52 protein-coding genes (1 of these 52 cut by a window edge) are annotated in these 57288 nt (G+C 60.9%); 33 read left to right on the top strand and 19 right to left on the bottom strand.

The window, feature by feature from the left end; all coding sequences use genetic code 11:
* Positions 1–892, top strand: partial view of an aspartate--tRNA ligase gene (gene aspS / locus EET67_RS03030; RefSeq protein ID WP_128624742.1) — the 3' end only. Its footprint begins 899 nt before the window's first position; the window shows 892 of its 1791 coding nt (coding positions 900–1791); its start codon lies off the left edge, out of view; its stop codon occupies positions 890–892.
* A 64-nt stretch (positions 893–956) separates the two neighbouring features.
* Here the strand turns inward: aspS and EET67_RS03025 are convergent, their stop codons facing one another.
* The gene (locus tag EET67_RS03025) at positions 957–2150 is read right to left on the bottom strand and encodes a hypothetical protein (protein ID WP_128624741.1); all 1194 of its coding nucleotides are present in this window, start codon (positions 2148–2150) and stop codon (positions 957–959) included.
* 224 nt (positions 2151–2374) lie between these two features.
* Between EET67_RS03025 and parC the strand changes: the two genes are divergently transcribed.
* The 4 genes from parC to EET67_RS03005 all read left to right on the top strand — a co-directional run bounded on the left by parC (position 2375) and on the right by EET67_RS03005 (position 10098).
* Positions 2375–4651, top strand: coding sequence for a DNA topoisomerase IV subunit A (gene parC / locus EET67_RS03020; protein ID WP_128624740.1), 2277 nt, complete (start codon positions 2375–2377; stop codon positions 4649–4651).
* Positions 4652–5044: 393 nt separating this feature from the next.
* Complete coding sequence (locus tag EET67_RS03015) at positions 5045–5719, top strand: TetR/AcrR family transcriptional regulator (protein WP_165899779.1); 675 nt, start codon at positions 5045–5047, stop codon at positions 5717–5719.
* A gap of 36 nt (positions 5720–5755) precedes the next feature.
* The gene (locus EET67_RS03010; RefSeq protein ID WP_128624738.1) at positions 5756–6964 is read left to right on the top strand and encodes an efflux RND transporter periplasmic adaptor subunit; all 1209 of its coding nucleotides are present in this window, start codon (positions 5756–5758) and stop codon (positions 6962–6964) included.
* On the top strand, positions 6961–10098 hold the full coding sequence (locus EET67_RS03005; RefSeq protein WP_128624737.1) for an efflux RND transporter permease subunit: 3138 nt from the start codon (positions 6961–6963) through the stop codon (positions 10096–10098). The genes EET67_RS03010 and EET67_RS03005 overlap by 4 nt, the downstream gene beginning before the upstream one ends.
* A gap of 47 nt (positions 10099–10145) precedes the next feature.
* Here EET67_RS03005 and EET67_RS03000 read toward each other — a convergent pair whose 3' ends face one another.
* The 5 genes from EET67_RS03000 to hemB form a co-directional block, all read right to left on the bottom strand.
* A complete protein-coding gene (locus EET67_RS03000; RefSeq protein WP_128624736.1) occupies positions 10146–10424 on the bottom strand; it encodes a hypothetical protein in 279 nt (92 codons plus the stop codon).
* Positions 10425–10547: 123 nt separating this feature from the next.
* On the bottom strand, positions 10548–11435 hold the full coding sequence (locus EET67_RS02995; RefSeq protein ID WP_128624857.1) for a DMT family transporter: 888 nt from the start codon (positions 11433–11435) through the stop codon (positions 10548–10550).
* A 60-nt stretch (positions 11436–11495) separates the two neighbouring features.
* On the bottom strand, positions 11496–12254 hold the full coding sequence (locus EET67_RS02990; protein ID WP_128624735.1) for an arginyltransferase: 759 nt from the start codon (positions 12252–12254) through the stop codon (positions 11496–11498).
* A 138-nt stretch (positions 12255–12392) separates the two neighbouring features.
* Positions 12393–12863 (bottom strand): RDD family protein, encoded by a 471-nt coding sequence (locus tag EET67_RS02985; protein WP_128624734.1) that lies wholly within the window; start codon positions 12861–12863, stop codon positions 12393–12395.
* Between the two features lie 108 nt (positions 12864–12971).
* The gene (hemB, locus tag EET67_RS02980) at positions 12972–13985 is read right to left on the bottom strand and encodes a porphobilinogen synthase (RefSeq protein WP_128624733.1); all 1014 of its coding nucleotides are present in this window, start codon (positions 13983–13985) and stop codon (positions 12972–12974) included.
* Between the two features lie 146 nt (positions 13986–14131).
* Between hemB and EET67_RS02975 the strand changes: the two genes are divergently transcribed.
* From EET67_RS02975 to EET67_RS02950, 6 genes are all read left to right on the top strand, one after another.
* Complete coding sequence (locus tag EET67_RS02975) at positions 14132–15175, top strand: enoyl-CoA hydratase/isomerase family protein (protein ID WP_128624732.1); 1044 nt, start codon at positions 14132–14134, stop codon at positions 15173–15175.
* The gene (locus EET67_RS02970; protein WP_128624731.1) at positions 15172–15600 is read left to right on the top strand and encodes a DUF6163 family protein; all 429 of its coding nucleotides are present in this window, start codon (positions 15172–15174) and stop codon (positions 15598–15600) included. The genes EET67_RS02975 and EET67_RS02970 overlap by 4 nt, the downstream gene beginning before the upstream one ends.
* A 164-nt stretch (positions 15601–15764) precedes the next feature.
* Positions 15765–16280, top strand: a complete 516-nt coding sequence (ldtR, locus tag EET67_RS02965) for a transcriptional regulator LdtR (RefSeq protein ID WP_128624730.1) — start codon at positions 15765–15767, stop codon at positions 16278–16280.
* A 387-nt stretch (positions 16281–16667) separates the two neighbouring features.
* Complete coding sequence (locus EET67_RS02960) at positions 16668–17921, top strand: L,D-transpeptidase family protein (RefSeq protein ID WP_128624729.1); 1254 nt, start codon at positions 16668–16670, stop codon at positions 17919–17921.
* Between the two features lie 288 nt (positions 17922–18209).
* The gene (ilvD, locus tag EET67_RS02955) at positions 18210–19934 is read left to right on the top strand and encodes a dihydroxy-acid dehydratase (protein WP_128624728.1); all 1725 of its coding nucleotides are present in this window, start codon (positions 18210–18212) and stop codon (positions 19932–19934) included.
* Complete coding sequence (locus EET67_RS02950) at positions 19921–20736, top strand: tetratricopeptide repeat protein (protein WP_128624727.1); 816 nt, start codon at positions 19921–19923, stop codon at positions 20734–20736. The genes ilvD and EET67_RS02950 overlap by 14 nt, the downstream gene beginning before the upstream one ends.
* Positions 20737–20738: 2 nt before the next feature.
* Here EET67_RS02950 and EET67_RS02945 read toward each other — a convergent pair whose 3' ends face one another.
* Complete coding sequence (locus EET67_RS02945; protein ID WP_128624726.1) at positions 20739–21470, bottom strand: hypothetical protein; 732 nt, start codon at positions 21468–21470, stop codon at positions 20739–20741.
* Positions 21471–21632: 162 nt separating this feature from the next.
* On the opposite strand from EET67_RS02945, the gene EET67_RS02940 reads away from it, so the two are divergent.
* On the top strand, positions 21633–22160 hold the full coding sequence (locus EET67_RS02940; protein WP_128624725.1) for a gamma carbonic anhydrase family protein: 528 nt from the start codon (positions 21633–21635) through the stop codon (positions 22158–22160).
* 114 nt (positions 22161–22274) lie between these two features.
* Here the strand turns inward: EET67_RS02940 and EET67_RS02935 are convergent, their stop codons facing one another.
* The 3 genes from EET67_RS02935 to EET67_RS02925 all read right to left on the bottom strand — a co-directional run bounded on the left by EET67_RS02935 (position 22275) and on the right by EET67_RS02925 (position 24617).
* Positions 22275–22790, bottom strand: a complete 516-nt coding sequence (locus EET67_RS02935; protein WP_425359498.1) for a transglutaminase-like cysteine peptidase — start codon at positions 22788–22790, stop codon at positions 22275–22277.
* A gap of 458 nt (positions 22791–23248) precedes the next feature.
* Positions 23249–23866 carry a PilZ domain-containing protein gene (locus EET67_RS02930; protein ID WP_128624856.1) on the bottom strand — a complete coding sequence of 206 codons (618 nt, stop codon included), beginning with the start codon at positions 23864–23866 and terminating at the stop codon, positions 23249–23251.
* A 112-nt stretch (positions 23867–23978) separates the two neighbouring features.
* Complete coding sequence (locus tag EET67_RS02925) at positions 23979–24617, bottom strand: PAS domain-containing protein (protein ID WP_128624723.1); 639 nt, start codon at positions 24615–24617, stop codon at positions 23979–23981.
* Between the two features lie 357 nt (positions 24618–24974).
* Here EET67_RS02925 and EET67_RS02920 point away from each other — a divergent pair, with 357 nt between their 5' ends.
* The 7 genes from EET67_RS02920 (at position 24975) to EET67_RS02890 (ending at position 29943) form a co-directional block, all read left to right on the top strand.
* Positions 24975–25682, top strand: coding sequence for a rhomboid family intramembrane serine protease (locus tag EET67_RS02920; protein ID WP_128624722.1), 708 nt, complete (start codon positions 24975–24977; stop codon positions 25680–25682).
* 111 nt (positions 25683–25793) lie between these two features.
* Positions 25794–26225: a CBS domain-containing protein gene (locus tag EET67_RS02915; RefSeq protein WP_128624721.1), complete on the top strand. Its 432-nt coding sequence runs from the start codon at positions 25794–25796 to the stop codon at positions 26223–26225.
* A gap of 136 nt (positions 26226–26361) precedes the next feature.
* Positions 26362–27864, top strand: a complete 1503-nt coding sequence (gatB, locus tag EET67_RS02910; protein WP_128624720.1) for an Asp-tRNA(Asn)/Glu-tRNA(Gln) amidotransferase subunit GatB — start codon at positions 26362–26364, stop codon at positions 27862–27864.
* A 2-nt stretch (positions 27865–27866) separates the two neighbouring features.
* Entirely contained in the window at positions 27867–28358 is a 492-nt protein-coding gene (locus tag EET67_RS02905) for a GNAT family N-acetyltransferase (protein ID WP_128624719.1), read from the top strand.
* A gap of 14 nt (positions 28359–28372) precedes the next feature.
* The gene (locus EET67_RS02900; RefSeq protein ID WP_128624718.1) at positions 28373–28861 is read left to right on the top strand and encodes a GNAT family N-acetyltransferase; all 489 of its coding nucleotides are present in this window, start codon (positions 28373–28375) and stop codon (positions 28859–28861) included.
* A 61-nt stretch (positions 28862–28922) separates the two neighbouring features.
* On the top strand, positions 28923–29321 hold the full coding sequence (locus EET67_RS02895) for an NADH:ubiquinone oxidoreductase subunit NDUFA12 (protein WP_128624717.1): 399 nt from the start codon (positions 28923–28925) through the stop codon (positions 29319–29321).
* Positions 29322–29439: 118 nt separating this feature from the next.
* Positions 29440–29943, top strand: a complete 504-nt coding sequence (locus EET67_RS02890; protein ID WP_128624716.1) for a DUF2155 domain-containing protein — start codon at positions 29440–29442, stop codon at positions 29941–29943.
* A 12-nt stretch (positions 29944–29955) separates the two neighbouring features.
* Here the strand turns inward: EET67_RS02890 and aat are convergent, their stop codons facing one another.
* From aat to EET67_RS02860, 6 genes are all read right to left on the bottom strand, one after another.
* A complete protein-coding gene (gene aat / locus EET67_RS02885) occupies positions 29956–30576 on the bottom strand; it encodes a leucyl/phenylalanyl-tRNA--protein transferase (protein ID WP_128624715.1) in 621 nt (206 codons plus the stop codon).
* Positions 30577–30688: 112 nt separating this feature from the next.
* On the bottom strand, positions 30689–32032 hold the full coding sequence (gene accC / locus EET67_RS02880; protein WP_128624714.1) for an acetyl-CoA carboxylase biotin carboxylase subunit: 1344 nt from the start codon (positions 32030–32032) through the stop codon (positions 30689–30691).
* A 7-nt stretch (positions 32033–32039) separates the two neighbouring features.
* Positions 32040–32519 (bottom strand): acetyl-CoA carboxylase biotin carboxyl carrier protein, encoded by a 480-nt coding sequence (gene accB / locus EET67_RS02875; RefSeq protein ID WP_128624713.1) that lies wholly within the window; start codon positions 32517–32519, stop codon positions 32040–32042.
* A gap of 29 nt (positions 32520–32548) precedes the next feature.
* Positions 32549–32983, bottom strand: coding sequence for a type II 3-dehydroquinate dehydratase (gene aroQ, locus EET67_RS02870; protein WP_128624855.1), 435 nt, complete (start codon positions 32981–32983; stop codon positions 32549–32551).
* Between the two features lie 135 nt (positions 32984–33118).
* Positions 33119–33937: a DsbA family protein gene (locus EET67_RS02865; RefSeq protein ID WP_128624712.1), complete on the bottom strand. Its 819-nt coding sequence runs from the start codon at positions 33935–33937 to the stop codon at positions 33119–33121.
* A 109-nt stretch (positions 33938–34046) separates the two neighbouring features.
* Complete coding sequence (locus EET67_RS02860) at positions 34047–35441, bottom strand: M48 family metalloprotease (RefSeq protein WP_128624711.1); 1395 nt, start codon at positions 35439–35441, stop codon at positions 34047–34049.
* 135 nt (positions 35442–35576) lie between these two features.
* On the opposite strand from EET67_RS02860, the gene EET67_RS25845 reads away from it, so the two are divergent.
* Positions 35577–36725, top strand: coding sequence for a pyridoxal phosphate-dependent aminotransferase (locus EET67_RS25845; protein ID WP_170313205.1), 1149 nt, complete (start codon positions 35577–35579; stop codon positions 36723–36725).
* Positions 36726–36734: 9 nt separating this feature from the next.
* Entirely contained in the window at positions 36735–37664 is a 930-nt protein-coding gene (locus tag EET67_RS25840; protein ID WP_170313204.1) for a glutaminase, read from the top strand.
* A gap of 860 nt (positions 37665–38524) precedes the next feature.
* On the opposite strand, the gene EET67_RS02850 is transcribed toward EET67_RS25840, so the two are convergent.
* Entirely contained in the window at positions 38525–41461 is a 2937-nt protein-coding gene (locus EET67_RS02850; RefSeq protein WP_128624710.1) for an Rne/Rng family ribonuclease, read from the bottom strand.
* A gap of 653 nt (positions 41462–42114) precedes the next feature.
* Between EET67_RS02850 and EET67_RS02845 the strand changes: the two genes are divergently transcribed.
* From EET67_RS02845 to EET67_RS02820, 6 genes are all read left to right on the top strand, one after another.
* Positions 42115–43356 (top strand): N-acetylmuramoyl-L-alanine amidase, encoded by a 1242-nt coding sequence (locus EET67_RS02845; protein WP_128624709.1) that lies wholly within the window; start codon positions 42115–42117, stop codon positions 43354–43356.
* Positions 43357–43577: 221 nt separating this feature from the next.
* Positions 43578–46037, top strand: a complete 2460-nt coding sequence (locus EET67_RS02840; protein WP_128624708.1) for a penicillin-binding protein 1A — start codon at positions 43578–43580, stop codon at positions 46035–46037.
* Positions 46038–46227: 190 nt separating this feature from the next.
* A protein-coding gene (gene prfB, locus EET67_RS02835) for a peptide chain release factor 2 (RefSeq protein WP_128624707.1) occupies positions 46228–47359 on the top strand; the annotation gives its coding sequence in 2 pieces (ribosomal slippage) (positions 46228–46293 and positions 46295–47359; 1131 coding nt in all).
* A gap of 84 nt (positions 47360–47443) precedes the next feature.
* Positions 47444–47851, top strand: coding sequence for a cupin domain-containing protein (locus EET67_RS02830; RefSeq protein ID WP_128624706.1), 408 nt, complete (start codon positions 47444–47446; stop codon positions 47849–47851).
* A gap of 60 nt (positions 47852–47911) precedes the next feature.
* Positions 47912–48253: a hypothetical protein gene (locus EET67_RS02825; protein WP_245450693.1), complete on the top strand. Its 342-nt coding sequence runs from the start codon at positions 47912–47914 to the stop codon at positions 48251–48253.
* A 396-nt stretch (positions 48254–48649) separates the two neighbouring features.
* A complete protein-coding gene (locus EET67_RS02820; RefSeq protein ID WP_128624705.1) occupies positions 48650–50788 on the top strand; it encodes a sodium-translocating pyrophosphatase in 2139 nt (712 codons plus the stop codon).
* Positions 50789–50856: 68 nt separating this feature from the next.
* Here EET67_RS02820 and EET67_RS02815 read toward each other — a convergent pair whose 3' ends face one another.
* A complete protein-coding gene (locus tag EET67_RS02815; protein ID WP_128624704.1) occupies positions 50857–51369 on the bottom strand; it encodes an outer membrane protein assembly factor BamE in 513 nt (170 codons plus the stop codon).
* Between the two features lie 251 nt (positions 51370–51620).
* On the opposite strand from EET67_RS02815, the gene EET67_RS02810 reads away from it, so the two are divergent.
* The 6 genes from EET67_RS02810 (at position 51621) to EET67_RS02785 (ending at position 56207) form a co-directional block, all read left to right on the top strand.
* On the top strand, positions 51621–52160 hold the full coding sequence (locus EET67_RS02810) for a ubiquinol-cytochrome C chaperone family protein (RefSeq protein ID WP_128624703.1): 540 nt from the start codon (positions 51621–51623) through the stop codon (positions 52158–52160).
* Positions 52161–52177: 17 nt separating this feature from the next.
* Positions 52178–52738: a YceD family protein gene (locus tag EET67_RS02805; protein WP_128624702.1), complete on the top strand. Its 561-nt coding sequence runs from the start codon at positions 52178–52180 to the stop codon at positions 52736–52738.
* A 122-nt stretch (positions 52739–52860) separates the two neighbouring features.
* On the top strand, positions 52861–53925 hold the full coding sequence (gene plsX, locus EET67_RS02800) for a phosphate acyltransferase PlsX (RefSeq protein WP_128624701.1): 1065 nt from the start codon (positions 52861–52863) through the stop codon (positions 53923–53925).
* Between the two features lie 9 nt (positions 53926–53934).
* Entirely contained in the window at positions 53935–54906 is a 972-nt protein-coding gene (locus EET67_RS02795; protein ID WP_128624700.1) for a beta-ketoacyl-ACP synthase III, read from the top strand.
* A gap of 181 nt (positions 54907–55087) precedes the next feature.
* Positions 55088–55411, top strand: a complete 324-nt coding sequence (locus EET67_RS02790) for an integration host factor subunit alpha (protein ID WP_128624853.1) — start codon at positions 55088–55090, stop codon at positions 55409–55411.
* Positions 55412–55667: 256 nt separating this feature from the next.
* On the top strand, positions 55668–56207 hold the full coding sequence (locus EET67_RS02785) for a MerR family transcriptional regulator (protein WP_128624699.1): 540 nt from the start codon (positions 55668–55670) through the stop codon (positions 56205–56207).
* 30 nt (positions 56208–56237) lie between these two features.
* Here the strand turns inward: EET67_RS02785 and EET67_RS02780 are convergent, their stop codons facing one another.
* Positions 56238–56525: a DUF2188 domain-containing protein gene (locus tag EET67_RS02780; protein ID WP_128624698.1), complete on the bottom strand. Its 288-nt coding sequence runs from the start codon at positions 56523–56525 to the stop codon at positions 56238–56240.
* Between the last annotated feature and the right edge of the window lie 763 nt (positions 56526–57288).

The raw sequence follows: 57288 nt of genomic DNA, 5'->3' as shown, positions 1-57288 counted from the left end.
GCAGGTCACCGAACATTTCGCCGGATCGGGCTTCAAGGTGTTTGCAGGCATGATCGCCTCCAACCCGAAGGTCGAGGTTTGGGCAATTCCCGCCAAGACCGGTGGCAGCAGAGCGTTCTGCGACCGCATGAATTCCTGGGCGCAAGGTGAGGGTCAGCCGGGCCTCGGCTATATCTTCTGGCGCAAGGAAGGCGAAAAGCTCGAGGGTGCCGGCCCCATCGCCAAGAATATCGGCGAGGAGCGCACCGAAGCTATCCGCCAGCAGCTGGGGCTTGCCGATGGCGACGCCGCCTTCTTCGTCGCCGGCGACCCGGCGAAATTCTACAAATTCGCCGGCGATGCCCGCACGCGCGCCGGAGAGGAACTGAACCTGGTCGATCGCGAACGCTTCGATCTGTGCTGGATCGTCGACTTCCCGTTCTATGAATGGCTCGAAGACGAAAAGAAGATCGATTTTGCCCACAACCCGTTCTCGATGCCGCAGGGCGGCCTGGAGGCGCTGAACAGACAGGACCCGCTGACGATCAAGGCCTATCAGTACGACCTCGTCTGCAATGGCTTCGAAATCGCGTCCGGCTCGATCCGCAACCAGTTGCCCGAACTCATGGTCAAGGCGTTTGAACTGACGGGCAAGACCCGCGAAGAGGTCGAAGAACAGTTCGGCGGCCTTTATCGTGCGTTCCAATATGGCGCGCCGCCGCATGGCGGCATGGCTGCCGGCATCGACCGTGTGGTGATGCTGCTCGTCGGTGCCAAGAACCTGCGCGAGGTGACGCTGTTCCCGATGAACCAGCAGGCGCAGGACCTGCTCATGGGTTCGCCGGCCGAGGCTACGCCAACCCAGTTGCGCGAACTGTCGTTGCGGGTGGTCGCGCCCAGGAAAGAAGAATAGGAAGCCGGGGCAACCCATTCATTCGATTCATGAAAAAGCCCGGCATCGCTGCCGGGCTTTTTTGTCAGTCGGCATTCGCCGTGACGCTCACACCGAGGGTTTTGGGCAGTTCCAGCGGGGCAGCCATTCCGCCGGCCGCAATCAGCGCGAAGGGAACGGGCGAGGCGGGTGCCGCCGTGATCTCGAGGCTTTCCGGATCGTCGAGGAATGTGTTGAGCGCGGCGGTGATCTGGCCCGACAGTTCGGGGTTGTTGAGTTGCGCCGTCAGGAACGGCACGATTGCCTTGGCCTGGTTGGCAATGTCCTCGGGCTTCATGCCCTGCTGCTCGGCAAAATATTCCAGCACCCGGCCGGTGAGGGAATCGTCGTCGAAGCGGATATTGGCGCCGTGGAAGGTCAATTGCTGCATCAGCCCCAGCATGGCCAGGCCTTGCGCCGAATCGTCGGCCCCGGCCGGTTGGTCGGCCATTTTCTTCTGCAGGTCTTGCAGCGATTGCATGAAGGACGGCGTATAGCCGCCAATATCGAAGCTGAATCCCAACGTGCCGGCGTCATCGATGGTGATATCGTTCTGGGTCAGCGCCATGCGGCCGTCGGTCGGCTGCCACGAACCTGCCATTTCGATATTGCCGCTGATGGTCTGGTAGCCGAGGCCTTCGATCACGGCCTTTGATGCGGGATCTTCGACCACAGTAAGGTCAGCGGTAAATTTCTCCACCGCCCCGGTGAATTCCATCGGCTTGCCGTCGCTCGGCGGCGTGATTTCGCCACTCAGATTGGTAAGTGAAAACAGCGGCTTGTCATCAAGCTTTACCTCGACGCTCGCAAGTTCCGTGGTTTCATACATCAGAAGCGATTTCACCGGATCGGTATCCTCCGCAGCCGGAAGCAGCACGCCGTTGAAGGTCATTGCGCTGACGTCGATCGCCAGCTTGTCTTGATTGAAATGATAGGGTTCGGTGCTGATCGTGCCGATGCGATATCCGCCGTCTTTCTCGCTGACGTCCTCGAAGGTCAGCTTGCCGACCTGGAAGCGGTCTTCCTCGCCCGGCACGCCGAACGCCGCGCCCTCGATGACCATTTCGTCGGCATCGCCACTCACACCGGTCCAACTGACTTCGACGCCTTGCTTGGTCATCAACGTCCGGAACCGCTCGGCAACCGCATTTGCGTCCTGTGCCAGGGCGGTCTGAAGGGGGAGCGTCAACAAGGCGGTTGAGAATGCGAGCTTGACGAGGGTGGAGCGGCAGATGGTCATTTGTCTTTCCTGCGTGGCGATTTTTTCTTGGGAACCAAATGGTTGGCCTGCTTGCTTCACCATCGCAGGACCGTTTAGGCATTCAGGCGACACATTGATAGAAAATGCCGGCAAAAGGCAAATGGAAGATTTTCCTGGTCGGACAAGTGACTAATCCAGCCCATTGGCCATCGCATGATTCGTTTTTCCTTGCCGCGAATCACCCGCTCGGATAGTCGGAGGCCATGGGAAAAGGGCTTTTGCCGCCGGGTGCCGGCGATGGCGATCACATTGAACCGGTCGATCTGAAGAAGGCGCTGGAAGAGCGCTATCTTGCCTATGCGTTGTCGACGATCATGCATCGGGCGCTGCCGGACGTACGCGACGGGCTGAAACCGGTGCATCGGCGCATCATGCATGCCATGCGGCTGCTGCGGCTCAATCCGGATCAGGGTTTCGCCAAATGCGCGCGCATCGTCGGCGAGGTGATGGGCAAGTTCCACCCGCATGGCGACCAGTCGATCTATGATGCCCTGGTGCGTTTGGCGCAGGATTTCGCCGTGCGTTATCCGCTGGTCGACGGGCAGGGCAATTTCGGCAATATCGACGGCGATAATGCTGCCGCCATGCGCTACACCGAAGCGCGCATGACCGAAGTGTCGACTGCGCTACTGGAGGGCATCACCGAAGACGCGGTCGACTATCGCCTGACCTATAATGAGGAGGACGAGGAACCCGTCGTCCTGCCGGGCGCATTCCCGAACCTGCTGGCCAATGGGTCTTCCGGTATTGCCGTGGGCATGGCGACCTCCATCCCGCCGCATAATGCCGCCGAACTGTGCACGGCCGCACTGCATCTGATCGAGCATCCCGACGCATCGGTCGAGGAATTGATGAGCAAGCAGCCCGGCGACGGGCTGGTGCAGGGGCCGGATTTCCCGACCGGCGGCGTCATCATCGACAGCCGGGCGTCCATCCTCGATGCCTATGAAACCGGGCGCGGCAGCTTCCGGGTTCGCGCGCGCTATTCGGTCGAGGACCAGGGACGCGGTACCTGGCATGTCGTGGTCACCGAAATTCCCTATCAGGTGCAGAAGGCGCGGCTGATCGAAAAGATCGCCGAACTGCTCGTCGCCCGTAAACTGCCGCTGCTGGAGGATGTACGCGACGAGAGCGCCGAAGACATCCGCCTGGTGCTGGTGCCCAAGAGCCGCTCGGTCGACCCCGGCCTTTTGATGGAATCGCTGTTCAAGCTGACCGAGCTTGAAAGTCGCTTCCCGCTCAACATGAATGTGCTGTCGCGCGGGAAGGTCCCGAACGTCCTGTCGCTGAAGGATGTGCTGTGGGAATGGCTGGAGCACCGCAAGGAGGTGCTGGTGCGCCGGTCGCGCCATCGCCTGGGCGAGATTGAAAGGCGCCTCGAAATCCTTGGCGGCTATCTGATCGCCTATCTCAATCTTGACGAGGTCATCAGGATCATCCGCGAGGAGGACGAGCCCAAGCAGGTGATGATGGCCCGCTGGTCGCTCACCGACAATCAGGCCGAAGCGATCCTCAACATGCGGCTGCGCGCTTTGCGCAAGCTGGAGGAAATCGAAATCCGCAAGGAGTTCGACGCCCTCAGCGCCGAGAAGGGCGAGATCGAGCAATTGCTTGCCTCCGACGCCAGGCAGTGGAAGGCGATCGCCTGGCAGGTGCACAAGGTCCGCCGCGATTTCGGGCCGGAGGAGAATGCGCATCTCGGTGCTCGTCGCACCACTTTCGCCGACGCGCCCGACCACGATTTGAGCGATATTCACCAGGCGATGATCGAAAAGGAGCCGGTCACCGTGATCGTCTCCGAAAAGGGCTGGTTGCGGGCCATGAAGGGCCACCTCAACGACTATTCGCTGTTCACCTTCAAGGAGGGCGACAGCCTCAAGCTCGCCTTCCATGCCCAGACGACCGACAAAATCCTGATCTTCACCACGGGTGGCAAATTCTACACCATCGGCGCCGATCGCCTGCCGGGCGGCCGCGGCCATGGCGAGCCGATCCGCATCATTGTGGATATGGACAATGACCAGGACATCGTGACCGCCTTCGTGCACGAGCCGAAGCGCAAGCTGCTGCTCGCGTCGCAACAAGGCAACGGTTTCGTGGTGCCGGAAGACGATGTCATCGCCAACACCCGAAAGGGCAGGCAGGTGATGAATGTGCGTGCGCCCGACGAGGCCAAGCATTGCGTGCCGGTGCAGGGCGACCATGTCGCCATAGTCGGTGAAAACCGCAAGATGCTGGTGTTCCCGCTTGCCGAAGTCCCGGAAATGGGACGCGGCAAGGGCGTGCGCCTGCAAAAATACAAGGATGGCGGTGTGCTCGACGTCAAGCTGTTCTCGATGGAGGCTGGCTTGACCTGGCAGGATTCGGCCGACCGCACCTTCACCAGGACTGAAGCGGAACTGACCGAGTGGATGGGCGCGCGCGCCGCCGCCGGCCGCATGGTGCCCAAGGGTTTTCCGCGTACCGGCCGCTTCGGCTAATGCATTTTGCAGCCAAGTGGAGACACTTGGCGTCGCACAAAGGCAGCAAAACAAACAAATAGGGTGGCAGCCCGGGTTTATCCGGGCATTCGCCGCTCCAGAGTCCGTCAATTTCGACCGTCCGGTATGGTGGCTCGCATGCGGGCCGGAATGCCGTGTTTGTCGCCCTTCGGGGCGTTTGCCTTGCGTTCGGTGCCTTCGGTACATTGCCGGTACGGTGCAACAGCGCTGGTGCCGAATGCCGACTGGTCTTGACCCGATCCAGTCTCGCCCATCAACCGACCGCCTTGATCACATCTTTGCGATTTTATCCGTTGTGATGGCTACCCACATTGACCGCGAATGATCATTCGCATAAAGAGCGAACGTTCATTCTCAAATGGAAATACGTCGATGGACGATTTTCAGGGTCAGGGCCGGGAGACAGTGGTGACGATGGCGGATGCCTATACTCTGTCGCGTGCTGAGCGCCGTGACCAACAGACCCAACGCATCCTGGATGCGGCCAAGGCCTGTTTTGTCCGGTCCGGCTTTCAGGGTGCCTCCATGCAGGAGGTCTGCGCCGAGGTAGGGATGAGCCCGGGTGCGCTCTACCGCTATTTTCCGTCCAAGGAAGCCATCATCGAGGCGATCTGCGAGGTGGACCGCCAGCAGGACATCGAGAGCTTCATTACCTTCCTCGAAAACCCGTCCATCGTGGATGGGCTGGTCGAGGCGGCGGTCGCCCATATCACCCATGTGCATGAGCGCGGCAATGCAGCGCTTTTTGCCGAAATTCGTGCCGAGTCGACCCGCAACGAGACGATCCAGACCACCTGCCTGAAGTGCCAGCAGCAGGTCTACGAGATCATCCGCGAGCGCGTTCGCCTCGCCACCGAGCGCGGAGAGATCGATCCGCCCGTCGATCTCGATACACTGATGGCCGCGTTCATGGCGATCGGCGAGGGGATTGCGCTCAACGACCTGCCGTCGCTTGGCGTGCCGGTCGCCAATCTTGAAATTCTCCTGAGGGCAATGGTCGAAGGCATGCTTCGGCCAACCGGACGCACCACCGCAGACAGTCGATAGCATTTACGCATCACTCGAACTCAAGTCGGTATCACCATGTCCCGCAACACGATTCTTGCCGTGTCTGTCGCCGCACTTCTGGCCGGCGGCGCTGTTGTCGCCACCATCGCGCCGACCTCCTTCGCCGCGCCTGAAACCGAACCCATCGTCAAGCAGAAGCCGCCCGCAATTCGTGTGGTTACTGCCGAGCGGCGCGAACTTGTCGAAAAGCTGTCCGTCACCGGAACGGTGGTTGCGCGTGAGGAGGCGGCCGCCGGCACCGATCTCAACGGATTGACCGTCACCGCTCTCAACGCCGACCTCGGCGACAGGGTCAGTAAGGGGGATGTCCTTGCCGTTCTGGACCGGTCATCGCTCGACACACAGCTTGCGCAGGTTGAGGCCAGTCGGGCCCAAGCCGAAGCCAGTATCGCGCAGATGGACGCCCAGATAGTGGATGCCCAAGTTGGCTTGAAGCAGGCGAATGAAACCCTCGAACGCGCTCGCGCCCTGCAACAGAAGGGCGTGGCGGCCAAGGCGCAGCTGGATGATGCGGTCAACGCCGCCGACAGCGCTCGTGCCAAGCTTCTCTCGGCCAAGAGGGCCCGGGCCGCCGCGCAGGCGCAGCTTGGCGTCATCGACGCGCAGAAACGGAATATCCAGCTCCAGATTGACAAGACGGAAGTGCGCGCCCCCGCAGACGGGCTGATCCTGGAGCGCAACGCCACGCTGGGTGGTATCGTTTCAGCCGGCAGCGGGCCGCTGTTCCGCATCGCCATCGATGGCAAGCTGGAGCTTGCCGCCACGGTCGCCGAAACCGCATTGCCGACACTCGCCAAGGGCATGAAGGCCGAGATCGCCATCGCCGGGGCGCCGCAGAAGCTCACCGGCCGCATCCGCCGTATTTCGCCGGAAATCAACCAGAACTCGCGGCTCGGCTCGATCCGTATCGCGCTCGATACCCATGATATCGCGCGCGCCGGCAATTTTGCCCATGGCGAAATCGAGATCCTCCGCAATCAGGGCGTCGCGGTGCCAGACTCGGCGGTGTTATTCGACGGCGGCAGAGCGCTGCTGCAGATAGTCGAGAGTGATCGGATCAAGTCCATGCCGGTTACGCTGGGCGTCAGGGCGGGTGGCTTTGTCGAGGTCAAGTCAGGGCTGGCCGAGGGCCAGGAAGTGGTTTCGCGCGCCGGCACATTCGTTGCCGATGGCGATCTGGTGACGCCGGTTCGCGAGCAGATAGCCGGAGTGCCCAAGCCATGAACTGGAACTTTTCAGCCTGGGCCATCCGCAACCCGGTCGTCCCGATCCTGCTTTTCATCGTGCTGGCCGTGCTTGGCCTGATGAGCTTTGGCAAGCTGCCGATCACCCGGTTCCCCAATATCGACCTTCCGCTGGTTTCAGTGACGGTTCTGGACCCGGGCGTCGCTCCGAGCGAGCTTGAGACGCAGGTGACCAAGCGGGTCGAGGATGCCGTTGCCAATATTTCAGGCGTCAAGAATGTCGTCTCCACGATCACCGAGGGCAATTCGCAAACGGTGGTCGAGTTCCGGCTTGAGGTCGACACGCAAACTGCGGTCAACGACGTCAAGGACGCCGTGGAGCGCATCCGTTCCGACCTGCCGGCGACGGCAGATGACCCCGTCGTCAACCGCATCGATGTCGAAGGCCAGGCGATCCTGACCTATGCCGTTTCAGCCCCTGCGATGACGCTGGAGGAACTGTCCTGGTTCGTCGACGATACGGTGATCCGCAAGCTGCAAGGCCTCAAAGGCGTGGCGCGCGTCGATCGATATGGCGGCGTCACCCGCGAGATCAAGGTCGAACTCGATCCGAACCGGCTGAATGCGCTCGGTGTGACGGCAGGCGACGTCAACCGTGCCCTGCGTGTCGCCAATATCGACCTGACCGGCGGCAGCGCCGATTTCAGCAATCGCGACCAGTCGATCCGCACGCTTGGCGGCGCAAAGGACATCGCGGACCTCGAGGCGCTCGAGATACCGCTTTCGGGCGGCCGCAAGGTCCGCCTGTCCAACATCGCCACCGTCAGCGATTCCTGGGCCAAGCCGAAATCCTTCTCGCGTGTAAACAGCCAGACCGTCGTTTCCTTCGGCATCTTCCGCGGCAAGGGGGAAAGCGACGTCGAGGTCAACGAGCGGGCCGAAAAGGCGATTGCCGATTTGCAAGCCGCGCATCCGGGCGTCTCGATCACCAAGGTCGATGATTCGGTGGCCTATACCGAAGGCAATTACGATTCGGCCATGGAAATGCTGCTGGAGGGGGCGGCACTCTCGGTCATCGTGGTGCTTTTGTTCCTGCGCAATTTCCGCGCGACGATCATCGCGGCAACAGCCCTGCCGCTATCCATCATCCCCACCTTCTGGGCGCTCGACATGATGGGCTTTTCGCTCAATCTGGTCAGCCTGCTCGGCATCACGCTGGTTGTCGGCATTCTCGTCGACGATGCCATCGTCGAGATCGAAAACATCGTGCGCCACGTCAAGATGGGCAAGTCGCCTTACCGTGCCGCACTCGAGGCCGCCGACGAAATCGGCCTTGCCGTTATCGCGATCTCGGCCACGATCATCGCCGTGTTTGCGCCGGTGTCCTTCATGGGCGGCATTGCCGGCCAGTATTTCAAGCAGTTCGGGCTGACGGTGGCGGTGGCCGTGTTCTTCTCGCTGCTGGTCGCGCGGCTGATCACGCCGATGATGGCGGCCTATTTCCTGCGCGGCGGCAACCATGAAGAGCCGAAACCGGGCTGGGTCATGAATGCCTATGTCTCGTTCCTGGCAACCACGCTGCGCTACCGCTGGCTGACGCTGATTGCAGGTATCGCCTTCTTTGCCGGTTCCATCTATGCGATGGGCTTCCTGCCATCCGGCTTCATTCCGCGCGAGGATGCCAGCCGCATCGTCTTTTCGCTCGAACTGCCGCCCGGCAGCCGTTTGGAAGACACGCGCGAGGCGACCGACGAAGTCACCCGCCTGATGCGCGAATTGCCCGAAGTCGAGAATGTCTATGTGGTTGGCGGGGCAAGCCCGACGGGTACGCTGGAGCCGCGCCGCGCGACCGTGGTAGCCGACCTTCTGCACAAGAGCCTGCGCGACCGGCCCCAGCACGAGATCGAGGAAATTCTGCTCAGGAAGCTGGAAACGGTGCCTGATGTCCGCGCCTATTTCGTCAATGACCGTGGCGAGCGTGCACTGGCCTTCGGCGTGATGGGCACGGACGGTGCGCTGCTCGACCGCGAGGCGCGCAAAATCCAGAGCGCGATGACCGAAACCGGCAAATTCCGCGCCGTCACCTCGAATGCCGCTCTCGATCGGCCGGAAGTGACCATCGTTCCTGATTTCGACCGGCTGGCCGAGCTTGGCATCTCCACGGCGACGCTGTCGGAGACGCTGCGCATCGCCACCATGGGCGATATTGACGAAAACCTCGCCAAATTCACCGTTGGCGACCGCCAGATTCCCATCCGGGTTCAACTGGAAGAGAGCGCAAAGGACGACCTGTCGGTGGTCCGCGAACTTCCTGTGCCCACGCCAAGTGGCGTGACCGTTCCGCTGTCGTCGGTGGCCGAAATCCACTTCGGGCAGGGGCCGTCCTCCATTGCCCGCTACAATCGTGAGCGGCGTGTCGTCATCAGCGCGGATATGGCGCCGGGCGCGGAATTGAGCGAAGGGCTTGGCATCGTATGGGCGCTGCCTGAGGTGAAGAACATGGCGGCCGGCACCCGTATCCAGGAAACCGGCGATGCCGAGATCATGGGCGAGGTGTTTGCCGGCTTTGCCACCGCCATGACCACCGGTCTGATGCTGGTGCTGGTGGTGCTGATCCTGCTTTTCGGCTCGGTGTTCCACTCCTTCACCATTCTGGGGTCGCTGCCGCTCGCAATCGGCGGCGTGGTCGCCGCCCTGTGGCTCACCAATTCGGCGGTCTCCATGCCTGTGGTGATCGGCATTTTGATGCTGATGGGCATCGTCACCAAGAACGCCATCATGCTGGTGGATTTCGCCATCGAGGAAACGAGGCAGGGCCTGTCGCGGGCCGAGGCGATCATCGATGCCGGCCGCAAGCGGGCGCGACCGATCGTGATGACCACTATCGCCATGTCGGCCGGCATGATCCCGGCTTCGCTGGCGCTAGGCGACGGCGGCGAATTCCGCGCGCCGATGGCGATTGCGGTGATCGGCGGGCTCCTCGTGTCAACCTGCCTGTCGCTGGTCTTCGTACCGTCCTTCTATACGATCATGGATGATGCGGCGATTGCCGTGGCCAGGCTGTTCCGCTGGTTGCTCAAGCCCAACGCCGCCGACGAGGCGGACAGTCGGGCCAAGTCCAACCTGCATGTGCTGGACCACGACAGGCATGACATGAAGGTGGCGGCGGAATAATAGCCGTGGGGCCGTGGATGGCGGGCGAAATTGCCCGCCTGGTCCCGTCAGCGTGATTTGGCCTGCTTGTCGAAGGTGGTGTCGAGATAGCGCGCCCAGCGGCCGAATTCATCGGCCAGGATCAAGAGGTCACGCCGGAATTCGAGGCTGAGAAGTTCCCAGTCCACGCCTCTTGCCGCCTCAAGCTTCTCCTGCAGCCTTGACTGGATGCGGCGTCGCTGCTCGTCGGCTTGTGCATAGGTGATTTCGTCGGGGCTTGGCTGGTGTTGTGCGGCGGGAGCGTCTTTCGCTCTTGCCTTTTCGTCCAGAACGCTAGGAGCTTCCATGGTTGCTATCTCCTGAGCCGACGTATCTGCAAGCCGTCGATGTCACGACGACCTCCCTAAACATATATCGCGCTACGATGTATATCAAGGCGCGTCGGCTTTCGGCGCCGGCGCAGATCAGGTTTAAGCCGTATGCCTGACAGCCAGTGCCGCGCGCCGTTTGCGGCCGGCATGCAGCAGCCATAGCGAATGGACAATGAGGGTGATGATGAGGATTGTCCCGCCGATCATGCTGTTGCGCGTAGGCACCTCGGAAAAGATCATCCAGATCCAGACCGGGGCGAATACGGTTTCCAGCAGGTAGAACATGGCCACCTCGGGGCCGGAAATATATTTCGGGCCGTTGGCGAGGCAGAAGAAGGCGACCGGCATCACCACCGCGCCGTTGAGAAGGATCCACCACGGCACGTCGACCTGGAAACCGGTGCGCGAAACCATGAAGGCGGCCACGCTGAACGGCACGATGACGGCCACGAGCGCGGTGAAGCCCATATCCTTGCCGCTGGCGCGGCTGATGGTGATGGCCGAGGCAAGCAGGAAAGCATTGGCCAGTGCCAGCAGATCGCCCAGGAGGTTGCCTGTGCCGATACTGTCGCTGACGATAATCAGCACGCCGGCCAGCATCAGGAACATCGCCAGGATTGTGATGGGGCGAGGGCGTTCCTTCAGGAATATCCATGACAGCAATGCTGCAAACATGGAGTTGAAGGCGAGGATGAAGACAAGATTTGCCGTGGATGTATTGAAAACGGCAAGCATGAAGGCAATCGTGCCCATCGAATAAAGGGCGGCGACTACCAGCCCGACGCGGCCAGGTATCAGTTGGGGAACATTCTTGCCTGCCATGCGCAGGATGCTCCAGATCAGGATTGCCGAGAGGAAAGTCGCGCCGCTGCGCATCAGCATGATGCTCCAGGCATTGCCGTCGGCAAGTCGGATCAACGGTATATCGACCGTCAGCATCATTCCGCCGAAGGCGGTCAACGCGAGCCCCTTCGCGTGGTTGGACATATCGGCAGACACTTGAAATTCCTGAAATGAAGGGTGGGTGAGCGGGTGCGCCTGACGCGGTCAGTCGGCCTTGGGGATATAACGCTCCCAGCCCTTCGACCCGAGATGCTCCTGCGGCGTGAAGCGGACCTTATAGTTCATCTTGCGCGAACCATTGACCCAATAGCCGAGATAGACATGGGGCAGGCCTGCCGCGCGAGCCCGGGCAATATGATCGAGAATCATGAATGTGCCAAGCGAGCGCGCGTCGAGATCGGGATCGAAATAGGAATAGACCATTGAATAGCCGTCGGCCATCAGGTCGGACAATGCCACCGCAATCAGTTCGCCATGACCCTTGCCGGTAATGAAGCTGTCAGGGCCGCGGCGGCGATATTCGATGATCTTGGTGTTGACGTGGGTATCTTCCACCATCATCGCATAGTCGAGGACCGTCATGTCCGACATGCCGCCCTTGCGGTGGCGCGCATCGAGATATTTGCGGAACAGCGAATATTGCTCGGTCGAGGGTTCGGCATCATGCACGGCTCCGATCAGGTCGGAATTGTGCTGGATGACCCGCCTCATGCTCCTGGCCGGTTGAAACTCGTTGGCAAGGATTCGCACCGACACGCAGGCCCGGCATGTTTCGCAGGCCGGCCGGTAGGCAATGTTCTGCGAACGCCTGAAGCCGCCCTGCGTCAGCAGGTCGTTCATTTCCGACGCCTTCTCGCCGACGAGGTGCGTGAACACCTTCCGCTCGAACTGGCCATCGATGTAGGGGCATGGCGAAGGCGCGGTTAGAAAGAACTGAGGCGACTGGGTCGTGTGGTGCGTCATGGTGGCGTCGGTTCAACTCCCACGAGTCATACTACCTTGGCCCCAGCAAAAAAAAATTCAACTGTATATTGATGTGACAGGCCCTGCGTGCCTGCAAATCTGCTTGGACCAGACTGTTCGGTCGACCCTGAATCCGGCTCAACGGTCGCTGCGCGTGACGACGGTGCCGAGCAGCAGATCATGCACTGTGCGCCGACGATCAGTGAAAAGCGTGGCAAGTAGGATCAATGGTGTCAGCACGACATTGCCCGCCCAGAACAGCACCGTATGGACCACCGACAGCAGCCCGTCGACCGGCCTCCCGTCGAGACGGTCGAGGCGAATACCCATCATGCGCATGCCCGTCGTTGCCTGGTTGGGGCCGCCAAGCGTGTTCCAGACATAGATAAGCGCCACCATCGGTCCAAGAATGCCGAACAATGCCCATCCCAGACCCAGCGTGATGATGCCGAGCAGGAAGACCAGAATGGCCACCGGAATGAGCAGAAGCCCGATGATGAGGTAATCGATGCAGAAGGCGATGACCCTGCGTGTCAGAACGCCGTCATAGGCGCGCACGTCATCAAGCCGCGTGGTGATGATCTCGCCTTCGTGAATTCGTGCACTCATCCGGTTTCCTTCCTGCGGGTGCCAGATAGCCGCCCATCCGGACTGAAATGGGGAAAATGCGATAGGGATTCAAGGTTTGGCACCTGCCGCTTGCGGGTAGGTTCAGGCCTAACCCTTGAGGATCTGCGCCACTTCCGGCGCAAAATAGGTCAGGATGCCGTCACATCCGGCCCGCTTGAAGGCGAGCAGGCTTTCCAGCATGGCCTTTTCGCCGTCGATCCAGCCATTGTCGCCAGCCGCCTTGATCATCGAATATTCGCCCGAGACCTGATAGGCGAAGGTCGGCATCCTGAGTTCGTCCTTCAGCCGGCGGATGATGTCGAGATAGGGCAGGCCGGGCTTGACCATCAGCATGTCGGCGCCTTCCAGAATGTCCTGCTCGGCCTCGCGCACCGCCTCGTCGCTGTTGGCATGGTCGAGATAATAGGTCTTCTTGTCGCCTTGCAGGCGTCCGCCTGTGCCGATTGCATCGCGGTAGGGGCCATAGAAGGCCGAATGGAACTTCGTTGCATAGGACATGATGGCGACGTCCTGGAACCCGTTGGCGTCGAGTGCATCGCGGATTGCGCCGATGCGGCCATCCATCATGTCGGACGGCGCTATGATGTCGGCGCCGTTGGCCGCCTGGATCACGGCGGCGGCGGTGACCTGTTCCACGGTCTCGTCATTGACGATGACGCCGTCGCGCAGGATGCCGTCATGGCCATGGCTGGTGAAAGGATCGAGCGCCGCATCGGTGATGATGCCGATCTCGGGCACGGCTTCCTTGATGGCGCGCGTGGTGCGATTGATGAGGTTCTGCGGGTCGAGGATATGCGAGCCGGTCTGGTCGCGCAGCTCGTTCTCGACGTTGGGAAAAGTCGCGATGGCTGGAATGCCGAGCTTGGCCGCCCGCTCTGCTTCCTTGACGGCCACGTCCGGCGAAAGCCTGAACACGCCGGGCATGGCCGCGATCGGCTCGCGCCGGTCCTTGCCTTCGATGATGAAGATCGGCCAGATCAGATCATCGACGGTAAGCCTGTTTTCCTGCACCAGCCGTCGCGACCAGGCGCTCTTTCGCATGCGGCGCAATCTTCTGCTGCCGGTAATTTCATCGACGGAGCGGGAGAGAGGGGATTTCATTCTGGTCACCAGGCTATTTTGTCATTTTGTGCATGTCCTAACATGTCATCTTGTCCACCACCAACAACTTGGCGTGGGCCAGAAAGATTGACGCACCTTTGGCAGGTCATTAGCACTGGCTTCGGATCGTTGAGGAAGGATGTGGCATGGATTTCGGTGGCGGCGACGAGATCATTTTCGAGCAGAAGGGCAAGGCCGGCATCGTCACGCTGAACCGGCCCAAGGCACTCAATGCCATCAATCACTCGATGATCAAGGCATTGGCACGGGCGCTGAAGGCCTGGGAGGCGGACCCGCAGATTGCCGTCGTCATCGTCAAGGCCGAGGGCAGGGCGTTTTGTGCCGGCGGCGATATTCTCCAGGTCTATGAGGGTGGGCGCGCGGGCAACCCTCCGGTGGATTTCTTCGCTGACGAATACCGCCTCAACGCACATATCGCCCGTTTCCCAAAGCCCTATGTCTCGCTGATCGACGGTATAGTCATGGGCGGCGGCGTCGGCATTTCGTGCCATGGCTCTCATCGTGTCATGACCGAAAATGCCCAATTCGCGATGCCCGAGGTCGGCATCGGCTTCTTCCCCGATGTGGGCGGCAGCCATCTCCTGCCTGACCTCGGCGGCAGCTTCGGCATGTATCTGGGCCTTACGGGAAACCGCATCCGTTATGGCGATGCGCTGTGGTCCGGCCTGGCGACGCATACGGTGCAGGCTGAATATCTGGGCGGGCTGATCGAGCGGCTGGCGGAAACAGGCGATGCCGGAACGGCTCTGCGCGAGGTGTTCAAGCCTGCTGAACGGGAAACCGACCGGGCCGTGCTGCAGTCGATCGCCTTGCATTTTTCACAGCCCTCGCTTGCAGAGCTGCTGCAGAGCCTGGAGCGCGCTGCCGCGTCCGACGAATTTGCCGCCAAGACCCTTGCGACCATGCGCACCCGTTCTCCGACCAGCCTTGGCGTTGCGTTCCGGCAAATTGCGACCGGCTCGACCCTGTCGATGGACGAATGCATGCGCATGGAGTTCCGAATCGTCAACCGGATGCTTTCAGGTCATGATTTCTATGAGGGCATCCGCGCCGTGCTCATCGACAAGGGGTCTACGCCGATCTGGAACCCGGCTACCTTCGATAAACTCGACCCGGCGGCGGTCGATGCCTATTTCGCGCCCTTGCCAGGCGGGGACCTCGACCTGTGAGCGACAATGCCGTCACGGGTGCGTCCATCGGGCCTTCGCTTGCCGAGACGGCATTTGCCTGGTTTCTGCGGCTCGTTGCCGCTTATTGCCTGCTGTTTGGCGTCCTTTACTGGATCAGGCTGATCGGCTTTTATGACGGGCCGCTCTGGCGCATCGACACCATGCCGGTCTACTGGCAGGTGGCTGCCATGACGCTCGCGGTGTTCTATCCATTCGCAGCCATCGGCCTGTGGATGCTGGCCTCCTGGGGGCCGGTGATATGGGCCATCTGTGCGGCAGCCGAAATCACCATGTATGCGGGCTTTCCCGAACTCTTCGGCAGCCGTTCGGCAGTCGTCATCTCCCACATCTGCGTTGCGGCTCTCTATGTGGGGTTCCGGCTGGTCATTTTCTTCCAGAAGCGGCGCACGCAGCGCCATGGTTAACAAGCGCCCTCCGGCGCGCCATTTATTAACCCTCTTGGGAAGGTAGCTTCCAGTAAGGCATTGTTAAGCTTGGCCTTTAAGTCGAATTTTATGTGTATTCGATAGTGTCGCGATCAAGGTGAGAAAAACAAACAATCACCGGGCGACAAACGAGAGGCAAGACAATGATCAATTCGCGTCCGGCGGCGAAGACCGCTAATGTATCCGACGATCGCCGTGAAGCGATCCGTTCCCTTTACATGGAATCGCTGCAGCTTGTTGAAAGATTGCACCGTCGTTTGCTTGACGTCGTCAAGGATGAGTTCGACCGCAATGGTCGCAGCGACATCAACGCCATCCAGGCTCTGCTGCTGTTCAACATCGGCAATGCCGAGTTGACCGCCGGCGAATTGCGTTCACGCGGTTATTATCTGGGCTCGAACGTATCCTATAACCTGAAGAAGCTGGTGGAACTCGGCTTTATCAACCACCAGCGCTCGCGCATCGACCGCCGTTCGGTGCGGGTCAGTCTGACGGAGAAGGGCGCCGAAGTGGCCGAAGTGGTCGGTGGGCTCTATGAGCGCCATATCGGCTCGATCGAGCAGGTCGGCGGCATCAATGCCGAGGAATTCCAGCAGATGAACCGCGCTTTGCAGCGGCTGGATCGCTTCTGGAACGATACGATTGCGTATCGCATGTAATCTTCCAGGATCGCTGCCAGGCCAACGAGCCGCGATCGATAAATCTCCAGTCATGGCCGGTGTCGGGCAAGACACCGGCCTCTTTTTCATGGGCCAATCCTGTGGCTTTCTAGCCACTCCGACAGCCTGCCGGCGAGCAGCCATGCCGTCTATCGGCTCCTCATCTGCCACGGTGCCATGCAAACGCCATATTCCGGTGAAAACCGGGATGCTGGAATGGACCGTCAAGCTGGGCTTGATCGTTTGCCGGATGCCTCCCGCCGAAATTTGCGCTTAGGCACCGGATGGGTGCGGGGATATGGTTGGCGAATTGTTAACGCTGATCGCCCTAAAATCCCGACAAAGTTGTCCGATCGTTGCAACGCAGGATAGATGTCTGGAATGTCCATGAACACAACTCGCCGGTCCTTTCTTTCTGCTGCAGGCGCGCTCGCTGCCACAAGCCTTTCAGGTGCAGCTTTCGCGCAGAATGTGATCGGCGATATCCTGAATTCGTCGCGCCGCGGCAATTGGGACGACACATTCGATGCCCGCGCCAGCGAAGGCGGCAAGGTTGCCTCCAACCTGCCCATTTTCAGCCCCCAGACGGTTTCCTATATCGAGCAGGCGATCGGCGTTTACCAGAACATCGTCGCCCAGGGCGGCTGGCCGATTGTGCCGGACACCAAAAAGCTGCAACTCGGTGTCGAGGACCCCGATGTCGTGGTCTTGCGCAAGCGGCTGATGGTTTCAGGCGATCTGTCGACACAGGCTGGTATTTCTCCGGTGTTCGATACCTATGTCGATGCGGCGGTCAAGCGCTTCCAGGCTCGGCATGGCCTGCCGTCGGACGGCGTTCTTGGCAAATATTCCTACGCTGCCATGAATGTCTCAGCCCCGGTGCGGCTCGGACAACTTGAGACCAATCTGGCACGTCTGCGTGCCATGCCCGGTCCCCTGGACTACCGCTATGTGATGGTCAATATTCCGGCGGCGCAGATCGAGGCTGTCGAGAACGGGCGTGTCGTGCTGCGCCATACCGCCATTGTCGGCAAGATCGACCGCCAGACGCCGATCCTCAATTCCAAGATCAACGAGATCATCATCAATCCTTACTGGAACGCGCCGGAATCGATCGTCCGCAAGGACATCATCCCGCTGATGCGCAAGGATCCGACCTATCTGACCAAGAACAGCATCCGCATTCTCGGGCCGGATGGCAATGAGATCGATCCGTCCACCATCGACTGGTCGACGGAGGACGCAGCCAAGTTCCGCTTCCGCCAGGACCCGGGCGCCATCAATGCCATGGCCTCGGTCAAGATCAATTTCCCCAATACGCATGCGGTCTATATGCACGACACGCCGCAGCAGAGCCTGTTTTCCAAGCTGATGCGCTTCGATTCCTCCGGCTGCGTTCGCGTGCAGAACGTGCGCGACCTGGTGACCTGGCTATTGAAGGGCACCGATGGCTGGACCCGCCAGCGCTTCGAGCAGACAATCAAGACCGGCGAAAGCACGCCGGTCCAGCTTACCGATCCGGTTCCGGTCTATTTCACCTATGTCTCGGCCTGGTCGACCGGCGACCGCGTGGTGCATTTCCGCGACGACATCTATGCGCGTGATGGCGTCGACGAACTGAGAATATCGTCGGTGCTGTAACCGCACCGGCCTCTACCCGCAGTATGAGAGCAGAGAATCACGGGCGACCCATGGTCGCCCGTGGCTTTTGTGCCTCCCGAATGCCGAGTCCCTTACCCCGATATCTGCAGATCGCACACGCTTTGTGACGATTCAGCAACACTCTGTTGGCAAGCTGTGCGCTACAACGGGGTGAGGGCAATCTGCCAAGTTCCCGCCATAAACCCGGAGCACGTCGAAAGGGCTTCGGACGGCGTTGAGGTTTTGCGCCCGACCGGAGGGGCCGCGACCAGTGCGGCAGGGGTAGAAATGGACGCGAAGGTTATTTCGAAGGCAAAACTGCCGAGCCGCTACGTGACCGAAGGACCGGCGCGCGCGCCGCATCGCTCTTATCTTTATGCGATGGGCCTGTCGGCAGCCGAAATCGCGCAGCCGCTGGTCGGTGTCGCCAGTTGCTGGAACGAGGCGGCTCCCTGCAATATCTCGCTGATGCGCCAGGCGCAGGTGGTCAAGAAGGGCGTTGCGGCGGCAAACGGCACGCCGCGCGAATTCTGCACCATCACCGTGACCGATGGTATCGCCATGGGCCATCAGGGCATGAAATCCTCGCTGGTCTCACGCGATGTGATTGCCGATTCCGTCGAGCTGACGATGCGTGGCCATTGCTACGACGCGCTCGTGGGGCTTGCCGGTTGCGACAAGTCCCTGCCGGGCATGATGATGGCGATGGTGCGGCTCAACGTGCCATCGGTCTTCATCTATGGCGGTTCCATTCTTCCAGGCAGCTATCGCGGCCGCCAGATCACCGTCCAGGATGTGTTCGAGGCGGTCGGCCAGCATTCGGTAGGTTCGATCTCGGATGAAGACCTGCTCGAAATCGAGCAGGCAGCTTGCCCGTCGGCCGGCTCCTGCGGGGCGCAGTTCACCGCCAACACCATGGCGACGGTAGCCGAGGCGATCGGCCTGGCGCTGCCCTATTCCTGCGGCGCGCCGGCGCCTTACGAGATGCGCGACCGCTTCAATTTCGCCTCCGGTGAAAAAGTCATGGAACTCGTCGCCAAGAATATTAGGCCGCGCGATATCATTACCTTGAAGGCGCTGGAGAACGCCGCCGCTGTCGTGTCGGCCACCGGCGGTTCGACCAATGCGGCGCTGCACCTGCCGGCAATTGCCCATGAGGCCGGCATCAAGTTCGACCTGTTCGACGTTGCCGAGATTTTCAAGCGCACGCCCTACATCGCCGATCTCAAGCCCGGCGGCAAATATGTCGCCAAGGATATGTTCGAGGCCGGTGGCATCCCGCTTTTGATGAAGACCATGCTCGATCATGGCTATTTGCATGGCGATTGCCTGACCGTGACTGGCCGCACTTTGGCCGAAAACATGGAGCATGTTGCCTGGAATGACAGCCAGGACGTGGTGCGTCCGGCCAATCGGCCGATTACCGTGACTGGCGGTGTTGTGGGCCTCAAGGGCAACCTTGCTCCTGAAGGCGCGATTGTGAAGGTTGCGGGCATGTCGGAGCTGAAATTTTCTGGCCCGGCGCGTTGCTTCGATAGCGAAGAAGAGTGCTTCGAAGCCGTGAGCAAGCGCAACTACAAGGAAGGTGAGGTTCTCGTCATCCGCTATGAAGGCCCCAAGGGCGGCCCGGGCATGCGCGAGATGCTGTCGACGACGGCGGCCCTTTATGGCCAGGGCATGGGCAGCAAGGTCGCGCTGATCACCGACGGGCGCTTTTCAGGCGCCACGCGCGGCTTTTGCATCGGCCATGTCGGGCCCGAAGCGGCTGTCGGCGGACCGATCGGCCTTTTGCGGGACGGCGACATCATCACCATCGATGCCGTGAAGGGCGATCTTTCGGTCGCGCTTGCGGACAAGGAACTGGCGGACAGGGCAAAAAGGTGGAAGGCGCGCGCGACCGACTACCAATCGGGCGCGATCTGGAAATATGCGCAGACGGTTGGGCCAGCTCGTGATGGGGCAGTCACCCATCCAGGCGGCGCGAAAGAAACACACTGCTATGCGGATATTTGACGTCGTGAAGAGAACTGTCCTATCGGCTTTCGTTGCCGCCTCGACCCTCGGCTCCGTGAGTTCGGCGCTGGCCTTCGACGAAAAGATCTTCGACGACAAGGGCGAGGTCAAGGCGGAGTCCAGCCCCTGGGCAGTGTTCCAGTTCGGCTATACCGCCTATAAGAGCGGCCACAAGGACCAGGCCGTCGAGGCCTATCGCTACGCCGCGGAGAACGGCCAGCTTGGCGCGACCTGGAAGCTCGCCCGCATGTATGCCGAGGGCGATGGCGTCGACCGCAACGACTATGAAGCCTTCAAGTTCTTTTCAGAGATTGCAGAGCAGGAGGTCGAGCCCGGCAGTCCTGAGGAAAGCTACCTGTCGGACGCGCTGGTGGCGCTTGGCAATTATTGGCAGAAGGGCATTCCTGGCAGCCCGGTCAAGGCCAACACCGCCGCTGCGCAGGAATATTACATGCGCGCCGCCGCCAATTACCGCAACCCCAACGCCCAGTTCGAAATGGGCAAGATGTTCCTCAAGGGCGAGGGGGTGAAGGCCAGTGTGCGGCAGGCGGGCCGCTGGCTCCAGCTGGCGGCTGAAAAGGGCCATGCCGGTGCGCAGGCAACGCTTGGCGATCTCCTGTTCCAAAGCGGCAAGGTCGTGCGCGGGCTTGCGATGATGACGGTAGCGCTCGAGCGTGCCAAGCCACACGATCAACCCTGGATTCGCGGCATGCAGGAAGAGGCGTTCGCCCTTGCAGCCGAATCCGACCGCCGCACCGCGATTGCCCTTGCCGAAGATATCCTGACCAAGGGCGAGCAGTAGGCTTACCGCTCCTTCCCCGTCTTCAGTAACGCTGCCGCCTTCTTGGCCATGCTCGCTTCCAGCGCCTGCCATTCGCCGAGCAGTTCTTTCGGGAATCGATAGATCAGGCTGAGATGATCGCCGATATGGATGTCGCGTTCACACGGCGCCAGTGAATCCGCGGCGTTGGCGCCGGTCAGGCAGCGAGCGACAAAAGGGTCCTTGCCTGCGCGGGTCGCGACCACCAGGACTTCGTTCAAATAGCCCGACTTTTCAGAAAATTCATGGAATATGGTTCCCGCCGGGCCGGGTTTGCCGGACTGCGCAATCAGCGAACTGTAGATGGGTGCAAAGCGCCCGCTCATGTCGCGTGACATCGTCTGTTCCTCTATCGACACGAATAGGATGCGCTTGGCACCGCCGACATTGTTGAAATCATCCCGTGCTTCCGCCGAATAGCCTTCCATGTCGGGCCAGCGCATATAGAGGTCGACTCGGGCCGCGATGCCGTCGCGGCGCGCGCGCTCAAAGCGGATCATATTGGCGCGGACAGCCAGCACATTGTTGCCGATGACGATCTCATGCACCCTGGTCGAGTCCGAATGACCGGCCATGACGATCGACGCGCCGAACCATTTCCCGCCGATGCTGATGACAGCCGACAGCAGGACAAGAACGGTGAAGGCGTAAAGCACCTTCAGCATCAAGCCCGAGTCGATCGTGCGGATCGTGTCTTGCGGCGTTGCCTGCCCCATCGTGGAATTTCCCCGAACGTTCCAGGCGCATCTTGCGGCTCTCGAACGCATGCCCAGTGGAGCCGACTTTGCAGTTTCATGGTAAATGACGGGTAAATGCCGGCCGACTCGCGGTCAGGTCAAACACAGGTTTCTCCTGCAATGGAAGAAGAGAGGCTAAATATGCCGCTTTATGCGCTTGATGGCATTGCCCCCGAATTTGAGGCGCGCGACAGCAACTGGATCGCGCCGGACGCCACTGTGATCGGCAATGTGCGCATCGGACGCAATGTCGGCATCTGGTTCGGGGCCGTCATCCGCGGCGACAATGACCCGATTGTCATCGGTGCCGATACGAATGTGCAGGAATACAGCGTGATGCACACTGATCCCGGCTTCCCGCTTACCATCGGCACGGGTTGCACGATTGGACACCGCGCGATGCTGCATGGCTGCACCATCGGTGACAACAGCCTGATCGGCATGGGGGCCATCGTGCTGAATGGAGCGGTCATCGGCAGGAATTGCCTGGTCGGCGCCGGTGCTCTGGTCACGGAAGGAAAGACATTTCCCGACAATTCATTGATCGTCGGTTCGCCCGCAAAGGTGGTCAGGGTGCTGGACGAAAACGCCGTCGAGGGACTGCGCAAGTCGGCCGCCCACTATGTGAAGAACGCCTGGCGGTTCAAGGCTGGGCTAAGCCGGATCTGAACCGGTAAAAGGCGGAGCCGACCCAGGGGATGGGCCGGCTCCTGGACCCGGTCGTTTGGGACGGGGAGGGTGGGGACTCGACCGGGTTTTCCTGGATCTATGTCTGCCTGTGTCTCAGCGGACGCTGGCAACGGCGTCGGCGCGGCCGTCATTGATCTGGACCCATACACCCGAATTCCGTTCGGACTGGCGTTTCAGATAGGTATATTCGGTCTCGGCCCAGGCCAGGACGCGGGGTTCCAGATTGTCGAGCACGAATTCGCCGTGGCTGGTGCGCACCGTGAGCACGGCATGGCCATCGCCATTGGGCTGGCGCGCAACGGTTATCAGCAAGTCGCCGGCCGGCACGCCGAGCGCCATCAGCCGGCGGCGCTTTTCCAGCACATAGTCTTCACAGTCGCCCTGTCCATCAGGATAGGACCAGTATTCTTCCTGGCCCCAGATCTCCATGTCGGTCAGCGGCGTCACTTCCATGTTGACGGCGTTGTTGACCTCGACGATTGCGGCCCAAAGCGCGCGCGTCAACTGGACCGGAGCCCGCTTGGCGGTTTTCTGGCCGCATTCTTCCGGCAGCTTCTGGCAAAAAACATAATGCCCCACCGGTTGCGTGGTGCGGCCGGCCGTCGCCATGAAGGATTCTGCCGCATTAGCAGTGCCGACAAGCCCGCCCAGACCGAAAATCGCCGCGATGAGCAGCGACATGGATTTTGTTGTTATCATTGTGATGCGTCCCCGTTTGACGCCACAATGACAGAGGGGGATTTATTCCACGCAAAAAGTAGAAGTAGATGTTGAGTAAAATTGAAAGGAAATTCGAAAGAACTTTATAGATGGGAAGTATATAATAAGAATAAAATTTACGTCAAATTGAACGCATTGCAGCCAAGGCTCAGTAACTCACATGCATGTGAAAGCCCCCGATGACGGTATCCGCGAAGGGAGAGGATCACAGTATCTGCGCGAGGAGCGTGTTACGGAGTGTAAGGCGTCAGCCAAAATCCGCCTTTGCTCAGCCGCATAGGTGGCAGCCGGCCTGCACCTGTGGGTGCAGTTACCGCTCTGTACAAAGAAGGATGAAGCTAGGGCGCTCAGGAAGCGGCGCGGTTGAATTCCGTATCGAGCGTTTCGGGTCGCTGCACGACGGCGAACTCGATCGCCACGCCATCTTCGAAATGGCGCACGACCTGGGCACGCATGGCGCCAAGCATGACCTGGACGCCCAAAGCGGGTTTCACATCGATTTCGAGTGCCGCGCCGGAGAGTGACAGGTCGATGATGCGGCATTGGTAGTGGCGGCCGTCCATGAGATGCAGCACACTCATCGGGTTGCGCGGCGCGACGCGCTCGTGACGCCGATCCTCAGGCAGATCGAGCTCATGCTTGTTGGCGAGCCACGTAAGCTGCGCCGCAAGCTTGTCGCGCTTGCGATCGGAGGCAATGATGGTCATGGCAAAACCATCCTGCATCGTTCGCGTGACGACGCCTTCTATGCGGCCGATATGGTCGATATAGGCGATGATCTTTTCACCAGGATTTCCGATCCGGTCGGTGCGCAGTGCCACATTGCCTGGCGACATATCGACCACTTGGCATGAGTGCTCGCTGCGGTCTTCCAGCATGAAGCGGCCATAGATTTTGACGCGGACACGCTGAAAATTGCGCTTTTCCGCTACCGACGGCGCGTAATTGATCGCCGCTGCCCTCATAGCTGCCTCTGTTCCCATCGACCTGTCATGCTCATGCGCACGATTTCATGATCAAATTAGCGCCGCAGAGGTTAACAAGCTGTAATCTGTGCTTTTCCGCTATCCGGGCGGGCTATTTTTCGCGGCCGCCGGGCAGTACCACAAGGTGGCGGATGCGCCTCGCACCATCAAGGTTACCCACCGGTTGTGCAAGTGCTCGCTCGCTTGGCACGAGAGGCGGCACGGTCACGCTGGGCCGGTTCTTCAGGAACATCGGCTCGCGATCCGGATCAATCACCCTGACCGAATCGATCAGGGCATCATTGATGGGATCGGTGCCAAGCCAGAAGGGCTTTTCGGCCGGCGATATCACGCCCATGGCGCGCGGATTTTCGATGCCGCCGTCAAGCGGAAGCATAAGCAGTTCGAACTCAAGCGAGCGGCCATTCTGGGACCGGCCGTCGAAGCCTATGACGATCACGGATTTGGACTGGAACACGCCAAAGACGAGTCGGGCGACCAGGCGGCGGTCCTTTTCGCGCCATAGTGACGGAAAGGAGAAACCCTTCAGTTCGCGCCCGAAGGTCGCGCAAAGCCTTGTGCCGGCAAGGCGAAAGACGGCTTCTCCACGTGTGTCGCGCTCGAGGATGAATGTATCGGCAAGCAGCGCCTTGATGTCGACCGGCTCGATCTCGGTTCGCTTCGGCGCGCGGCGCCCGCTGCGCAATCGGTTCCAATAATGGAACAGTTCGATTGAACCATTGTGTTTCATGCTGCTCCGCTCCGCGCCATCGGTCGTCGTCTTCATGTTCCATCGGCGAACAGATGGGCGTTGTCCGAGGAACTACATGCGGGGTGGAGCAGGTTGCATGCCAGTCCGGTCGTCTGCTTGTTAACCGGTGGGGGCTGTTAAGGTTAATGATTGGTTTAGGTTGTGCCGCTGGCGGCCTCATGCGAGGCTGAAAACACATCGCAGGCGGCCGTTTCAGCGTGATGCGGTCTGGGTTCAGTCAAAGTTTTGGGAGAGCAGGGGGCTCGACCGGCCGTCCAGGGGCGCAACCTTTGGACGGCTTTCTTTTATGATTCGCCCGCCCTAAAGGTAGCGTATCGAGTTCCGAGCCCGCCGCCGATGCAACAAGACCAAGACGATGAAGAACAAGCGCCGCGATACCGCGAGCCGGTTTTCAACCTGCCTTTTATTGTGGTCGCGGCTCTCGGGCTTTGCGTCGCGCTTCACCTGATTCGGCTCTACCTTCTTACGCCCGACCAAGATTTCGGGCTGCTTTTGCGCGCGGCTTTCATCCCGATCCGCTATTCAGGCGAATATGAGATCGACATCTACGCGCTGACCAGCCCGATAACCTATGCGTTCCTGCACGGCAGCGTCGCTCATCTGGTGATCAACATGATCTGGCTTGCCGCCTTCGGTTCGCCTTTGGCCAATCGTATCGGCGCGGCGCGATTCACCGCGTTCTGGGTGGTTTCCGCCCTGGCGGCAGCCGCGCTCCACTATGCGCTGCATCCGCTCGATCATGCCCCGCTGGTGGGCGCGTCCGGCGCGATTTCGGGGATGATGGGCGCTGCCGCTCGATTCGGCTTCCAGATCGACCACTCGGCCGGCCGGGCGGCTTTCGGTGGCCCGACCTTGCCCGTGGCGATGGTTTTCCGTTCGCGCACCGTGGTCACCTTCCTGCTGGTCTGGATGGTGATCAATCTGGTCAGCGGCTTCATCAGCTTCGCGCCAGGCGAAGAAAACAGCATCGCCTGGGAAGCGCATGTCGGCGGATTTCTGGTCGGCTTCCTCGCCATCCAATATTTCGAGCCTCGGCGCACCTAACCGACCAGTGCGGGCCTGTCTGCTTCGGGCTTGAAAAGGCGCGATTCCCAGAGCACGATATACAATGCGTGAAGCGAAATCTGGCGGGCAGCAACGCAGAGGAGGAGCGCCATGACGGTGAAGGCAATTCTCGAGCAGAAGGGTCATGATGTTTTCACGCTCGGACCCAACGAGAAACTAACGGAAGCGATAAAAATCCTGGCCGAACACCGCATCGGCGCATTGGTGATCACGAATGGCGACCGCAAGATCGTCGGCATTCTGTCGGAACGCGACATTGTGCGGGTCCTCGCCAGGGAAGGTGCTGCCGCACTGGATCAGTCGGTACGGGCGGCCATGACCCCGAAGGTCAATATCTGCAATGAAAACCACACGGTCAACGAACTGATGGAGATCATGACCAAGGGCCGGTTCCGGCATTTGCCGGTCGAGAAGGATGGCATGCTGGACGGCATTGTCTCCATCGGCGACGTGGTCAAGCGCCGTATCGAGGATGTCGAGCGAGAAGCGGCCGAAATCCGGGCCTACATTGCCACGGCTTAATTCGAGCCGATTTCCCAAAGGGTTTTGGCCGGCTTCTGTCGGCCAAAACTAAGTCACCCGACTTACTCCGCTTGCCTCGCTCGCGTGTTTGGACTAGCGAGAACCGACACGAAAACACGCGGATAACGTAGGCCCTATGTCCATCATCGATACGCGCACTCCAGACCCCAAACGCCTGATCCCCGGCGCCACCGGCGATTGGGAAATCGTCATCGGCATGGAGGTGCATGCGCAGGTCACGTCCAATGCCAAGCTGTTTTCCGGCGCTTCCACGGCGTTCGGCGCCGCGCCCAATGCCAATGTCAGCCTGGTCGACGCCGCCATGCCCGGCATGCTGCCGGTCATCAATGAGGAATGCGTCAAGCAGGCGATCCGTACCGGGCTCGGCCTGAAGGCCAAGATCAATCACAAGTCCGTTTTCGACCGGAAGAATTATTTCTACCCGGATCTGCCGCAGGGCTATCAGATTTCGCAGTTCAAGCAGCCGATCGTCGGCGAGGGCACCGTGATCGTGTCCGTCGGCCCCGACAAAAAGGGTGAGTTTGAGGAGATCGAAGTCGGCATCGAGCGGCTGCATCTGGAGCAGGATGCCGGCAAGTCGATGCACGACCAGCATCCGACCATGTCCTATGTCGACCTGAACCGATCGGGCGTGGCGCTGATGGAGATCGTCTCCAAGCCGGACATACGCTCGGCCGACGAGGCGAAGGCCTATCTCACCAAGCTCCGCACGATCGTGCGCTATCTCGGCACCTGCGACGGCAATATGGACGAAGGCTCGATGCGTGCCGACGTCAACGTCTCGGTACGCCGGCCTGGCGGCGAGTTCGGCACGCGCTGCGAGATCAAGAACGTCAATTCCATCCGCTTCGTCGGCCAGGCGATCGAATACGAAGCGCGCCGGCAGATCGCCGTTCTGGAAGATGGCGGCAGCATTGACCAGGAAACCCGGCTGTTCGACCCGAACAAGGGCGAGACGCGCTCGATGCGCTCCAAGGAAGAGGCGCATGACTATCGCTACTTCCCCGATCCGGACCTTTTGCCGCTTGAATTCGACCAGGCCTATGTCGATGCGCTGGCCGCCGATCTGCCCGAGCTTCCCGACGACAAGCGAGCGCGGCTGATCTCTAGCCTCGGCCTTTCGGTCTACGACGCTTCCATCCTGATCTCGGAAAAGGCGATTGCCGATTATTTCGAGAAGGTGGCAGCCGGGCGCGACGGCAAGCTCGCCGCCAACTGGGTCATCAACGACCTGCTGGGTGCCTTGAACAAATCAGGCAAGGATATTGAAGAAACACCCGTTTCACCCGATCAGCTTGGCGCGATCATCGACCTGATCAAGGACGGCACCATTTCTGGCAAGATCGCCAAGGACCTGTTCGAGATTGTCTGGAACGAGGGCGGAAACCCGCGCGAAGTGGTCGAAAGCCGCGGCATGAAGCAGGTCACCGATACTGGCGCGATTGAAAAGGCCGTCGATGAGGTGATTGCCGCTAATCCCGACAAGGCCGAGCAGGCTCGCGCCAAGCCGAGCATGGCGGGCTGGTTCGTCGGCCAGGTGATGAAGGCAACTGGTGGCAAGGCCAACCCGCAGGCAGTCAACGATCTGGTCAAGGCAAAGCTGGGAATCGTCGAATAGTCATGTTTATCCGCAGCGCCGGCGAACGTGATCTGCCAGCCATTCGCGAGCTGCTGGTCACGACATGGCATGCGACATATGACGATATCTATGGCGAGCGTCAGGTCGACGAGATCACCAATGACTGGCATTCCATCGCCTCGTTGAAGGCGCGGCTGCTGCGGCCGAATTCGGAATTCCTGGTTGCCGATGACGGCAACCAGATCGGCGGCATGGCTTTTGCGGCCGCGACTTCCGATCAGAAAACGGTGATCTTGCAGCAGCTCTATGTTCACCCCGACCATCAGCGGGCCGGCATCGGCCAGATGCTGCTGAGCGAGATCGAGGGCTGTTTCCCGGATGCGCAATTGGTGCGCCTGGAAGTCGAGGCGGCGAATGCGCCAGCCCTCGCATTCTACCGCAAACATGGCTTCGTTCATTCGGGCGTCATCGAAAATTGCGGTCCAGAGGATACCGACATTCCCGCATTGGTGCTGGAAAAGAAGCTCGGCTGAGCCGGAGCGCCACAATGCAGGACACGCTGCAATCCCTGACGATCCGCCCTGCCAACTCTGCGGATATTGCGGCAATCGTCGCTCTTTTCGCAGCCGACGAACTTGGCGGTCATGGCGACACCACCGATCCGGCAGCGCTGCCGCTTTATCAGGCAGCTTTTGATCGCATCGAGGCCAGCGCCAACGACATGCTCTATGTCGCCGAGCTCGATGGCGAGGTGGTCGGCACCTTCCAGACGACGCTGATCGTTTCCATGACCGGGCAAGGGGCCCCCAGCCTTCGCATCGAAGCGGTGCAGACCCGAACCGACAAACGCGGCATGGGCATAGGTGAAAAGATGATCCGCTTTGCCGTCCGGCAGGCGAGGGATTGCGACGCAAAATCAGTCCACCTGACCTCCAACCTGAAACGGACCGACGCCCATCGCTTCTATCGCCGGCTGGGATTTGAACAGAGCCATGCCGGATTCAAGCTGAAGCTTGAGGCTCAGCCCTTGCCATAAGGCCGGGCGGGCGCCATAAGGCGGGGAGAAGACGGACGCGCTTGAGGTCGCGGGGAATCGAATGAAGAATTTTCTCCTGCAGTTTTTCACCTGGTGGAGCAGTCAGACCCTGGCCACGCGCTATCACACATGGCGCCATGGCACCGAAGTCGGCCGCGACGAGGCAGGAAACATCTACTACGAAGGCGGCACCGATTCGGAAGGCCGCACCCGGCGCTGGGTGATCTACAAGGATCTCGTCGAGGCCTCGCAGATACCGGCAGGCTGGCACGGCTGGATTCATCACCGCGTCGACACGCCGCCGTCGCGCGAAAACTATAAGCCTTGGGAGTGGCAAAAGCCGCATCAGCCGAACCTGACCGGCACTGCCGCCGCCTATCGGCCGAAGGGCTCGCTGCTGGGAGCTGGTCGCCGCCCGCAGGTGACCGGCGATTACGACGCCTGGACGCCCGGTTCTTGAATAAGCTGCAGCGGCGTAATTTCTCGCCACATTTGGCAGTTACTTGCGTGCGGGAACTGTTCGCGCGCAGCAGTGTGGTGCGGACGACGGCGCCCAATGCGCAGCCACCGGTATTGCTATGACGATTTTCGGCCGTATCTCGCAATTTCGATCCTTGCTGGTTCCCGGTGCGGCAGCGGTTACCGTGCTCGCGCTGATCTCGGCACCTGTCTCGGCTCAGGAGCAGCAGCCGGAGGGGCCTGCGCCCTCTGAAACGCCGGCGCCGGCGCCGACGGTCCATCGCATCAAGAATCCGGTCGCCGAATTCACCGGTGTCGACAAGATCACCGGCCGCATCATCACCTTTGATGTCTATATCGATGAGACCGTGCAGTTCGGTGCGTTACAGGTGACCCCGCGGGTCTGCTATTCGCGTCCCGAAAGCGAGGAGCCGAAGACGGATTCCTTCGTCGAGGTGGACGAAATCACGCTGGACCGCAAGATACGCCGGATTTTCACCGGCTGGATGTTCGCTGAAAGCCCCGGCTTGAATGCTGTCGAGCACGCCGTCTACGACGTGTGGCTGAAGGGCTGCAAATCGAAGTCGGACGTCCCGCCGCCGGAATCGGCGAAGAGCAAATAGCAGGCGACTCGTTCAGGGGTAGAAGACTGCCGCCTGACCCTCCAGCGCTTCCTCCAGCATCTTCTCATATTTGACCCGCCGCACGTCGATCGCGCCGAAGCGCTTCAGATGTTCGGTGGTGAATTGCGTGTCGAGAAGCACGAAGCCACGGTCGTTCAGCCTTTCGACAAGGTGAACTAGGCAGACTTTCGAGGCATCCGTTTCCCTTGAAAACATGCTTTCGCCGAAAAAGACGCGCCCGAGCGTGACGCCATAGAGCCCGCCGACAAGGCGGCCGTCCCGCCACGCCTCGACCGAATGGCAATGGCCGCGCTCATGCAACTGGATATAGGCCTCGCGGATCGGCGTGTTGATCCATGTCGTCTGGCGCTGATCCCTTATCTCGGCGCAACCCTCGATGACTCCGGCAAAGTCGGTATCTATGCGAATGTCGAAACGATTCTGGCGCATTGCCTTGCGCAGGCTTTTGGGAGCGTGGAACGCATCGAGCGGGATGATGCCGCGTGTTTCCGGGCGCACCCAGAAGACCTCTAGGTCGGTGGCGCTTTCGGCCATCGGAAACACGCCGGAGGCATAGGCCTTCAAGAGCAGATCGGGTGGGATGCGATAGCCCGGTGCGTAGGGTCGGGTCATGGGAGAAACCCGCCGACGCACCGGGTTGCAACTGCAAGCCCTTGGCTAAACCCTGTCATCCGGCCGCTGCGCATGAAGGTCGTCCGAACGATTCGTCCAGGTCCATTATATCCTAGTCGTGAGCGGCCAGATGCTTTTCCAGCCAATGAATATCATAGTCGCCATTGGCAATGTCCTGATTGCCGACAAGGTCCTGGAAAAGCGGCAGGGTGGTCTTGATGCCGTCGACGACGAACTCGTTGAGCGCGCGGCGCAGCCTCATCATGCACTCCACGCGGTTGCGGCCGTGCACGATCAGCTTGCCGATCAGGCTGTCATAGTAAGGCGGTATCCGGTAGCCCGAATAGACGCCTGAATCGACGCGTATCCCAAGCCCGCCCGGTGTGTGGAAATGGGTAATGGTGCCGGGTGAGGGCGCAAAGGTGCGCGGGTCCTCGGCATTGATGCGGCATTCGATGGCGTGGCCCTGAAAGCGGACATCGTCCTGCGTGACCGATAGGCCACCGCCCGAGGCGACACGGATCTGCTCATGCACGAGGTCGATGCCGGTGATCGCTTCGGTAATCGTATGCTCCACCTGGAGGCGGGTGTTCATTTCGATGAAATAGAACTCGCCGTCTTCGTAGAGAAATTCGATCGTGCCGGCGCCGGAATAGCCGAGATCGGCCACCGCCTTGGCGCAGATGTCGCCGATGCGCGAGCGCTCCTCAGCGTTGAGGGCAGGCGAATTGGCTTCTTCCCAGACCTTCTGGTGACGACGCTGCAGCGAGCAGTCGCGTTCGCCGAGATGCACACCCTTTCCAGCGCCGTCGCCGAAGATCTGGACTTCGATGTGGCGCGGCTTCTGCAGGTACTTCTCGATGTAGACGGCGTCGTCGCCAAAGGCCGCACCGGCTTCGGTGCGCGCCGTGGCAAGCGCCATTTCGAGATCGGCCTCGCTGCGCGCTACCTTCATGCCGCGCCCGCCGCCACCTGCGGAAGCCTTGATGATGACCGGGTAGCCGATCTCGGCGGCAATGCGCTTGGCTTCTCCTTCTTCCGAAACCGCGCCGTCCGAGCCCGGCACGACCGGGATGCCGAGCCGCTTGGCGGTACGCTTGGCTTCGATTTTGTCGCCCATGACGCGGATATGGTCACCGGAGGGCCCGATGAAGGTGATGTTGTGCGCCGCCAGTATGTCGGCAAATTTGGCGTTCTCAGCCAGGAAGCCGTAGCCCGGATGCACCGCATCCGCGCCGGTGATCTCGCAGGCGGCGACGATCTGGTGGATGTTCAGATAGCTGTCGCGCGAGGCAGGCGGACCGATGCACACGCTCTCGTCGGCAAGCCGGACATGCATGGCGTCGGCATCGGCGGTCGAATGGACGGCAACCGTCTGAATGCCCAGTTCCTTGGCCGCGCGCAGGATGCGCAGGGCGATTTCGCCGCGATTGGCAATGAGGATTTTCTGAAACATCCCGGACCTATTCGATGACGACCAGGGGCATGCCGTATTCGACGGGTTGCGCATCCTCAAACAGGATCGCCGTGACCGTACCGGAACGCGGCGAGGGGATCTGGTTCATCGTCTTCATCGCCTCGATGATCAGCAGCGTCTGCCCTTCCTTGACCGCCTGGCCAACCTCAATGAAGGGCTTGGCGTCGGGCGAGGGGGCCATATAGGCGGTGCCCACCATTGGCGAGGGCACCGCATTCTTGGAGACATCGGGCGCGGCGCCCGCCGGTGCCGCGGCGGGCGCGGGGCTGGCCGGCTGTGGCGTGGAATTGACGAAAGCGGGCGCAGCAACCGGTGCGGCAACGGCATGAACGGCAGCCGCCTGGCGCGAGACGCGAACCTTCAGGTCGCCGAGCTCGACCTCGATCTCGGTCAGATTGGTGTCGTTCAGTATGCCTGCGAGGTCGCGGACGAGCTGCTGGTCAACACCGGTCTTCTTTATCGACATATTCGAGCCTTTTCTTCTGGTCCGGCCGCTCAGAGGCGGGCGGCGAGCGCCTGGAGCGCCAGTGTGTAGCTGTGCGGGCCGAAGCCGCAGATCATCCCGACCGCCACGGGGGCGATCATGGAGACGTGACGAAACGACTCGCGCGCATGGATGTTTGACAAATGCACTTCGACCACCGGCAGCGGGGAGACCGCGCGGATGGCATCATGAATGGCAATCGACGTATGGGTGTAAGCGCCGGCATTGATCACGACGCCGGCAGCCTTGTCACCGGCTTCGTGGATCCAGTCGACGAGGTCGCCTTCATGGTTGGATTGGCGGAACTCGACGGCCAGCCCCAGTGCGGAGGCCGTTTCACGGCAATCTGCTTCTATGTCCGCAAGTGTCTTGCCGCCATAGATTCCGGGTTCGCGCTTGCCAAGCGCGTTCAAATTGGGACCGTTCAGAATAAAAACAGATTTCAACCTGAAAACCTCTCGCCGCACCAAGCGCAACTTGGCACGCCGCAATCTCTATAATTGGCTTAAGCCGATGCGAAAAGAGCGCAAGTCCGTTCTTTTGCTGTCCACAACACTGCGCAATCCGCGCCGCGCGCTTTTTCAGCAGGCGCCGTCCACGCAGGCCTTGGCCGCCTCGATCTTTTCGGCCAGTACATCCTTGCCGAGCGCGCCGAAGATCACCTCATTACCGACTACGTATGAAGGCGTGCCGGTGATCGACAGCTTGTTGGCAAGCTCATAGGTCTTGGAGAATGCTTCCGCGATGGCGGGGTTCTTCATCTCCTCGCGCAATTTGGCCTCGTCGGCGCCGAGCGCCAATGCGATCTTGATGGCGCCTTCTTCCGTCGCGCGGCCTTCGCCGCCGAGAAGCTGATTGTGGAACTTGCCATATTTTTCCGGCGCCATCGCCCGGAATGCCATGGAAACCACATGGGCCTTCTGCGAATCCGGCCCGAGAATCGGAAATTCCTTGAGTACGAAGCGCAAATCAGGGTCGGCTTCCGTCAGCGCCAGCATGTCTTCCTGCGCGCGTTTGCAGAAACCGCAATTGTAATCGTAGAACTCGACGATCGTGACCTTGCCGTCGGGGTTGCCGACCACGCCGTCATAGGCGGCGTTGAAGATATCTGCCCGCGAGTCCTCGATCGTCGCGACATTGGCCGCGCGCTCTTCATCCTGCCGCTTCACCTCCAGCGCCTGCTGGACCTCGAGCATGATTTCCGGATTGGTGAGCAGATAGTCCCGGACGATCTTTTCGACGTCCTCGCGCCCAAGCTGATTGCCGGCGACGGCGGTCTCGTTTGCTGCAGGTGGCGTATCGGCAATCGCCGGCTGCCGCTTACCGGCGACAAAGCCCGCGCCAAGCATCGCCAGCGCCACGACGAGGCTGCCGGTACTTACCAATATCGCCTTTTTCATTTTCGTCTTTCCATCTCTCTTAGGTCCGCGCAGGACGCTCTAGCGCCAATCGGGCCGGAAGCCCATGCCGGGCATCGAAAAAACTTCCATCTGGCCGCCACGCAGATCGCTATTTTTTCCTTGGCGTCCTGAAATTGATGATGTCCTGGGCGCGCACCCAACCTGGCGCGCCGCGCTTGAAGCGCTGCTGCGCGCGCATGGCGAAGATTTTCGCGTCCTGATAGGCGCCGCGGTAGAAATGGCCTTCGGCGGTCGCGAGTTCTGCCTCGGGAATATCGCCGAGCTGGCCATAGGCCTGGGCCAGATAACGGTAGCCGATGCTGTTTTCGCGGTCGCGCTCGAGACCGGTGCGTATCTGCGTGACGGCCTTCTCCAGGCTGTCGCGCGTGCCCATCGCAATCAGCGCCTGTCCATAGGAGATTGGCAATATGCCGGATTTGACCGGATCGAGTCGCACCGCCCTGGCGTAGGATTCGGCTGCGTCCGCCGGGCGATTGGCCTTCATCAGTATGTCGCCGCGCAATTCTTGGAAATAGGGGTTCTTCGGCTGCTGCTTGATGAGCGCGTCCACCTTCGACAGGGCCGAACGCGGGTTACCGTTAAGATAGGTGTTGAGCGTATCGCCATATTGGGCTGCCAGGCCGCCCGGATTCTTGCGCAGCAGCCGCGAAAATGCCCCTTGCCCCTCGGTATGCACCGCGATCTTGGCGCGCATCATGTCGTGGCGCTGTTGCAGCGTGGCCGAATCTTCGCGGTTGTAATAGGGGCTGCGCTTTGCCAGCTCCTCCAGATTGGCGATGCGTTCGCGCGGCATCGGGTGGCTGACCTGATAGGGGTCGACCCGCGAACCGGAAAGGGCGAGCGCGCTCTGGAAGCGGCTGAATGTCGTCAGCATGCCCTTGGCCGACTGGCCCGTCGCTTCCAGATAGCTGATGGCCGAGCGGTCGGCCGTCACTTCCTCGGTACGTTGATAGCCAAGCAGGCCGCGCCGCGCCATTTCGCCGCCGCCCATGGCGATGCCGCCGCCCGCCTGGGCAAGCTCGCCGGAATTCGTCGCCGCACCCGCGACAATCGCGCCCGCACCAAGCAGGCTGGCGACGATCGCCATGGTCTGTGCGCGTGCAATCTGCTCGCGCAGGCGCTCCTGGTGGCCGCCGGCAATATGGCCGGCTTCATGCGCGATGACGCCGATGATTTCGTTCGGCGTCTCCGATTGCAGGAGCGCGCCGGTATTGATGAACATGCGCCTGCCTGCGACAAACGCATTGAAGCTGCGGTCATTGACCAGGATGATGTCGATGCCTGATTTGGAAAGACCGGCGGCCTTGAGGATGGGGCGCGCATAGTCGCGCACCAGCGCCTCGATCTCGGCATCGCGCACGATCGGCAGGTTCTGCGCAAAGGCGGTTACCGACGCCGTGACCGACAGCGTGGCTGCCAGCGACAGGGCGGCAAGCGACCGCGCGCTCAACGACAGGGCTTTCGACAATGAACCGATTTGCATGGCGGGTCCCACTGGTAGACGAGCAATAGGGCTATGAAAAGATTGCGCATGGCAAGTTCATGAACTTGTGATCCCCATATCATTCGGGCATTTGTGCGGCGTTGCCTTTCAGATACGCATGGGATTGATGAGGATATGGTCGTTTCGGTTTCCAAACGCGGGGAGGTGGAGCCCTTCCACGCCATGGATATCCTGGCCGAGGCCAATAGGCTGAAGGCGCTCGGCGCGCCGGTGATCTCGCTTGCCGTCGGCCAGCCTTTCGATCCGGCGCCGACGCCGGTGCGCGAAGCGGCTGCCCGCGCCTTGCGTGACGGGCGTATCGGCTACACGGACGCGCTGGGCCGGGCGGACCTGCGCCAGGCGATTGCCGCGCATTACGCCGAGCATTACGGCATTGAAGTCTCGCCGGCGCGCATTGCGGTGACTACTGGCTCTTCCGCCGGCTTCAACCTGGCTTTCCTTGCCATGTTCGATCCGGGCGACCGGGTCGCTGTCGCTGCCCCCGGCTATCCGGCCTATCGCAACATCATGAAGGCGCTTGATCTCGAAGTCGTGGAAATCGAGCTGGAAGGTGCCGCCTATCTGTCTGCCGCTCATCTGGATGCCCCCCATGCCGAGCGTCCCTTGAAGGGCGTCCTTTTCGCCAGCCCGGCCAATCCCACCGGCGCGGTGATCCCTGCGGACGCGCTTGCCGGACTGATTACCAAGGCAAAAAGCCTCGGGATTTCAGTGATTTCCGATGAGATCTATCACCGGCTGGCCTATTCCGCCCCCGATACCACTGCCCTGGGCTTCGGCGACGATGTCACCGTCATCAACTCGTTTTCGAAATATTATTGCATGACCGGCTGGCGGATCGGCTGGATGGTGCTGCCTGAAGCGCTGGTGCGGCCGATCGAGCGCATCCAGCAGAGCCTTTATATTTCCGCGCCGGAATTGTCGCAGGTCGCCGCCGCTAAGGCCTTCGCCGCAACCGCCGAGCTTGAGTTGGTCAAGGCCCGCTATGCATTGAACCGCGAATTGCTGATGCGGCGCCTGCCGGAAATCGGGTTTTCCCTTGCCGCGCCGATGGACGGTGCCTTCTACGCCTTCTGTGACGTGTCGCGGCTGACCAATGACAGCATGGAGTTTGCCCGCCGCATGCTGGCTGAAGCCCATGTCGCGGCCACGCCCGGCCAGGATTTCGATACCACTGCCGGCCACCGTTTCATGCGCTTGTCCTATGCCGGCAGCCATGAGGATATGGTGGAGGCCATGGCGCGAATCGAGCGCTGGTTGAAATAGGAGAGGGGTTTGCCGGACCTGGAGACTGTTCTTGCGGCGCTGGCCGAGGAGATGGCTGCTCGACCGGATCGCGGCGAGGTCGCAAGCTACATACCGCAATTGGGCAAGATTGATCCGCAACGCTTCGGCATTGCGGTAGCGCTGGCGGATGGGCGCATGCTCGTCGCCGGCGATGCCGATGAGCCTTTTTCCATCCAGAGCATCTCCAAGATTTTTACGCTGACCCTTGCGCTCGGCAAGGTTGGCGACGCGCTGTGGCGGCGTGTCGGGCGTGAACCCTCCGGCAATCCGTTCAATTCCATCATTCAACTGGAACATGAGCGCGGCATCCCGCGAAATCCGTTCATCAACTCGGGCGCGATCGTGGTGACGGATGTGCTGCTCGCCGGCCATCAGCCGCGTGAGGCGATTGGCGAGATACTGCGTTTCGTCCAGTTCCTGGCCGAGGATGATACGGTTTTCATCGACAAGGATGTCGCCGCCTCGGAGAAGGCGACAGGCTACCGCAATGTCGCGCTCGCCAACTACATGCGCGCTTTCGACAATCTCAACCATGCTCCGGAACTGGCGCTCGGTGTCTATTTCCACCATTGCGCCATTGCCATGAGTTGCCGGCAACTGGCGCTTTCCGGACGGTTTCTCGCCCATGGTGGCAAAAGTCCATCGACGGGCCATTCCGTTATTTCGCCGGAGCGGGCTCGCCGCATCCTGGCGCTGATGCTCACTTGCGGCCATTATGACGGTTCAGGCGACTTTGCCTTCCGGGTCGGAATTCCCGGCAAGAGCGGGGTTGGCGGCGGCATCCTCGGCATCGTGCCCGGTATCGCTTCGATCGCGGTCTGGTCGCCCGGCCTCAATGAAAACGGCAATTCAAGACTTGGCTCCATCGTCCTGGAAAAGCTTGCAAAAGCGATGGATTGGTCGATCTTCGCGCCGTAGCGGTTTTGCTCCACTTTGCTCGGCCTCTCTCCGTCTCGGCTTCGCCTCGACACCTCTCCCCAGAGGGGTGAAGAACCCAGGTCCTGAAAGGTCCTAGCCACAGTTTTCCGTTGCCACGCCCGCAAAATGCGTCTGGTAGTCCTTGCCCCGCCCTTAAGCTGCCTCGCTGCGCTCGTCGCTGGCGGGGACCCCGGAATGGCCAGACGCAGGCCAAGGGTGCGGTTTTCCGTCGCCACGCCCGCATGATTGCGTCTGACCATTGTCAAAGAACATGGGAAGCGGGGCGCGAGGGCCTTGCCTTCCTAAGGTATGTTATGTGGCGCGACCTTCGCGCCCCGCCGGTGTTCTTGCCTCGAGTTCGGGATGCCGGCTCCTGCCGGCAAAGCCGCTCTCCAAGGCCCGGACCTGAGGGCTCATCACCCAGCAACGCCACCATCGCGTCACCGATCCGGCACCGTCCCCTCCACGCTCATCCGGTTCATGACCCGTGTTCCCGCGAGGGCGATGCGGGGACTATGAGGGCACAGGCGCGAGATGGGGATGAGAAAGTGCGGCGTGGGTGGGCAAAGGCAGGGCTGGCAAGGGATTGCGGGCGAAGGTGGATGGATTCTGTCCACCGCTTCTGCGTGCCGGTCCCCTGACCGAGCCGCGGTTTGCTGACGCAAACCACCTCTCCCCAGAGGGGCGAGGAACCCAAGGCCTGCGAGGGCTGCGACTAACCCAAGGGTAGCGAGGAACCTGGGTTCTGCAGGGAGCGAGGAACCAAGGCTGCGCGAGGTGCCACAGCGCTCCGATCCACTTTCATAAAAAATCCCGCGCGAGCTGCGCGGGATTTTTGGATAGTCGGGGCTGAATCAAGCTCAGAAGAAGCTCTTGCGCTGCCACCAGCCGGCCTTTTTCGGCTTCGGCTCGGCTTCGACTTCCAGCTCTTCGGCCTTTTCGGGCACCGCCGGTTCATCCGCATTATTGTTCTGCGCCTGCACCGTGGCAGGTTCTACAGGAGCGGCAGCAGGCTCGACCGGCGCGGCGGCGACTTCAACCGCCGGCTCCTTGGGCTTGCGACGCGAGGCGCGCGGCTTGGCCGGCTTCTTCTCGGCCGGCGCTTCGGTCGCTTCGCTTTCGGCTTCGACAGGAGCGGCTTCAGCCTCTGCCGCGACTGCCTCCGCCTCGGCCTTCTTGGCCTTGGAGGTCCGGCGCGGGGCGCGCTTGGGCTTTTCCGCCACCGCCGTTTCTTCAACGGACACTGGCTGAGCGGGTTGTTCCGGTGCCGGGGCTGCCTCAGCGGGTTCTTCCGGCGATGGAGCAGGCTCGTCCTGTGAGGGCTCGGCTACGGCGTCGAGCGGCTCGGCCGCACCGTCTGCTTCGGCAGCGATGTCTTGCGCTCCATCCTCAGCTTGGGCGGCGTCGCCATCCTCCTTGCGGTTGCGCTTTCCGCCGCGTTTGCCCCGGCGCCGTTTCTTGCGCTCGGTTTCCTCACCCTCGCTGTCGGCCGCTATGTCGGCTTTTTCTCCCGCGCCGGCTTCCGCAGCCTCGCCATCGCCAGACTCAAGCTCGCTGCTCTCGCCGGCGACCGATTCTGTCGCCGCTTCATCCTGAGCAGATGCTACATGCTCGCGCTCGCGGTCCTTGCCGCCGCGCCGCCGGCGCCGCTTGCGCCGCTTGCGGTCGCGCTGTTCGCCGTCCTCTGCCTTGTCGGCATGCGCGGCCTGTGCTTCTTCGGCTTCCTCGTCCTCGACAATGATGTCTTCCGGCTCTTCCGGCTCGATATAGGCCGGGGCGATCTGCGCCACTGCGGTGACAAGTGGCTTTTCCACCACCGCACCGCGGCTGATCGCATAATGCTGCGACCCGACGGTTTCGTCCGGCTCCATATTGATGGTCAGGCCGAAGCGCTGTTCGAGTTCGATCAGCGTGCTGCGCTTGTGGTTGAGCACGTAGAGCGCGGTCGAGACAGGGGTCCGCACCGTGATGTGGTGGCGCGAATCCTTGAGTAGGAATTCCTCGATGGCGCGCACGACCAGAAGGGCCACGGAAGAATCGGAACGCAGATGCCCGGTGCCGTTGCAATGCGGGCAGGGCTTCATCGTGGATTCGAGCACGCTGGAACGAATGCGCTGGCGCGACATCTCCATCAGCCCGAAATGCGATATCCGGCCGACCTGGATGCGGGCGCGGTCGTTCTTCAGGCAATCCTTGAGCTTCTTTTCCACCGCACGGTTGTTGCGGTTCTCCTCCATGTCGATGAAGTCGATGACGATCAGGCCGGCGAGGTCGCGCAGCCTCAGGTGGCGGGCAACTTCCTCCGCCGCTTCCAGATTGGTGTGGAGTGCGGTTTCCTCGATCGAATGTTCCTTGGTGGAGCGTCCCGAGTTGACGTCGATGGCAACCAGCGCCTCGGTCTGGTTGATGATGATGTAGCCGCCGGATTTCAGCGTCACCTGCGGCTGCAGCATGCGGTCGAGCTGGGCCTCGATGCCGTAGCGCACGAATATCGGTGTCGATTCGCGATAAGGCTGCACCACCTTGGCGTGGCTCGGCATCAGCATCCGCATGAAGTCCTTGGCTTCGCGGTAGCCGTCCTCGCCGGAGACGAGAATCTCGTCGATGTCCTTGTTGTAGAGGTCGCGCACCGATCGTTTGATCAGGCTGCCCTCCTCATAGACCAGGGCAGGCGCGATGGATTCAAGGGTGAGGCTGCGGACCGTTTCCCACAGGCGCATCAGATATTCGTAGTCGCGCTTGATCTCGGCCTTGGTGCGGCTTTCGCCGGCGGTGCGCAGGATGACGCCCATGCCCTGCGGCACTTCGAGCTCCTGTACGACCTCCTTCAGGCGCTTGCGGTCCTGCGCATTGGTTATCTTGCGCGAAATGCCGCCGCCGCGCGCCGTGTTGGGCATCAGCACCGAATAGCGGCCGGCCAGCGACAGATAGGTCGTCAGCGCAGCGCCCTTGTTGCCGCGTTCTTCCTTGACCACCTGCACCAGCAGGATCTGGCGCCGCTTGATGACTTCCTGGATCTTGTAGTGACGGCGTGGCGTCTTGCGCGGCCGGCGCACTTCCTCAAGCGCATCTTCCGCGCCGACGGACTCGATCCCGTGCTCGTCGTGGTGATGAGACGAAATCTCCTCGATATTGCCGCGATCCTCGTCGGATGAGGGGGCGTCGTCATTCGCCTGAGCCGGCTCGATCTCCTCGGAAACGACATCGGCCTGCGCCGCCGCAGCCATCGTGGCCGGGCCGCCGTCTTCCTCAGGCGCTACATCGTCGGTCTCGCCTTCGGCGGCGTCCGAGCCCTCTTCGGCGGGCAAGTCTTCATTGCCCTGCGCATGAACAGCGGCGTCTTCATCGCCATTGCCGTCTTCGCCGCTATCGTCATCGGAAGCGCTTGCCTGGCTGCCGTCCTCGCCGCCCTGGCTGCGATTCCTGCCGCCGCGCCGCCGGCGCCGTCCGCGGTTGCGCTCCTGGCGTTCCTCGCCATTGTCGTCATCGTCGTCGTGGTCTTCCTCGGCCTCTTCGGCTTCGGCGCGCAACAGCGCCTGCCGGTCGGCAACCGGAATCTGGTAGTAGTCGGGATGAATTTCGCTGAAGGCGAGGAAACCGTGCCGGTTTCCGCCATATTCGACAAAGGCAGCCTGGAGTGAAGGTTCGACGCGGGTTACGCGGGCGAGATAGATGTTTCCTTTGAGCTGTTTCTTGTCCTGTGATTCAAAGTCGAATTCTTCGATGCGGTTACCGCGTACGACGACAACCCGTGTCTCCTCCGGGTGGGAGGCGTCTATCAGCATCTTGTTGGGCATTATCTTTTATCCTGCCGTCCGCCGCCATCCATGATCCGCGCAGCGCGGGACGCTGCCTTGGATCAGGTGAAATGGGCGATCCGGACACTTGAAGGCCCGCCATTCGCTGCCGAAGCACCATGGACAAGCCGCCCGCTGCCAGAGTGGCGCGGTCATCTGCGGTTTCCATGATTGCGCTTGAAGCCATCGCGTTAACGTGCGGACCCATTGAACCAAAGCCCGGAAAACCCGGACCAGCTTTTTGCTCTTAAAGAGCCGGCGCGGAATTGTCGTTCCGGCCGTTTTCCTCGCGTCAGAATTTCCACGTCACTGAAAATCCTGGCGAAATCCGTCGCGGCCACCTTAGCACCTTCGCCACGACCGGGAATGAAGCCGTCTTTTCCGTCGCTTGCTGAACCGCTGCGGGCAGGCCGGCGAGGAGGTTGCGGGCATTGCGGTGGCCCAGCATCGCTTTTATGATTTGCCGGGGTTCAACGCAACCCTGATTCAGATGCCGGCGAAAAGCTGTGCGGAAGCGGGGGAGGTGGTCCGAAGCACCTTAAAAAAAGACTTGGTTAACCTTATTCCGATACCGGTCGTTAATCCAAATCCAGGCCTAACCGGCCTTGAGAAGGCGGGCGCGGGTGAGTTGGGATGTGCGTAGGGCGGCGGAAATGAATCTTGCTTATGCAAAGCGGATTGGCGTGTTTCCGGGCCGTGCAGGCGTGTTCCTGTTCGCCTTGCTTTGCGCGATGATCGGATTGTCCCTTCAGGCCAGCGCCGGCGCAATGCTGGAAGCGCATGACTACAAGATGGCGGGCGATGCGACCCGCATGCGCATTGTCCTGAATTTCGACCAGGAGCCGGAGCCAAAATGGTTCCTGCTGCGCGGTCCCCACCGTCTGGTGATCGATCTTCCTGAGACCAAATTCTCGATCGATGCAAAGGATCTCAAGGCGCGCGGTCTGGTCAAAAGCGTACGCTACGGGCAATTGGGCGAGGGCGAGTCGCGGCTGATCCTGACCTCCAAGGGGCCGTTCACGGTCGAAAAGCTCGACGTGCTGGAGAACGAGAATTCACCCGGCTATCGGCTGGTGGCCGATATCGTCGCGGGTTCCGAACGTCAGTTCGAGGAAGCCCTTTCCGTCCAGTCGCAGACCACGGGTTCGACCGAGACGACCCCGAAGGCCGATCGGATCAGCCAGGCCGTCGCGCGCGCCAACAAGCGCTTCACCATTGTCATCGATCCTGGCCATGGCGGCATCGACGGTGGCGCCGAAGGGCTGAACGGCACGGTGGAAAAATCGATCACCCTGGCTTTTGCGCTGGAATTGCGCGCCAAGCTCGGCGAAAGTGGCAATTACGACGTCTATATGACGCGCGAAAAGGATGATTTCCTGAGGCTGGACGAAAGGGTGCGGATCGCGCGCCAGCACGAAGCCGATCTGTTCATCTCCATCCATGCCGACACGATCCGCCTCAAGGGTATTCGCGGTGCCACGGTCTATACGGTTTCTGACAGGGCCTCTGATGCCGAGGCGCAGGCGCTGGCCGACCGCGAGAACCTTTCCGACCAGCTTGCCGGCATCAAGATCGAGGACGAAAACCAGGAAGTCGCCGACATATTGATCGAGTTGATCAAGCGCGAGACGCATGGCTTCTCGATGAATTTCGCCCGTTCCCTGCTTTCCGAATTGTCAGACACGATCGGTCTCATCAACAATCCGCACCGTTATGCAGGCTTCCGGGTGCTAAGGGCGCCGGACGTGCCTTCGGTGTTGCTGGAGCTCGGCTATTTGTCGAATCCGGAGGATGAGGAACAGTTGCGGGATGCGAACTGGCGCGGCAAGGCTGCGCAAAGCATTGCCGATGCGGTCGCTTCCTTTGCCGCCGCAAAAATGGCGACCGGCGGATGATGCCTGCTGCCATGTCGCAGGCCGCTGGTTGCGTCGGGCGTTGCGTGCACACCACAGTTGATCGTCGAAAGGCGAATAATCGTTAAGGTGGGAGCCGGCTGCCGCATTTTATCCACATGAAGACGACATGGCTTGACTATAAGGGGAACGGGTTGGCTTCAGCGCCTTGCGGCCGGCATCTTTTTTGCTGAGGACTTCCCGGACCACGGACTGGAGCGGGCATGATTCGTCTAATCGGATATTTCTTCGGGATCGGCACCATGCTGGCGCTTCTGGTGGCAGCCGGCGCGGCCATCTATGTCAGCCATCTGACCAAGGATCTGCCCGATTACGAAGTGCTGGCGAGCTACGAGCCCCCGGTCACGACCAGGATTCACGCTTCCGATGGCGCGCTGATGGGTGAGTTCGCGCGCGAACGCCGCCTGTTCCTTCCGATCCAGGCCGTGCCCGACCGGGTCAAGGCGGCCTTCCTGTCGGCGGAAGACAAGAATTTCTATAACCATCCCGGCATCGACATCACCGGCCTGTTCCGCGCCGTGGCCACCAATTTTCGCAATATGGGATCAGGCCGCCGCCCGGTCGGCGCGTCGACCATCACCCAGCAGGTGGCCAAGAACTTTCTGCTGACCTCCAGCCAGACCTATGATCGCAAGATCCGCGAGATGATCCTGGCCTTCCGCATCGAGCAGGCCTATTCGAAGGACCGGATCCTCGAACTTTATGTGAACGAGATCTTCTTCGGTCTTGGCGCTTATGGGGTCGCCGGCGCCGCACTTACCTATTTCGACAAGTCGGTCAATGAACTGACGGTGGCTGAGGCTGCCTATCTTGCAGCACTCCCCAAAGGCCCGTCCAACTATCATCCGTTCCGCCATACCGATCGCGCGATCGAGCGGCGCAATTGGGTGATCGACCAGATGGTCGCCAATGGCTATGTCTCGCCCGAGGAAGGCGAGAAGGCCAAGGCAGGCCCGCTGGGCGTCACGCCGCGCCGCAATGGCAATTACCTGTTTGCCGGTGAGTATTTCACCGAGGAGGTGCGCCGCGAGATCATCTCGCGCTATGGCGAAAACGCGCTCTATGAGGGCGGGCTTTCGGTGCGCACCACGCTCGATCCAAAGCTCCAGCTCATCGCCCGCAAGGCCATGCAGCACGGCCTGGTGAAATACGACACTTTGCGCGGCTATCGCGGACCGGTGACCAGCATCGATATCTCCGGTGACTGGGGGCCGGCGCTGAGCGAGGTCAAGGACCTCGACGACGTGCCGGAATGGCCGCTGGCTGTCGTTCTGGAAAGCTCCGATGCCGGCCTCAAGATCGGCCTTAAGCCGAAGCGCCAGGCATCCGGCGCGATCGTGGAGGAGCGCGAGCGCGGAACGGTTGCCAAGGAAGACATGAGCTTTGCCATGCGCCACATGGTCGATGGCAAGCGCGTGAAGGCGAATTCTCCGGCCGATGTGCTGAAGCCGGGCGATGTCGTGTTCGTGGAAAAGAAGGGCGGCAGCGAGTCCGGCTATCTGCTGCGCCAGCCGCCGGCCGTCTCGGGTGGTCTCGTGGCGATGGACCCGCATACCGGCCGCGTTCTGGCAATGGTCGGTGGTTTTTCCTATTCGGGTTCGGAGTTCAATCGGGCGACCCAAGCGCTGCGCCAGCCCGGTTCCGCCTTTAAGCCGTTCGTCTACGCTGCGGCACTGGACAATGGCTATACGCCGGCTTCCGTCATCATGGACGGGCCGATCACCATCCATATCGGCACGACGAGTTGGTCGCCCAAGAATTATGACGGCAAGGCTGCCGGCCCTTCGACGCTGCGGTCCGGCATCGAGCGCTCGCGCAACCTGATGACGGTGCGGCTTGCCAATGACATGGGCATGAAGCTGGTGGCCGAATATGCCGAGCGTTTCGGCGTCTACGACAAGATGCCCCAGCACATTGCCATGTCGCTGGGCTCGGGCGAAACGACGGTCATGCGCATGGTTTCGGCCTATTCGGTGATGGCCAATGGCGGCAGGCAGATCAAGCCGTCGCTGATCGACCGCATCCAGGACCGCTACGGCAAGACGGTGTTCAAGCATGACGAACGCGGCTGCGAAGGCTGTGTGGCGACCGAATGGGAAAACCAGGCGGAACCGGAACTCGTCGACAATTCCGAGCAGGTGCTGGACCCGATGACCGCCTATCAGATCACCTCGATGATGGAGGGCGTCGTCCAGCGCGGCACCGCCACCACGCTGGCGGAGTTGGGACGCCCGCTTGCCGGCAAGACCGGAACGACCAATGACGAAAAGGATGCCTGGTTCATCGGCTATACGCCGAACCTCGTCGTCGGCCTTTACATGGGCTACGACAAGCCGACGCCACTCGGCAAGGGATCGACCGGTGGCGGGCTTGCAGCGCCGATCTTCAAGGAATTTATGACGGAGGCCCTGAAAGATCGGCCCATCGTGGATTTCCAGGTGCCTGAAGGCATGAAGCTCATCGCCATCAACCGCAAGACGGGCATGCGCGCCGAGGCCGGCGAGCCGGGCGCCTTCGTCGAGGCTTTCAAGCCGGGCACCGGCCCCGCCGACAGCTATTGGGTCATCGGTATGGGCGAGGACGGAACCAGCGGCTATGGCGCGGAACTCTCGCCACAGGCAAACAAGGCGATTATCGAGGGCGGCGGCGGCGGCCTCTACTGATCACTTGTTCCCTTTACAGCGGGCGGTCGCCTCCCTATGGTCCGGCGCCGGCTCAAACCAGAGCATTTTGCAGCCAGGTGGTGTCATCTGGCACCGCACAAATGCGGTAAAATAAGCGGATAGAGCGGCAGCCCGGGTTTTTCCGGGCGTCCGCGGCTCCAGGCTCAGAAAATAGGAAAAAGAACCTGCCATGCGCGCAGAAACCGAAAGACTTGTCGACGAAATCAAGCAGGCCATAAGCCTGCTGAGGAGGCATCTTTGACTGGGATCAGGCACTAAAACGGCTTGATTACCTGAATATGCGTTCCGAGGACGCCAGCCTCTGGAATGATCCGCAGGAAGCACAGAAGCTGATGCGCGAGCGCCAAAGCCTTGATGACGGCATCAACGCGATCAAGGGGCTTTCGCAGGCACTGGAAGACAATATCGGCCTGATCGAACTTGGCGAGGAAGAGGGCGACAACGATATCGTCGCCGAGGCCGAGGCCGCGATCCGTTCGCTCTCCGGTGAGGTCAAGGCACGCCAGATCGAGACCATGCTGTCGGGCGAGGCCGATGCCAACGACACCTATATCGAGGTTCATGCAGGCGCGGGCGGCACGGAAAGCCAGGATTGGGCGTCCATGCTGCTGCGCATGTATACGCGCTGGGCCGAACGCCGCCGCTTCAAGGTCGAAGTGCTGGAAGTGCATGACGGCGAAGAGGCCGGTATCAAATCCGCGACGCTGTCGATCAAGGGCCATAATGCCTATGGCTGGCTGAAGACGGAATCGGGTGTTCACAGACTGGTGCGCATCTCGCCCTATGACAGCAATGCGCGCCGGCACACATCCTTTGCCAGTGTCTGGGTCTATCCGGTGATCGACGACTCGATCCAGATCGATATTGCCGAATCGGATGTGCGCATCGACACATATCGGTCGTCAGGCGCCGGCGGGCAGCACGTCAACACCACCGATTCGGCCGTGCGCATCACGCACATTCCCACCGGCATTGCAGTTGCCTGCCAGGCCGAGCGTTCTCAGCACAAAAACCGCGCGAAAGCCTGGGAAATGCTTCGCTCACGCCTCTATGAGGAAGAGCTGAAACGACGCGAGGCGGAAGCCAATGCCACCGAAGCGGCCAAGACCGATATCGGCTGGGGCCATCAGATACGCTCCTATGTGCTGCAGCCCTATCAACTGGTGAAGGACCTGCGCACAGGCGTGGAAAACACCAGCCCCGACGACGTGCTCGATGGCGATCTCGACGAGTTCATGGAAGCTTCGCTGTCGCAGCGCATCCAGGGCGGCGGGTCGGAGGCCATAGCCGATATCGACTGACCGGGCAGGGCAGGGAGGATGCCTGGCAACGGCGTAAACCAAAATCGTTCTGATGCGTTGTTTCGGTCGAACAGGGAGACCGACATGACAATCACCACGGAACGCAAAGCGGTCATCCTCGGCCTTCGGCAAGGCCGGGGATATGACTGTGGCACGATGAGTGCCGTCTTCAAGGTGGACCGGCCGGAAGCAGGCGACCGCTACTCCGTATCGGAATGGTGGCTGGAACCGCTCTCCAAAGGTCCCGGCGCACATTCTCACGCCGAAAATGACGAGTTGTTTTTTGTTATTGAAGGCCAACCCAGTATACTGGTCGGAGATACTTGGTATGATTCGCCGGTTGGCTCGTTCGTCATGGTTCCGGCGAGAGTGATACATGACTTTGAAAACCGGACGGAAGCGCGCGCCGGACTGCTGAATGTCTTTGTCCCAGGCGGTTTTGAAGACAGCATGCCAGCGATCGTGGAGTGGTTCCGGAACAATCAGAGTTAAGGTTGCGTTAGTCGAACGGGCGCATTTTTTTCTTCGGGGGCTAACCTTGGAGAACGCTTTATGTTCTGCTTGCGAAAACGCCTTTACAGCGCCGCTTTCGCTGCGCTGGCATCATCCTTCATCTTTGTTGTTTTCCAGGGGCATCCGGCCTTCGCGCATGACGCCAAATCAGGCTGGAGTTACCCCTTTGCCTGCTGCTCCGGGTTCGATTGCCGCGAGGTGCCGGCCAAGGCCATCATCGAGCGGCCGGAAGGCTATGTCATTGCCGGAACCGGGGAAGTGCTGGCCTATCGGGACAGCCGCGTGAGAAACTCGCCGGACGGGGCCTTCCATTGGTGTTCGGTCGCCGGTGCCAATGACGGCAGGACGGTATGTCTTTTCGTGCCGCCGCGCTCCTATTAGCCGGGGACGCGCCGCAAGATCACCTTCGAGCATCGGATTTTCGAAAACCGGATTCCACTTTTCGGTCCGATGCTCGAAAGCCGTTCGAAGCTTCCGGGCAGATCGACTCAACCTAACGCCTCCGAGGCTCGATTGGCCGACAACTACGCATCGTGGGCAGATAATTTCGGGCTCTGGACGGGTCGTCATCTGCGCGATACTGCCCGAAAAGCCCCGCGAATCATGCGTCGGGGCGGCAATGTGGCGAAAGCCTGGAAAAATCGGAACAATATCTTGACGTTCCCTGACCTGTTTCGCACAACATATGACCGACCGGACCGCGTTTAACGGCCTGGTCATCGTCATAACGGCTCGCGGAGGGGTTCTGACGGGCCAACAATCAGGGAAGATCGGCATATGACCATGCTTTACGTCGTCATTGCCTGCGGCCTGCTTTCTGTCCTCTACGCCATTTGGGCGACGCAGTCGGTTCTTGCTTCCGACCAGGGCAATGCACGCATGCAGGAAATTTCCGCTGCCATCCGGGAGGGTGCGCAGGCTTATCTTGCACGTCAATACACCACCATCGCCATCGTCGGCGTGGTTGTCCTCCTTCTTGCATGGTGGCTGTTGTCGGCAACGGCCGCGATCGGCTTCCTGATTGGCGCCGTGCTTTCGGGCGCCGCCGGCTTCATCGGCATGCATGTTTCCGTCCGCGCCAATGTGCGCACCGCGCAGGCCGCCTCCAACAGCCTGGCGGCGGGCCTCGACATTGCCTTCAAGTCGGGCGCCATCACCGGCATGCTGGTGGCGGGTCTCGCCCTGCTCGGCGTGTCTGTCTATTACTGGGTTCTCGTCGGGGCGATGGGGCTGGCGCCGGATGACCGCACGGTCATCGATTCTCTGGTCGCGCTCGGCTTCGGCGCGTCGCTGATCTCGATCTTTGCGCGTCTTGGCGGCGGCATCTTCACCAAGGGCGCGGATGTCGGCGGCGATCTCGTCGGCAAGGTCGAAGCGGGCATCCCCGAGGACGACCCGCGCAACCCGGCCACCATCGCCGACAATGTCGGTGACAATGTCGGCGACTGCGCCGGCATGGCTGCCGACCTGTTCGAAACCTATGCCGTGACCGTCGTGGCCACCATGGTGCTGGCGGCGATCTTCTTCGGCGGCTCGGCCATCCTCGGCACGGTGATGCTCTACCCGCTGGTGATTTGCGGCGCCTGCATCGTCACCTCGATCGTCGGCACGTTCTTCGTCAAGCTTGGCACCAACGGCTCGATCATGGGCGCTCTCTACAAGGGCCTGATCGTGACCGGCCTGCTGTCGATCATCGGCCTCGGTGCCGCGACCTCGCTGACCATCGGCTGGGGCGACATTTCCACCAATTCCGGCGACGTCTTCAGCGGCACCGATCTGTTCGTCTGCGGCCTGATGGGGCTGCTGGTAACCGGCCTGATCGTCGTGATCACCGAATATTATACCGGCACCAACAAGCGCCCGGTCAATTCGATTGCGCAGGCTTCAGTCACCGGCCACGGCACCAACGTCATCCAGGGCCTTGCGGTTTCGCTGGAATCCACCGCTCTGCCGGCAATCGTCATCGTCGGCGGCATCATTGCCACCTACCAGCTTGGCGGACTGTTCGGCACTGCGATCGCGGTGACCACCATGCTCGGCCTTGCCGGCATGATCGTTGCGCTCGACGCCTTCGGTCCGGTGACCGACAATGCCGGTGGTATTGCCGAAATGTCGGGCCTGCCGAGCGAAGTGCGTCATTCAACCGATGCGCTTGACGCCGTCGGCAACACGACCAAGGCCGTCACCAAGGGCTACGCGATCGGCTCGGCAGGCCTCGGCGCGCTGGTGCTGTTTGCCGCCTATTCCAACGATCTGCAGTTCTTCGCGGCCAATGGCGACAAATACACCTACTTCCAAGGCATGGGTGAGGTCTCCTTCGACCTGTCCAATCCCTATGTTGTCGCCGGCCTGATCTTTGGCGGCCTGATCCCGTATCTGTTCGGCGGCATCGCCATGACCGCGGTCGGTCGGGCGGCGGGCTCCATCGTGGAGGAAGTACGCAGGCAATTCCGCGAAGATCCGGGCATCATGAAGGGCACGTCCAAGCCGAACTATGCCCGCGCGGTCGACCTTCTGACCAAGGCGGCGATCAAGGAAATGATCGTTCCCTCGCTGCTGCCGGTGCTGGCGCCGCTCGTCGTCTATTTCGGCGTGCTGCTCATTTCCGGTTCGAAGGCATCCGCCTTCGCCGCACTTGGCGCGTCATTGCTCGGCGTCATCGTCAACGGCCTGTTCGTCGCCATTTCCATGACGTCAGGCGGCGGTGCCTGGGACAATGCCAAGAAGTCCTTCGAGGACGGCTTTACCGACAAGGACGGCGTCAAGCATCTCAAGGGTTCCGAAGCGCACAAGGCTTCGGTGACCGGCGATACGGTCGGCGATCCCTACAAGGATACCGCGGGTCCGGCAGTCAACCCGGCAATCAAGATCACCAATATCGTGGCATTGCTGCTCCTGGCCATCCTGGCGCACTGACGAACGAGACGCACAAGAAAAAACCCGCGGGATCGCTCCCGCGGGTTTTTTTGTTGCCGGTAGAAAAATTATTGGCTTGGCAGGCCCGGCAGTGATGTCGGTGCGTTGCCGGCGCCGGCCAGAAGCTGGCCGATGAAATTCTGGTCCTTGCCGCCGGTGGGCGTGGTGCGGCCGATGAAATCGAACACCTTGCCATCCTGCATGCCGTAATTGGCGATCTGCGTCACGCGGCCATCATCGCCGAAATAGACCGCAAGGACCTTCTGGTCGACCAGCCGTGGATTGAGGAAGGCGACCGACCGCCTGCGGGTCTGCGAAATGTAGTAGAACACTTCATTGTCGAAAGTCGCGGTGGTCGACGGCGTGCCGAGCGCGAGCAGGACCTGTTCGCGGCTGGAGCCGACAGGAACCAGATCGATCTGCTGCTGATCGATGACATAGCCTTGCGTCAAGGTTTCGCCCGGCGTCAGATCGCCGAAGGTCTTCGACGTGTTGCAGCCTGAAAGCGCAAGCGCGGCAAGCACCGAGGCCGCGCCGACGGCCATTGGCGAAAAAACGGTCTTGAATTTCAGCGAGTCCAACAACAACTCCTTCAAATCGATCCTGGCAATCGGTGTTGCCGCCTCCACCTTGCACGGAGCCGCAAAAGCGGTAAACCAGCTTGAGCGGCGATGCAACAAGGCCACGCTGTGAAACGGTTCCCTTAGACCATGATGCCGAAAAGTGTAAAACGGTTTTCGGACGACATCATGGTCCAACTTGTTGATTGCCGCATGTATGCGACGCCAAGTGATTCCACTCGGCTGCAACATGCTTCAGGAGACCGCCCGTCATGTTTCAACGCCTGTTTGGTGGCCGTGACCGCAACCGGACGATAACGGATGCCCTCTATACCGAAATCGTGGCGGCGGCGCGGCGACCGGAATTTTATTCCGATTGGGAGGTGCCCGACACACCGCTGGGCCGCTTCGAGATGCTTTCGCTGCACATGTTCCTGTTCCAGCATCGGGTGCGCGGCGAGGGCGGCGCGATGCGCGAGATCGCCCAAGTGTTGACCGACGACTTCTTCGCCGATGTCGAACATTCGCTGCGCGAACTGGGAATAGGGGACATGGGCGTGCCCAAGCGCATGAAGAAACTGGCACGTATGTTCTATGGCCGCACCACCGCCTATGCGGACGCGCTGGAACGCGGCGACGCCGATGCGCTAGCCGCCGCCCTGGCGCGCAATATCAAGCCGGATGCTGCCGAATGGCCGCAGTCGGCAAGGCTGGCCAGCTATGTGATCGCCGCGGACAAGGCGCTTGCCGGACAGGATCTGGACGGCATTGCCGCCGGTACGATTCGGTTTCCGGCGGTGCTGGCCAATTGAGCGAAGCGAGTAGGGCCATGAAACATCATCATGAAGCGACGAGTCCGGTTTCCTTCAAGGCCAATGTTTCCCGCTTGCCGGCAAAGGGCCTGCCCGTGGTCATCGAGGCCGACGAAAGGCAGCGCGAAGCGCTGGCCGCCGAGCATGGTCTGGAAAAGGTGGAGAGCTACCGCGCCGAGCTGATGGTGACACCCTGGAAGCGCAATGGGGTGAAGGTAGCCGGCCGGGTTATCGCCGATATCGTCCAGGCCTGCGTCGTCACTCTGGAACCCATCCAAACCCATATGGACGAGGAGGTTTCGGCGCTGTTCTGGCCGGAAGATTCCAAACTTGGGCGGTTGGGCTTCAGTTCGGCCGGCGAGATGGTGCTGGATGCGGAGGGGCCGGACAGTCCGGAAACTTTCTTCGGCGACACGATCGATGTCGGCGCGCTGGCCGAAGAGTTTTTCGGCCTTGCTATCGATCCCTATCCACGCAAGGGCAACGTATCTGTGTCGTCATTGGAGGACGATCCCGCAGACGCGCCCGTGGATGGCGAATTGCAGCGCAAGCTTCGCGATCTGCTGCGAAAATCCTGAAAACTCCCCGCACATCCGCGAAATGGCGGTTGTGCGGCGACGTAAAACCGCTATTTTCGCCAAGCCTAAACTGAGGGTTCGGCCGCGGCCCCGCCATTCGAACAATGTGAGATTTATACCGAGTGATCAGGATTTCCATCGATGCCATGGGCGGCGACATCGGGCCGGCGGTGGTTATTCCAGCACTTCAGAGCGTTGCGCTGCGCCGCAATGATGTGCGCTTCCTGGTCTATGGCCGTGAGGACGCGGTTCGGCCCGAACTGAATAAATATCCCAAGCTCGCCCCGATCGTTGAATTCGTCCATTGCGAAGTCGCCGTGCGGATGGATGACAAGCCGAGCCAGGCGCTGCGCCACGGTCGCTGGAAATCCTCGATGTGGAAGGCGATCGAGGCGGTCAAGAACGGCGAGGCCGACGCCTGCATCTCGGCCGGCAACACCGGCGCGCTGATGGCGATGTCGAAATTCTGCCTACGCACGATGGCGACCATCGACCGCCCGGCAATTGCCGCCATCTGGCCGACATTGCGCGGCGAGAGCGTCGTGCTGGATGTCGGCGCCACTATCGGTGCCGATGCACACCAGCTGATCGATTTTGCGATCCTGGGCGCGGGCATGGCTCGCGCGCTGTTCGGCATGGAACGGCCCACAGTCGGGCTGCTCAATGTCGGCGTGGAAGAGATCAAGGGCCAGGAAGATGTGAAGGAGGCCGGCCTTCTGCTGCGTGAACCGGGCAAGATGGCCATGGACTATCACGGCTTTGTCGAGGGCGACGATATCGGCAAGGGCACAGTCGATGTGGTCGTAACCGAGGGCTTTGCCGGCAATATCGCTTTGAAGACGGCGGAAGGCACGGTGCGCCAGATCAGTTCCTATCTGCGGGCGGCGATGAGCCGTACGCTGATGGCGAAGATCGGCTACTTCTTTGCCAGGGGCGCCTTCAAGACCTTGCGCGAGAAGCTGGATGTGCGCCGCGCCAATGGCGGCGTCTTCCTTGGGCTCAACGGCATTGTGGTGAAAAGTCACGGCGGTGCCGATGACGAGGGATTCGCGGCGGCAATCGAGTTGGGCTATGACATGGTCAGAAACCGGCTACTCGATAGGATCGAAGCGGATCTCGACCTGTTCCATGCGCGGCATCCTCGAACAGGTAGCAGATCGGCCGAGCTCGCCGGCGACAACGAATAAGGACTCCTGATGATCAGATCGATTATGCGTGGCATTGGGTCCGCGCTGCCGCCTCGCATCATGAAGAATACCGATTTCGAAGGCATGGTCGAGACGTCGGACGCATGGATCGTGCAGCGCACCGGCATACGCCAGCGCCATATTGCCGCCGACGACGAAACCACCGCCTCGCTCGGTGAGGCAGCGGCGCGTGCGGCCCTGGCCAATGCCGGGATGACGCCAGCCGACATCGACCTGATCGTGCTGGCAACCTCGACGCCAAACAATACTTTCCCGGCGACCGCCGTCGATATCCAGAACCGGCTGGGCATGCATCACGGCTTTGCCTTTGACATGCAGGCGGTGTGCAGCGGGTTCGTCTATGCGGTGACGACCGCCGACGCCTATATTCGTGGCGGCCTCGCCAGAAGGGTTCTGGTGATCGGTTCGGAGACATTCTCGCGCATTCTGGACTGGAACGACCGCTCGACCTGCGTGCTTTTCGGCGACGGGGCGGGTGCGCTCATCCTCGAAGCCGCCGAAGGCGCCGGCACTATTGCCGACCGTGGCGTGCTGGCAGCCAGCCTGCGTTCGGACGGAGTTCACAAGGAAAAGCTCTTTGTCGATGGCGGGCCTTCGACGACAGGCACCGTCGGACAATTGCGGATGGAAGGCCGTGAGGTCTTCAAGCATGCTGTCGGCATGATTACCGACGTCATCGAGGCGACATTCGCCCAGGCTGACATCGGTGCCGACGATCTCGACTGGTTCGTGCCGCACCAGGCCAACAAGCGCATCATCGACGCTTCAGCGAAAAAACTCGGAATAGCGGAAGAGAAGGTCGTCGTGACCGTTGATCTGCACGGTAACACCTCCGCAGCCTCCGTGCCGCTCGCCCTGTCGGTGGCGGTGGCAGATGGCCGTATCAAAAAGGGCGATCTGGTTCTGCTGGAGGCGATGGGCGGCGGCTTCACCTGGGGGGCGGTGCTTCTACGCTGGTAGTAGCGCGATCGGCCGAACGCCTAGGTTGCGTCGACGGATTTTCCTCCACCGCAGTGCAGCATCAAATTGATTCCCGCCAAACAGAAAATCCAAGTGATTCAGGTCCTTGACCTTGCCGGACCAATTTTCTAACGTCTGGACGCCTATAATGAATTTTGTTCCGGGGATGGTTGACGCTCGCATGGGGGGAAAGACACTTACGCGCGCCGATCTCGCCGAAGCAGTCTATCGGAAGGTAGGCTTGTCTCGCACCGAATCCGCTGAACTCGTCGAAGCCGTTCTTGATGAAATCTGCGAAGCCATCGTTCGCGGCGAGACAGTCAAGCTGTCATCCTTCGCGACGTTCCATGTCCGCGACAAGAACGAGCGCATCGGTCGCAATCCCAAGACCGGCGAGGAAGTACCGATCCTGCCGCGCCGCGTCATGACCTTCAAGGCCTCGAACGTGCTGAAGAGCCGGATTTTGCGCGCCCACCAGAACAGCAAGGCCTCGACGGACAAATAGCCGTTCGGGCACAACCCATAAAAATGCGGTTGAAGACTGGCGCTTGCATTTGTGCCGGGCTTGAATGTTGATTCACAAAGCGCTGAAATAACGAACGAATCGGATTTTGACCGAATTTGAGGTAAACTCCGATCTGTAGGGATTTCGCTCCGGATCACGCGCCTGAATGCGTGACGATCCAGGTCTTCATGATCGGGCGAGGGGGAGCACGTCACGTTGCGTTGCAACGAATGAACTCTTGAGTGAGAGTTGCGCCATGGAAAAGAGCCCCGACGCGTTCCGTACCATCAGTGAGGTGGCTGAGGATCTCGATCTGCCGCAGCATGTGCTGAGATTCTGGGAAACACGCTTCACCCAGATAAAGCCCATGAAACGCGGCGGCGGCAGGCGTTACTATCGGCCCCAGGATGTCGAACTCATCAAGGGCATCCGCCATATGCTCTACGACCAGGGCTATACGATAAAGGGCGTGCAGAAACTGCTGCGCGAGAATGGCAACCAGTTCCTGATAGCTATCGGCAATGGCGATCTGGCGGCTGTCGAGGCCATTGCGCAGCGCAAGCAGGCCGATACAGCCCCCCTTACCGCCGGCGCACAGCCGCGGATGGACGAGGAGATGCTGGTGGGCGAGCCCAAGGCCAAGCCCAATCGGCGGTTCTTCGGGCTGGGCAAGTCGGAGGAAGAAGGCCCGGTCCAGGCCGATAGCGGCAAGCTCTCACGCGACAATCGCGCGCTGTTGCAAGAGGCGCTGTTCGATCTGCTGGAATGCAAGCGCCTGCTCGACCAGGTGCGCTGACCGGCTGCCTGAAAGCTTCAAATCGTCGCGTTATGGCGCTTTTTGGTGCATGGATTCCTGATCGCCGGTTTCTTCCACTTCGTCTGAAACCTCGGTCTCCGGGCGGTCTCCGCCTTCCGCTACCTCCTCGTGCCAGATACCGGTTGCGTCCTGATAGGAGATGCCTTCGGTCGTGCCGGCCAGTTGCTGTTCGGCAGCGGCTGCCTTTGCGGCGTTAAGCGCGTCCTCATGGCGGCGGAACGTTTCTGAAAACACGTCGTTCAGCTTGTAGGCCCAGCCTCCGTCGTGCTCGACTATTTCATAGACTATCCTGGCCATGCTCGCATCTCCTGGTCCACACCTATGAACGGGACGGTCTCCAGGTTGTTCCGTGACATTTTTGAAAGTTTTTGCCGGTGGCCAATTCAACCCGAAAAAAGCGATCCTTGCGGGCTGATCCATCGCCTCCTGTTCTCACGAAAGACTAACCTGGATTGTCGACGGTTCAACGGCAGGTGGTAGAATTTGACGAAACACACGGAGGATGGGCCGATGCGATGGCTTGCGGTCTGCGTGATGCTGGCGGCCAATGCCGTCGTTTCCGGTTGCCAGTCCGGAATTTCCACCCAGTCCTATCAGCGCCCTTGCACATCCAGAGCGGCTGATGCCGGAATGTGTGGCTCGGCCAGTTCCATCCCCACCATCGGACCTTATGGGTTCAACTAGAGCATTTTGCAGCCAGACGGATTCGTCTGGCGTTGCACAAATGCGGCAAAAGAAACCGGGTCGGAGCAGCGGAGGGCGCGTTCGTCAGAATGCCCGCTGCTCTAGAGCCTTTCATGGTCATACGGAAGCGTTCTGCCGGAGGGAATTCGGGAACAAGGTCGAGGGCTTCGGCACCGGGCGTACCGGGGTACGGCCAAGTCCGAAGCCCGAAGGATTTGGCCCGAATTCACCCGGCCCGCAGGGTTTGCCGCTGGCGGGCGCCCGCGGCGTCGGCCGGACTTGGCCGATGGTCCACATCGGCCGGCGCCGCCCTCCTGGCGGATCGCCTCGCCATCGGACAAACAGAACTGCTTTCGTATAACCATGAAAGGCTCTA

This window comes from Borborobacter arsenicus (assembly GCF_003934165.1).
GTDB lineage: Bacteria > Pseudomonadota > Alphaproteobacteria > Rhizobiales > Rhizobiaceae > Pseudaminobacter > Pseudaminobacter arsenicus.
This window is presented reverse-complemented; position numbering and strand designations above follow the sequence as displayed.

Bases quoted from the DNA above. Each gene is read 5' to 3' on its own strand.
- EET67_RS02895 (WP_128624717.1), top strand. From the start codon at position 28,923: ATGAAGAATTTTCTCCTGCAGTTTTTCACCTGGTGGAGCAGTCAGACC.
- EET67_RS03015 (WP_165899779.1), top strand. From the start codon at position 5,045: ATGGACGATTTTCAGGGTCAGGGCCGGGAGACAGTGGTGACGATGGCG.
- EET67_RS02840 (WP_128624708.1), top strand. From the start codon at position 43,578: ATGATTCGTCTAATCGGATATTTCTTCGGGATCGGCACCATGCTGGCG.
- EET67_RS02990 (WP_128624735.1), bottom strand. From the start codon at position 12,254: ATGACGCACCACACGACCCAGTCGCCTCAGTTCTTTCTAACCGCGCCT.
- EET67_RS02790 (WP_128624853.1), top strand. From the start codon at position 55,088: ATGGGGGGAAAGACACTTACGCGCGCCGATCTCGCCGAAGCAGTCTAT.
- EET67_RS02925 (WP_128624723.1), bottom strand. From the start codon at position 24,617: ATGAAACACAATGGTTCAATCGAACTGTTCCATTATTGGAACCGATTG.
- EET67_RS02825 (WP_245450693.1), top strand. From the start codon at position 47,912: ATGTTCTGCTTGCGAAAACGCCTTTACAGCGCCGCTTTCGCTGCGCTG.
- EET67_RS02795 (WP_128624700.1), top strand. From the start codon at position 53,935: ATGATCAGATCGATTATGCGTGGCATTGGGTCCGCGCTGCCGCCTCGC.
- gatB (WP_128624720.1), top strand. From the start codon at position 26,362: ATGTCCATCATCGATACGCGCACTCCAGACCCCAAACGCCTGATCCCC.
- aat (WP_128624715.1), bottom strand. From the start codon at position 30,576: ATGACCCGACCCTACGCACCGGGCTATCGCATCCCACCCGATCTGCTC.
- EET67_RS02905 (WP_128624719.1), top strand. From the start codon at position 27,867: ATGTTTATCCGCAGCGCCGGCGAACGTGATCTGCCAGCCATTCGCGAG.
- EET67_RS02805 (WP_128624702.1), top strand. From the start codon at position 52,178: ATGAAACATCATCATGAAGCGACGAGTCCGGTTTCCTTCAAGGCCAAT.
- EET67_RS02960 (WP_128624729.1), top strand. From the start codon at position 16,668: ATGAACACAACTCGCCGGTCCTTTCTTTCTGCTGCAGGCGCGCTCGCT.
- EET67_RS02975 (WP_128624732.1), top strand. From the start codon at position 14,132: ATGGATTTCGGTGGCGGCGACGAGATCATTTTCGAGCAGAAGGGCAAG.
- EET67_RS02985 (WP_128624734.1), bottom strand. From the start codon at position 12,863: ATGAGTGCACGAATTCACGAAGGCGAGATCATCACCACGCGGCTTGAT.
- EET67_RS02935 (WP_425359498.1), bottom strand. From the start codon at position 22,790: ATGGCGACGGCCGGCCGCACCACGCAACCGGTGGGGCATTATGTTTTT.
- EET67_RS25845 (WP_170313205.1), top strand. From the start codon at position 35,577: ATGGTCGTTTCGGTTTCCAAACGCGGGGAGGTGGAGCCCTTCCACGCC.
- EET67_RS03010 (WP_128624738.1), top strand. From the start codon at position 5,756: ATGTCCCGCAACACGATTCTTGCCGTGTCTGTCGCCGCACTTCTGGCC.
- EET67_RS02930 (WP_128624856.1), bottom strand. From the start codon at position 23,866: ATGAGGGCAGCGGCGATCAATTACGCGCCGTCGGTAGCGGAAAAGCGC.
- EET67_RS02810 (WP_128624703.1), top strand. From the start codon at position 51,621: ATGTTTCAACGCCTGTTTGGTGGCCGTGACCGCAACCGGACGATAACG.
- EET67_RS02830 (WP_128624706.1), top strand. From the start codon at position 47,444: ATGACAATCACCACGGAACGCAAAGCGGTCATCCTCGGCCTTCGGCAA.
- EET67_RS02820 (WP_128624705.1), top strand. From the start codon at position 48,650: ATGACCATGCTTTACGTCGTCATTGCCTGCGGCCTGCTTTCTGTCCTC.
- hemB (WP_128624733.1), bottom strand. From the start codon at position 13,985: ATGAAATCCCCTCTCTCCCGCTCCGTCGATGAAATTACCGGCAGCAGA.
- accC (WP_128624714.1), bottom strand. From the start codon at position 32,032: ATGTTTCAGAAAATCCTCATTGCCAATCGCGGCGAAATCGCCCTGCGC.
- parC (WP_128624740.1), top strand. From the start codon at position 2,375: ATGGGAAAAGGGCTTTTGCCGCCGGGTGCCGGCGATGGCGATCACATT.
- EET67_RS02865 (WP_128624712.1), bottom strand. From the start codon at position 33,937: ATGAAAAAGGCGATATTGGTAAGTACCGGCAGCCTCGTCGTGGCGCTG.
- EET67_RS02780 (WP_128624698.1), bottom strand. From the start codon at position 56,525: ATGGCCAGGATAGTCTATGAAATAGTCGAGCACGACGGAGGCTGGGCC.
- EET67_RS02890 (WP_128624716.1), top strand. From the start codon at position 29,440: ATGACGATTTTCGGCCGTATCTCGCAATTTCGATCCTTGCTGGTTCCC.
- EET67_RS02995 (WP_128624857.1), bottom strand. From the start codon at position 11,435: ATGTCCAACCACGCGAAGGGGCTCGCGTTGACCGCCTTCGGCGGAATG.
- EET67_RS02845 (WP_128624709.1), top strand. From the start codon at position 42,115: ATGAATCTTGCTTATGCAAAGCGGATTGGCGTGTTTCCGGGCCGTGCA.
- EET67_RS02850 (WP_128624710.1), bottom strand. From the start codon at position 41,461: ATGCCCAACAAGATGCTGATAGACGCCTCCCACCCGGAGGAGACACGG.
- EET67_RS02940 (WP_128624725.1), top strand. From the start codon at position 21,633: ATGCCGCTTTATGCGCTTGATGGCATTGCCCCCGAATTTGAGGCGCGC.
- EET67_RS03025 (WP_128624741.1), bottom strand. From the start codon at position 2,150: ATGACCATCTGCCGCTCCACCCTCGTCAAGCTCGCATTCTCAACCGCC.
- accB (WP_128624713.1), bottom strand. From the start codon at position 32,519: ATGTCGATAAAGAAGACCGGTGTTGACCAGCAGCTCGTCCGCGACCTC.
- EET67_RS02785 (WP_128624699.1), top strand. From the start codon at position 55,668: ATGGAAAAGAGCCCCGACGCGTTCCGTACCATCAGTGAGGTGGCTGAG.
- EET67_RS02920 (WP_128624722.1), top strand. From the start codon at position 24,975: ATGCAACAAGACCAAGACGATGAAGAACAAGCGCCGCGATACCGCGAG.
- EET67_RS02945 (WP_128624726.1), bottom strand. From the start codon at position 21,470: ATGGGGCAGGCAACGCCGCAAGACACGATCCGCACGATCGACTCGGGC.
- EET67_RS02950 (WP_128624727.1), top strand. From the start codon at position 19,921: ATGCGGATATTTGACGTCGTGAAGAGAACTGTCCTATCGGCTTTCGTT.
- EET67_RS02915 (WP_128624721.1), top strand. From the start codon at position 25,794: ATGACGGTGAAGGCAATTCTCGAGCAGAAGGGTCATGATGTTTTCACG.
- EET67_RS02900 (WP_128624718.1), top strand. From the start codon at position 28,373: ATGCAGGACACGCTGCAATCCCTGACGATCCGCCCTGCCAACTCTGCG.
- ilvD (WP_128624728.1), top strand. From the start codon at position 18,210: ATGGACGCGAAGGTTATTTCGAAGGCAAAACTGCCGAGCCGCTACGTG.
- EET67_RS03005 (WP_128624737.1), top strand. From the start codon at position 6,961: ATGAACTGGAACTTTTCAGCCTGGGCCATCCGCAACCCGGTCGTCCCG.
- EET67_RS03000 (WP_128624736.1), bottom strand. From the start codon at position 10,424: ATGGAAGCTCCTAGCGTTCTGGACGAAAAGGCAAGAGCGAAAGACGCT.
- EET67_RS02860 (WP_128624711.1), bottom strand. From the start codon at position 35,441: ATGCAAATCGGTTCATTGTCGAAAGCCCTGTCGTTGAGCGCGCGGTCG.
- ldtR (WP_128624730.1), top strand. From the start codon at position 15,765: ATGATCAATTCGCGTCCGGCGGCGAAGACCGCTAATGTATCCGACGAT.